General features: G+C 66.7%; 37 protein-coding genes and 4 tRNA genes (2 of these 41 running past the window's edge). 20 read left to right on the plus strand and 21 right to left on the minus strand.

Annotation, left to right across the window (positions count from 1 at the left end; translation table 11 throughout):
• The 5 genes from ABZ803_RS21410 to ABZ803_RS21430 form a co-directional block, all read left to right on the plus strand.
• Positions 1 to 369, plus strand: partial view of a hypothetical protein gene (locus ABZ803_RS21410; RefSeq protein ID WP_357040892.1) — the 3' portion only. The gene continues 240 nt to the left of window position 1, outside the view; only the last 369 of its 609 coding nucleotides appear in the window; its start codon lies off the left edge, out of view; the stop codon is at positions 367 to 369.
• A gap of 177 nt (positions 370 to 546) precedes the next feature.
• Entirely contained in the window at positions 547 to 2,271 is a 1,725-nt protein-coding gene (locus tag ABZ803_RS21415; protein WP_357040895.1) for a hypothetical protein, read from the plus strand.
• Complete coding sequence (locus ABZ803_RS21420) at positions 2,271 to 22,253, plus strand: M3 family metallopeptidase (protein WP_357040897.1); 19,983 nt, start codon at positions 2,271 to 2,273, stop codon at positions 22,251 to 22,253. The genes ABZ803_RS21415 and ABZ803_RS21420 overlap by 1 nt, the downstream gene beginning before the upstream one ends.
• Positions 22,254 to 22,337: 84 nt before the next feature.
• Positions 22,338 to 23,771, plus strand: coding sequence for a hypothetical protein (locus tag ABZ803_RS21425; protein ID WP_357040900.1), 1,434 nt, complete (start codon positions 22,338 to 22,340; stop codon positions 23,769 to 23,771).
• Positions 23,772 to 23,919: 148 nt separating this feature from the next.
• A complete protein-coding gene (locus ABZ803_RS21430) occupies positions 23,920 to 24,348 on the plus strand; it encodes an ester cyclase (RefSeq protein ID WP_040864141.1) in 429 nt (142 codons plus the stop codon).
• 87 nt (positions 24,349 to 24,435) lie between these two features.
• On the opposite strand, the gene ABZ803_RS21435 is transcribed toward ABZ803_RS21430, so the two are convergent.
• Positions 24,436 to 24,518 (minus strand) — tRNA-Leu (locus ABZ803_RS21435).
• Positions 24,519 to 24,743: 225 nt separating this feature from the next.
• Between ABZ803_RS21435 and ABZ803_RS21440 the strand changes: the two genes are divergently transcribed.
• From ABZ803_RS21440 to ABZ803_RS21475, 8 genes are all read left to right on the plus strand, one after another.
• On the plus strand, positions 24,744 to 26,147 hold the full coding sequence (locus ABZ803_RS21440; RefSeq protein ID WP_357040903.1) for an FhaA domain-containing protein: 1,404 nt from the start codon (positions 24,744 to 24,746) through the stop codon (positions 26,145 to 26,147).
• A 205-nt stretch (positions 26,148 to 26,352) separates the two neighbouring features.
• Positions 26,353 to 26,820, plus strand: coding sequence for an FHA domain-containing protein (locus ABZ803_RS21445; protein WP_014980860.1), 468 nt, complete (start codon positions 26,353 to 26,355; stop codon positions 26,818 to 26,820).
• Positions 26,817 to 28,322, plus strand: a complete 1,506-nt coding sequence (locus ABZ803_RS21450; RefSeq protein ID WP_357040906.1) for a PP2C family serine/threonine-protein phosphatase — start codon at positions 26,817 to 26,819, stop codon at positions 28,320 to 28,322. Before ABZ803_RS21445 ends, ABZ803_RS21450 begins: the two co-directional genes overlap by 4 nt.
• The gene (locus ABZ803_RS21455) at positions 28,322 to 29,806 is read left to right on the plus strand and encodes an FtsW/RodA/SpoVE family cell cycle protein (protein WP_357040909.1); all 1,485 of its coding nucleotides are present in this window, start codon (positions 28,322 to 28,324) and stop codon (positions 29,804 to 29,806) included. Before ABZ803_RS21450 ends, ABZ803_RS21455 begins: the two co-directional genes overlap by 1 nt.
• Positions 29,803 to 31,269, plus strand: a complete 1,467-nt coding sequence (locus tag ABZ803_RS21460) for a penicillin-binding protein 2 (protein ID WP_357040912.1) — start codon at positions 29,803 to 29,805, stop codon at positions 31,267 to 31,269. The genes ABZ803_RS21455 and ABZ803_RS21460 overlap by 4 nt, the downstream gene beginning before the upstream one ends.
• A 37-nt stretch (positions 31,270 to 31,306) precedes the next feature.
• Positions 31,307 to 32,827 (plus strand): protein kinase, encoded by a 1,521-nt coding sequence (locus ABZ803_RS21465; protein ID WP_357040915.1) that lies wholly within the window; start codon positions 31,307 to 31,309, stop codon positions 32,825 to 32,827.
• Positions 32,824 to 34,725, plus strand: coding sequence for a Stk1 family PASTA domain-containing Ser/Thr kinase (gene pknB / locus ABZ803_RS21470; protein WP_357040918.1), 1,902 nt, complete (start codon positions 32,824 to 32,826; stop codon positions 34,723 to 34,725). Before ABZ803_RS21465 ends, pknB begins: the two co-directional genes overlap by 4 nt.
• Before the next feature lie 103 nt (positions 34,726 to 34,828).
• Positions 34,829 to 35,248, plus strand: coding sequence for a CBS domain-containing protein (locus ABZ803_RS21475; RefSeq protein WP_357040921.1), 420 nt, complete (start codon positions 34,829 to 34,831; stop codon positions 35,246 to 35,248).
• Positions 35,249 to 35,514: 266 nt separating this feature from the next.
• Here the strand turns inward: ABZ803_RS21475 and ABZ803_RS21480 are convergent, their stop codons facing one another.
• Both ABZ803_RS21480 and ABZ803_RS21485 read right to left on the minus strand, forming a co-directional pair.
• Positions 35,515 to 36,195: a dihydrofolate reductase family protein gene (locus ABZ803_RS21480; protein ID WP_357040924.1), complete on the minus strand. Its 681-nt coding sequence runs from the start codon at positions 36,193 to 36,195 to the stop codon at positions 35,515 to 35,517.
• Complete coding sequence (locus ABZ803_RS21485; protein WP_357040927.1) at positions 36,192 to 36,836, minus strand: aminodeoxychorismate/anthranilate synthase component II; 645 nt, start codon at positions 36,834 to 36,836, stop codon at positions 36,192 to 36,194. Before ABZ803_RS21485 ends, ABZ803_RS21480 begins: the two co-directional genes overlap by 4 nt.
• A gap of 96 nt (positions 36,837 to 36,932) precedes the next feature.
• On the opposite strand from ABZ803_RS21485, the gene crgA reads away from it, so the two are divergent.
• Positions 36,933 to 37,196: a cell division protein CrgA gene (gene crgA, locus ABZ803_RS21490; RefSeq protein WP_040871406.1), complete on the plus strand. Its 264-nt coding sequence runs from the start codon at positions 36,933 to 36,935 to the stop codon at positions 37,194 to 37,196.
• A gap of 89 nt (positions 37,197 to 37,285) precedes the next feature.
• Positions 37,286 to 37,771 carry a PH domain-containing protein gene (locus ABZ803_RS21495; protein ID WP_357040930.1) on the plus strand — a complete coding sequence of 162 codons (486 nt, stop codon included), beginning with the start codon at positions 37,286 to 37,288 and terminating at the stop codon, positions 37,769 to 37,771.
• Between the two features lie 53 nt (positions 37,772 to 37,824).
• Here ABZ803_RS21495 and ABZ803_RS21500 read toward each other — a convergent pair whose 3' ends face one another.
• The 5 genes from ABZ803_RS21500 to ABZ803_RS21520 form a co-directional block, all read right to left on the minus strand.
• Entirely contained in the window at positions 37,825 to 38,697 is an 873-nt protein-coding gene (locus ABZ803_RS21500; protein ID WP_357040933.1) for a rhomboid family intramembrane serine protease, read from the minus strand.
• A 4-nt stretch (positions 38,698 to 38,701) separates the two neighbouring features.
• Positions 38,702 to 39,229: a peptidylprolyl isomerase gene (locus tag ABZ803_RS21505; protein ID WP_357040935.1), complete on the minus strand. Its 528-nt coding sequence runs from the start codon at positions 39,227 to 39,229 to the stop codon at positions 38,702 to 38,704.
• A gap of 334 nt (positions 39,230 to 39,563) precedes the next feature.
• Entirely contained in the window at positions 39,564 to 40,412 is an 849-nt protein-coding gene (locus ABZ803_RS21510; protein ID WP_357040938.1) for an ABC transporter permease, read from the minus strand.
• On the minus strand, positions 40,409 to 41,410 hold the full coding sequence (locus ABZ803_RS21515; RefSeq protein WP_357040941.1) for an ATP-binding cassette domain-containing protein: 1,002 nt from the start codon (positions 41,408 to 41,410) through the stop codon (positions 40,409 to 40,411). Before ABZ803_RS21515 ends, ABZ803_RS21510 begins: the two co-directional genes overlap by 4 nt.
• 833 nt (positions 41,411 to 42,243) lie before the next feature.
• The gene (locus tag ABZ803_RS21520; RefSeq protein WP_357040944.1) at positions 42,244 to 43,170 is read right to left on the minus strand and encodes an acyl-CoA dehydrogenase family protein; all 927 of its coding nucleotides are present in this window, start codon (positions 43,168 to 43,170) and stop codon (positions 42,244 to 42,246) included.
• A 205-nt stretch (positions 43,171 to 43,375) separates the two neighbouring features.
• Between ABZ803_RS21520 and ABZ803_RS21525 the strand changes: the two genes are divergently transcribed.
• The gene (locus ABZ803_RS21525) at positions 43,376 to 44,080 is read left to right on the plus strand and encodes a YoaK family protein (protein ID WP_245659738.1); all 705 of its coding nucleotides are present in this window, start codon (positions 43,376 to 43,378) and stop codon (positions 44,078 to 44,080) included.
• A 79-nt stretch (positions 44,081 to 44,159) separates the two neighbouring features.
• On the opposite strand, the gene ABZ803_RS21530 is transcribed toward ABZ803_RS21525, so the two are convergent.
• From ABZ803_RS21530 to ABZ803_RS21540, 3 genes are all read right to left on the minus strand, one after another.
• Positions 44,160 to 44,648: a C40 family peptidase gene (locus ABZ803_RS21530; protein WP_245659746.1), complete on the minus strand. Its 489-nt coding sequence runs from the start codon at positions 44,646 to 44,648 to the stop codon at positions 44,160 to 44,162.
• Between the two features lie 686 nt (positions 44,649 to 45,334).
• Positions 45,335 to 46,126, minus strand: coding sequence for a hypothetical protein (locus ABZ803_RS21535; RefSeq protein ID WP_357040947.1), 792 nt, complete (start codon positions 46,124 to 46,126; stop codon positions 45,335 to 45,337).
• Positions 46,126 to 46,971, minus strand: a complete 846-nt coding sequence (locus tag ABZ803_RS21540) for a ParA family protein (RefSeq protein ID WP_357040950.1) — start codon at positions 46,969 to 46,971, stop codon at positions 46,126 to 46,128. The genes ABZ803_RS21535 and ABZ803_RS21540 overlap by 1 nt, the downstream gene beginning before the upstream one ends.
• Positions 46,972 to 47,225: 254 nt before the next feature.
• Between ABZ803_RS21540 and ABZ803_RS21545 the strand changes: the two genes are divergently transcribed.
• Positions 47,226 to 47,738 carry a type VII secretion system-associated protein gene (locus ABZ803_RS21545; protein WP_357040953.1) on the plus strand — a complete coding sequence of 171 codons (513 nt, stop codon included), beginning with the start codon at positions 47,226 to 47,228 and terminating at the stop codon, positions 47,736 to 47,738.
• 12 nt (positions 47,739 to 47,750) lie between these two features.
• Here ABZ803_RS21545 and ABZ803_RS21550 read toward each other — a convergent pair whose 3' ends face one another.
• Entirely contained in the window at positions 47,751 to 48,119 is a 369-nt protein-coding gene (locus tag ABZ803_RS21550) for a hypothetical protein (RefSeq protein ID WP_357040956.1), read from the minus strand.
• Here ABZ803_RS21550 and ABZ803_RS21555 point away from each other — a divergent pair.
• Entirely contained in the window at positions 48,114 to 48,659 is a 546-nt protein-coding gene (locus ABZ803_RS21555; protein WP_357040959.1) for a hypothetical protein, read from the plus strand. The genes ABZ803_RS21550 and ABZ803_RS21555 overlap by 6 nt on opposite strands.
• A gap of 12 nt (positions 48,660 to 48,671) precedes the next feature.
• On the opposite strand, the gene ABZ803_RS21560 is transcribed toward ABZ803_RS21555, so the two are convergent.
• From ABZ803_RS21560 to ABZ803_RS21585, 6 genes are all read right to left on the minus strand, one after another.
• A tRNA-Ala gene (locus ABZ803_RS21560) sits at positions 48,672 to 48,744 on the minus strand.
• A gap of 110 nt (positions 48,745 to 48,854) precedes the next feature.
• Entirely contained in the window at positions 48,855 to 50,432 is a 1,578-nt protein-coding gene (locus tag ABZ803_RS21565) for a bifunctional 3-(3-hydroxy-phenyl)propionate/3-hydroxycinnamic acid hydroxylase (RefSeq protein ID WP_357040962.1), read from the minus strand.
• Positions 50,429 to 50,785: a DoxX family protein gene (locus ABZ803_RS21570; protein ID WP_357040965.1), complete on the minus strand. Its 357-nt coding sequence runs from the start codon at positions 50,783 to 50,785 to the stop codon at positions 50,429 to 50,431. Before ABZ803_RS21570 ends, ABZ803_RS21565 begins: the two co-directional genes overlap by 4 nt.
• Positions 50,782 to 51,000 (minus strand): hypothetical protein, encoded by a 219-nt coding sequence (locus ABZ803_RS21575; RefSeq protein WP_357040967.1) that lies wholly within the window; start codon positions 50,998 to 51,000, stop codon positions 50,782 to 50,784. The genes ABZ803_RS21570 and ABZ803_RS21575 overlap by 4 nt, the downstream gene beginning before the upstream one ends.
• Entirely contained in the window at positions 50,997 to 51,932 is a 936-nt protein-coding gene (locus ABZ803_RS21580) for a fumarylacetoacetate hydrolase family protein (RefSeq protein WP_357040971.1), read from the minus strand. The genes ABZ803_RS21575 and ABZ803_RS21580 overlap by 4 nt, the downstream gene beginning before the upstream one ends.
• Positions 51,929 to 53,062: a VOC family protein gene (locus tag ABZ803_RS21585; RefSeq protein ID WP_357041321.1), complete on the minus strand. Its 1,134-nt coding sequence runs from the start codon at positions 53,060 to 53,062 to the stop codon at positions 51,929 to 51,931. Before ABZ803_RS21585 ends, ABZ803_RS21580 begins: the two co-directional genes overlap by 4 nt.
• A gap of 133 nt (positions 53,063 to 53,195) precedes the next feature.
• Here ABZ803_RS21585 and ABZ803_RS21590 point away from each other — a divergent pair, with 133 nt between their 5' ends.
• Positions 53,196 to 53,831, plus strand: coding sequence for a TetR/AcrR family transcriptional regulator (locus tag ABZ803_RS21590; RefSeq protein WP_357040974.1), 636 nt, complete (start codon positions 53,196 to 53,198; stop codon positions 53,829 to 53,831).
• A 22-nt stretch (positions 53,832 to 53,853) separates the two neighbouring features.
• Here the strand turns inward: ABZ803_RS21590 and ABZ803_RS21595 are convergent, their stop codons facing one another.
• Positions 53,854 to 56,055 (minus strand): MMPL family transporter, encoded by a 2,202-nt coding sequence (locus ABZ803_RS21595; RefSeq protein WP_357040977.1) that lies wholly within the window; start codon positions 56,053 to 56,055, stop codon positions 53,854 to 53,856.
• A gap of 208 nt (positions 56,056 to 56,263) precedes the next feature.
• Between ABZ803_RS21595 and ABZ803_RS21600 the strand changes: the two genes are divergently transcribed.
• A tRNA-Ala gene (locus ABZ803_RS21600) sits at positions 56,264 to 56,336 on the plus strand.
• A gap of 238 nt (positions 56,337 to 56,574) precedes the next feature.
• Here ABZ803_RS21600 and ABZ803_RS21605 read toward each other — a convergent pair.
• A tRNA-Ile gene (locus ABZ803_RS21605) sits at positions 56,575 to 56,648 on the minus strand.
• A 154-nt stretch (positions 56,649 to 56,802) separates the two neighbouring features.
• A protein-coding gene (locus tag ABZ803_RS21610) for a DUF3566 domain-containing protein (protein ID WP_357040979.1) crosses the window boundary here: on the minus strand, positions 56,803 to 57,671 show its 3' portion. 349 nt of this gene lie beyond the right edge of the window; only the last 869 of its 1,218 coding nucleotides appear in the window; the start codon falls outside the window, past its right edge; the stop codon is at positions 56,803 to 56,805.

A 57,671-nucleotide genomic window follows, 5' to 3' on the forward strand; every position in this document is an offset into this window, starting at 1 on the left:
GGGCCGGTCACCTTCATGGACTGCGCCGAAGTCACGCAGTGGATGGGTGGCGGCTCCGACCGCGCCGGATTCGTGCAGGTCATGGAGGGTCACACCCGGGACGCCGGACGGATGCGCGAGATACTGGCCCAGTCGGGCGATCGTTTGCACGAGGTACGCCCGGAGATTCTCGGCGGCACGCTGGCGACCTACGGCGACGACGGATTCGTCGAGACGGTGTACTTCACCTCCGAAGCCGAAGCCCGCGAACACGAGAAGATCGAGATACCGGACGATCTGCGGTCGCTGTTCGAAGAGGAGAACGCCCTCATGGGTGACGTCGCCTACTTCGACCTGCACCAACCGTCGCTGAGTTCGCCACAGAAGTAACAGGCCCACGCCCGGCAACCGCCCGATCCGATCGGCGACTGCGCGCACATAATCGAGCTGGTCCCACCCTTCGTCCGTTCCCAGCTTCGGGAAGAGACGCCACGGGTGCGGGGCTGCTCGCGGAGGACAATGTCTTCTCTCGGTGTCGTTGACGCAGGGTGAAGGGTTTGCCGGGATATGGGTCGGTCGTTGCGGGTGGATACCGACCTGCTGCGAGCGCTGACCCCGGAACTCGCCGCGATCGCCGACGTGGCGCAGGAGGAACTCGCGCGCCTGAAGCAGAGGCTCGCCGCCGAGGGAAGGTGCTGGGGCGACGACGAGCCGGGCCGGATCTTCGGCGACAGCTACGAGCCCGCGGCCGACAAGGGAATCACCGGCTTCGAGAACCTCGTCCACAATCTGCGCGGAATGAGCGGCAGCGTCGCGGATGCCGGCAACGTGCTGGAGGACCAGGACCAGAACATCGGCTCCCAACTCCGCGATCGGGATCCGTTCGCCTCGAGGCCGGTCGGCAGCGCTCCGTTCGACCAGCCGCAGTGGCGGAGCCCGGCTCCCTATCAACCCGTCTCCACGCCGAATGCCGCCGCGCCGGATTCCGCTCGCGACTCCACCGCGCCCACCCCGGCCTACGACTCCCCCGCTCCGGCGTACAACCCCACCACCGCGGCAAACGACCCCACCACCGCGCGGGGAACCGAGCAGCCCGGCTACCAACCGACCGCGGATCCGACCGTGCCCGGCGCGAGCCCCGGCGAATACGGCCCGATCGGCGGATCCGACTCGCCTGACCAGGAGCCGTTACCCAACTCCACCCCGACGCCTTCGGTTCCGGACCGAGCGACGCCGATCGCGCGAGGCGCCGCGCCGGCCGCGCGAACCCCGGCGTCCCCCGCCACTGCCACGCCGCCCGCTACCGGCGCACCCCCTGCGGCGGCGACGCCCAAACCCGGCGCACCGCAACCGGGCGCCGTCCAGCGAACGCCAGAAGGCCGATGGACGAGGCCGCCCACCGATTCGCCGTGGATGCGAAACGCTCCCGGCACGCCGTGGTCGCGAAACGCCGGTGGTCCATCACCGGGCCAGGCCTACCCGCCGCACCGCAAAGATCCCCGGCCCGACGCGGCCCAACCCGGGAAAACCGGCAAGGACGCGAGACGGCGCAAGCCGAAACCTGCCCCGGTGGAAGCGAAGCGCTCCCGGATACGGACGGATCCGGATGCGGTAGCCGCCGCGCAGGAGCTCGCCGCTCGCCACGGCCTCCGGATAGCCGGATTCGACACCTCCGGTGTGTCCAGGCGTACGGTCGACGAAATCGCGGCGGCCGTCGACGGCATCCTCGGCAAACACCCCTACATCGAGCTGGCCGGGATAGAGATCACCGACCTACCGGACGGTGCGGTGTCGCGTGTGACGTCGGCTCGCGCGACGCAAGAGGCGGAGCGTCCGGTCACCGGTGAGCGGATCCTGCTCGACCGTGTCACAGCGGCCGGTCCGGCGCTGCTCGAAGAGAAGGTCGAGACCGCGATTCGCTCGGGCGAGCGGGTAGCCGGATCCGGTGAGCGGCCGATGTATTCGACCATCGTGCACGACCTCGGCCGGATTCTCGAAGCGGGTGCGGGGCCCCGGGTCCGGCAGTCGGCGCATCGGTCGTTGCTCATGGAGTACCAGCGCATCAGCGGGCCGTGGGACCGCGGTGACACATTGGCCGCGATCGTCCTCGGTTACCGGCAATGGCGTGCCCAACTGATCCGAGCGTGCTTCTCCGGTGACCGCTTCGACGCCCGAGCGGCGGTGGTCGAAGGGTTCACCGAAGTCGAACTGCGTGGCGAGGGCGCCTGCGGACCGGCAAAAGTACTGCACAGACTGGTCGTCGAGCACGCGCGCGGACGATCGAGCGCCTGATGGTGCAGATTCCCGACTATTTCCCCGACTGGCTGACCGCGATGGTGCTGGGACACTTTCCGGAGGGGGATCCCGAGGCGATGCGGCGCAGCGCCGACACCTGGTCGGACGCGGCGAACGGGCTCGTCCTGGTGCTGCATCGGCTCCAGCCGACGGTGGAGCAGCTGGAGAAGGCGGTCGAAGGCGAGACCGGTACGGAAGTACAGAAGCAATACCGCAAGATCATCGACCAGATCCGGGCGCAGATCGAGTTCAACAACGCCATGGCGCGGCAGTTGTACGACAACGCCACAGCCATCGAGTACCAGCAGTACGTCCTCATCGGGATCGCGGGAGCGCTGCTGGCGCAGGTGATCATCGATATGGCGATGCCGCCACCCGGCAGCATCGCGAAGGCGATTGCCGATCGCGCCGAGGCCAGAGTGGGGATGGAACTCGCCCGGCGCGACTTGGTGCTGACCATGCTGACGCGCGCCGCGCGGTTCGTCTCCGAACACCCACGACTCGTGCTGGCCTCGAAAGGCGTGTTCTTCGGGACGGCGATCGGTGGCGGGGTTCCCTATGTCGCCCAGCGTGTGCAGATCGCCCAAGGCCACCGGAAGGCGGTGGATTGGCAGCAGGTCAGGATCGGAGCGGCGGCAGGCGCGGTCGGTGGATTGGTCGGTGTCGAGGTCGGTCGTCGTGTCGCTCCCGTGGCGATGCGAGTGGGCGGCCGGGTGCTCGGCACCGTCGCCGCGGGCGGCGTGGGCGGGATGGCCGGTGGTCTCGCGGGCGGCCTGACCGCCTTCGCTCTGACGAAGGGCGAACTGCGCGGCAAGGACCTGGCCACGATGGTGTGGACCGGGTTCGGCTCCGGTCTCGTCGGGTCGCTCGGGGCGTCGGTGCGGGCCGCACGGGCCGGGGCATATGCCGGCGTACCCGAACCGGTGGCGTCCGCGGATTCGGGTCCACCCCCCGACGCCACGCCGTCGGTGCGGATTTCCGCGCCTGGGGACGGTCGGCCGCCCCAGACGCAAACGGCGACTCCCGAAACTGTTTCCACCACCAGCGAAGTGGACGCGCCGCGAGCGAGGCGGCCCGGGCCCGAGTTCGGTGATGGTTCCATGGACCGGCCGGACGACCTGACGCCGGAGATGATGGCGGAGGGCGATCAGATCCTCCGCGATATGGTCGACGACGCCCTCGCCCGAATAATGGGCGGCGACGGCCCCGGACAGCTACCGGACGGCAGCGGCGGAACGACACCCGGCATCGCGCCCGACTACCCGTCGGGAGGGTCGTCACACCCCTCATCCCGCGGCGGCGGCACCGGCTGGCCCGCGTGGGACACCGCCCAGCCCGCACGGGGCGGGGTCGCGGTGGCCGCACATCCCGAAGGCGGTCCGGTCACACCACTGCCTGCCCGTCAGTTCCAGATCAGCGATCCTCAGGTGCGTCCGGACCAGCGGGGGATCAACGTGATCACCGAAGGCGCGGTCACCCAACCGGACATCGCACCGGGCACCGAAGTCCTGTTCGACGACGGCAGCAGTGCGTACGCGCCCATCGTGATCGAGCACGGACCCGCCGGGGAAATGTACGTGTTCGCGCCGGAACCGACGGCGGGCCATGCATCCCAGGACATGACGGGGGCGGGACCATCCGGTGAATCGCTGGACGAGGGGGCAACCACCCACGAGGCACATCCTGTTCACAAAGTCGATTTCGACGCGGAGATCGCCGCGCTGGAAGCGGAACTGGCGCAGACTTTTCCACCGGCGAGTGCGGATACCACCGCGCCCGCGGTGGAAGCGCCGACGCAAGCGACGGACGCCGCACCGGCGCCTGCGGCTCATACCGGAACGGACGACCTCGTCGCGGGCCACGCGCAATCGGTTCCCGATGCCCCACCCGCAGTGTCCGCCGGGACCGATAGGCCGATTCCCGACGCGCAGGCCAGTGCGGCGATACCGAAGGCCGACCCCGCGCAGGCGGGATATGCCTCCGCCACGGCAGAGCCGCGAAACCTCGTCGTCCCTCCGAACGCGACGAACTCGGCAACCTCGCCAGCGGCCGCCCCGGCCGCGGCAGGCGGCACCTCGCACACTGGCGGACCGAAGCCACCCTTGGGCCCCACACCGCCCAGCGGCTCCCAAAGCACCGGACCGCTGGCGGGCCCCGCACCGGGTGCCCACGGCCCGGCCGCCCACACGAGTGCGCCGACAACATCGGTTTCGGCCACTTCCCAGACTTCTTCGACACCACCGCCCCCCGTCGCCGCAGCCGGCCGGCCGGGCACCGACGACGAACCCGATGCCGACCCGGAAGAGTTCCCCACTCCACCGGGAACCGTCGTGGACGACCCCCGAGAGCACAACGTCCAGAAAGACCCTCGGGAGCACAGCGTCCAACAAGACCCCCGGGACCACAACGTCCAGAAGAAGCCCGCCGGGGATTACGTGACCATTCCCGGCGTCTCCTACCCATTGGAGGACCAACCACCGGCCGATGCCATTCCGGTCATTCCGCGCACTCCCGCTTTGACTCCCCTGCCCAACGATTCCGTCGGTTTGGGCCGCGCCTTCCAGAATCCTGACGACTCGGGAACCACTCCCTACCCCACGTCACCACGGCCACCCGACATCACCAATCCGCTATCGGACCGCCATTCGGCCGCACCGGAAACCAATCTGGACGCCGGGATCGGCAAAACGCCCGACTCACTGGCGATGCCGTCCCGGTACACGACCGAACCGAACTCCGAAACCCCAGGCGCTCCGCAAAAACCTGCCGCCCCCCACCTGAACCCGCATTCCCTCGAATACAGCGAGGACCCCAGCCGCCTTCCCGCCACAGGCGGAGTCCCACACCTCTCACCCGCCCCGCAACCGAAGAAGAGGGAAGGTAAGCGCCTGGTCACCCGGATGGGTGCCGAGCCGGAGGACAAACCCAAGCGCCGCAAAAAACGACCGCCGCCCCCACCTCCGCCACCGCCGGAAGACGCGACAAGGGCGCCTATCTCGGTGCCGACGCCGGGCGTGCGGTCCGATGCGGAGAACTCCGACAACCGTTCCGGTCCGCTACACGACCCGAACCAGCCGCGGCGGGTCACGAGCCGCGAAACCGCCGGCCCTCCTCGCGACTTCACTCGCATAAGGGATGGGATCACCACCGCCTATCGGCAAACCGAGGGCGCGGGGGAGCTTCACCCGGTGAGCCAGGCACTGGCCCGGATGGAGCTACTCGATCTGGCCATTCTCAGCAAGTTGAGTCCGCTGGTGCGCAGGCGCGTCATCGATGTCGTATCCGCGGTCGAGAAGGGCCAAGAGCTCTCCCCCTTGCAGGGCGACGCGATCAAGGCGTTCGTCCGTTTGCTGCCGATGGAGCCGCTCGACAGCACCGGCACGCTGACCGACCTCGAGCTGACCGAACTCCGGCTGGTCGCGGAGGACAAATCGCTCCGGGAAATCGGCGTGTTGATCGGGTTGAAGGAAACCACGGTCCGGGCCCACCTCGTCCGCATCGAACGCAAACTCGGCGCAGAGGACCGAGTAACGGCGGTAGTGGCGGCGATCCGCGACAACATTCTGCCGCAAACACTCGACGAGTCCGCTGATCGCGCCCGCTCGCCCTTGCCCGGCCTGACCCCGCGCGAGACCGAGGTCCTCGCTCTGGTCGCGGACGGCGAATCGAGCCCCGAGATCGCCGCGCAGTTGGACATTTCCGTGGCGGCGGTGGATTCCCTCGTGGAGCGCGCCGGTGAGAAGCTCGGCTCACCCACCCGGGCGGGGATGGTTGCCGTGGCCGTCAGCACGGACGTCCTTCCTCGCACCACACGGGAAGGCGATTCCGGCCAAGCTCTTCCTGAGCTCACCCAACGCGAGATCGAGGTGCTGACCCTCATCGCGAAAGGCAAGACCAGCGCCGAGATAGCCGACGATCTCGCACTGACCCCGCAGACTGTGGAGTCCTATGCGTCGAGGATCAATCGAAAACTCGGAGTAGGCACCCGAGCCGGGTCGGTGGCGATCGTCATCCGCACCGGCATCATTCCCCCGATCGATGCGACTGCGTCAGATGGCGCCGCCCGGCCCGAGCTGACGCCTCGTGAACGAGAAGTGCTCGGCCTGGTCGCGAAAGGCGAGAACGACAACGAGATAGCCGCTGCGCTGGGCCTGACCCGACAGAGCGTGAAAACGTACGTCTTCAATATCAACCAGAAGTTCGGTACCCATCATCGCGCGGGGATGGCGGCTTTCGCACTACGCACAGGCAACCTTCCGCTGATGGATACCGCCCCGGTCGCCGGCGCGGAGAAGACAGGAAGCAGCGGCGGTTCCCCGAGTGGCCGGCAGCCGACTCGACCGGATGGCGCAGCCGACAAGTTCGTACCGACGGACGTCGCCCCGCCGAGCCGTCCCGAGCAGCCGGGCGGCGGCAGGCAGTCTCCGGGCCCAGTGGTGTCCTTCCAGGACATCGATCCGTTCGCATCCGATCGTCCCGCCCGCAGGCGTCACCGGACATTGACAGGCATCCTCGGACCTGACGGACTCGATTGGGGCGTACTCAACTACAAAAACCCCGTCACCGGCCAGCTCTCGGGTATGGACGAACCCGAGGAGCCAACCAACCATCCACATCCGGAGCGCGACAAGACCACACCACCGACCGATACCAACGGCGACCCGGTCCAGCCGGCTGAATCCCCACTCGGCTCGGGCGATCAACCGCCGGCGGGCAGCCGAGTACCGGCGGAACCGCTCATCTCCGACGACGAAGAGCGTGCTCACGTAGGCGATCAACGCCCGGCCACGGCCGACTACGAGGTCCAGGAACAACCGAACCCAGGCGGCGGCACTCCGTCGGCCCGACCGAGCAGACCCGGTCCCACGCCCTGGCAGCAGTCCACGGCACCCGAGCCCGGCATCGCCCCGCCACCGCCAGGGGCCGCCCGGAACGATGCGCCGACTACACCGCCGAAGGTCGCCACGCCGCGAACACGCGCACAGAGCGACCCTGTCCAGGAAGCGCCCGGCACACCGGCGCTGGTACGCGCGGCTCGAAATGGCGACAGCGTGGCGTTCGACCGGCTGCGTGCGGATTTGGCGGATCCGATCGTCCAGTGGATGTCGGCCAGGATGGCCGGCGACCGAGCCGCGGCCGAGGGATTGACCGATGAGGTGTTCACCCGTGCCGCCGCGGGAATCGGGCGGTTGCGTGCAGAGCAGGACATCAAGCAGTGGCTGGGTGTCATCGCTCGCAATGTCCTCGTCGAACACCGGAGATATGAGCGGCTGCGCGACGGGATATGGGCCTCCTACGCCGGTCCGCGAAACACCGAATCAGGGCCGCAGGGTGGGCTGCTGGCGAGAGCCGATCGCGCGACGGTGCTGCGCGCTGTGCACCAATTGCCGTCCGACCACCAGAAGGTCCTCGTCTGGCGGTTCGAACAGGACAAGACGGCGACGCAGATCGCCGAATCGATGCCGTCTGCCTGGGAATCGCGGACGGTTCGGAGGGTGGAGCGCAGGGCCGCGCAGCGCGTGGTCGAGATGGTCGCCGCCGAACTCGGTGTGGTCGTGGGTGGACAGAGCGCCCAGCGCCGACAGCAATGGCGATTGATCCAGGACGCGGATCCTGTCGAACTCGCGCGACATATCGACATGCTTCCCGAGCGGCAGCGCGAGGTCGCCGGGCTCCTGCTGCCCGGTAGGGCGAAGGCGCTGGGCACTTCACCCAGAAGACTCAAGGACACCTTGTACCAGCAAGTCGTCCCCGCCTTGGCAACGTTGCTGGCCGGTGGTGTGGTGCTCACCGACCATGAGGCGGTGATGTTGACGCGGGCAACGCAGCGGCACGATCCAGCTGTACTGGCGCCTTACGCACCGGGACTCGACCCGCTCCACCAGAAGACGTTCGAGCAGTTCTTCATGCAGCGGCGCACCGTCAACGAGATGGCTGCCGCGGAAGGCAGCAAGCCGAAGACGATCTACATGCGCGTGTACCGGGTGGCCCGGTTCATGGCGCAGAAGGTACCCAGGGAGCTGATCGAGAGTTACGCGAATCGAGGCCTGCTCCAGTCGGCCACAACGCACGATGTCGCTCGCGAGGCAGGGGTCAGTCAGAGTACTGCCGAAAAGGTGCTCAGAGGCGCAGGAGAGTTCGCGCCGGAAACCAAGCGTCGCGTGCTCGAAGCCGCGGATCGAGTGGGGCACACGTTCGTGCAGCGCGAGGGAGTTGCGCCGCCGCTGCGCGTCGTCGGGCCCGCGGAACTGTACCGGTATCTGGGTGGCGATGCCGGGTACCGAATGACTCGATACGAGGCCAACGTACTTTTCGAATCGGCGGTTCGCAGCGGGACTCCAACGGTCGGCGATTTCTCCGTGCGGATCCCGGATGCGTCCACCGCCGATGGCAGACCGCTGTTTCCGGAGCACCAGTTGTGGCAGATGATGCCGCCGCACGTCCAGCGGTTCCGCAAGGTTCTGCACCTGCTCTCGGATGTGCGGCTGCCGGACGGCCGGATTCTGGATTCTTCGACGCCGGTGCTCATCGAGCAGCGGCCGCTCGGTGCCGTTCCGACCGATTTCCAGTTCGATCGACTGCGGGCCATGGTGCTGCGCAGTATGGAAGGGCTGCGGCGGGCGCTGGGCGAGGTACCGGTAGAACCGCTGCGACAGTGGCTTCCCGGCTTCCCGGAGGATCGAGACACCGAGGGATTCCTACGGTTTCTCACCGAGCAGTGGACGGGTCAGGTCTTGCGATATCGGCAAGCAGGCTGGGCCGAAATGTTCACCGACCTGGAAATTCCTGGCCGAGACCCGTTCGCCGCGATACTCGAGCAAGCGATCTTCATGATTCCGGCCCGGTTCGAGGTGCTCCACGGGCGACTCGGCAGAGAGAACATCCGGATCGACCGAGGCCGAATCACCGCCATAACGGGCTGGGCTGGAGCCTTGATCGGAGACCCGGCGTTCGATTGGGCGTGGCTGAACCATCGCGGGGCGGGTGATTATGTGCCATCGCGCCTCAGACCACCCAATGTGCCCATTTATGAGAGCTTGCTGCACGTCCGGCGAGTCGTCCACGGCGCGGTGGAACTGGTCGCACAGGGTGAGCCGGACCCCAACCGCATCGCGGAGTACGCGGCGAGCTACGCCATCGTCCGCCGATTCTGGGGACTGCCGGCTCGCGACCCAGGGCTGTTGCGGGACATTTTCGAAGCACAACGCCGCAGGCTCGCGGCCGAGGCTGCCGCGCGGACCGGACCTCGCACAGGTCAGCTCGAGAATCCGGAGGGTGCAGGCCGGCAGACACCGTGGAGCGGCGGTGCTCCGTCAGCTCAGCCGGAGGCCGAGCCGCTCGCCCGGGGTAAGTCAGGCAGACCGACACCCTGGCAACGAACCGCCACGTCGCCGCGGGCACCGGAGCGGCAGAGCGGCCCGACCGCCGGCACCGCGTCACCAGACGCGCCGCCCGTACCTGTCCGACGACCGGCCCAGCCCACGGCACCGGTCGGCACCGTGAGCCCGCGCGACTCCGATGAACCCGCCGACAGCAACAGCGACATCGAAGCTACCGACGCAGTGGATTTGCCATGTGCGGTAGGAGCGTTCGCCGATGCCTGGGATCTCGGATTCGACGTGCGGCAACCGGTGGACGTGGACGGGCCGGTTCCGGCAGCGGCGGTGTCCTGGCTGGCTGGAGCGCACCACAGGCGATTCGATGACGGTCTCGGTGAAGTGGCGCAGCTCATGACCGATCTGGGGCCCGGCGCGGGAATGCTGGTGAACGTCCGTCCGGTCGGTACGGCGATCGGCCACCTGTTCTTGCTGCACAACGATGGAAAGCACCTCTGGATCCACGACCGGCAGGCAGCGAAGCCGAAGGCGGTGTTCGACCCCGGGAACCTGCCGTTCGCGGCGCAGACTACACATGCTCTGATACTGACCCGGCGGGGCAGCGGCAACACGCTGGAGTCGCGACAGCAGCAACTCGGCGAGGACATCGCTCCTGCCGATCCGGACATGGCCCGCGGGCGGGCCCTACGACCGGTCGATGCCGGCGCCCTCCCCCCCGAGGACCACATCGACGAACCGTCGACCGCCGCGACGCCGATCTCGCGCGGCAGGCCGAGCAACACGACCTTGGAGTTGATGCACCGCTATCTCGATGCGGTGCAGGCCGCCGATGGACAGGTGCAAGAACTGCTCGTGGAGGTCGAACAGCGCATCCCGGATACCGGAGAAAGGGCCTACGTCCAGCGTTTCGCCGAAAACGAGCGACGTGCGGCCGCGCTGGCGGAAGAGTTGGGAATACCGCTCGATCGGCTCCGCACCTTGATGGCCGAAGAACTGCGGAAGATATTCGACGGCGAGATCGTGACTCGAGTGAACTCGGGATCGCTGCGCGGCATCCTCGAAAGCGGGAGGTTCAAGACCGAGTTCGACTTCGCCGGGCAGAGTCGGATGGGACGTAGCATGCTGGCAGGCCGGGTGGCACTCGAGCAGGCCCTGTTCGGTTATCCACCCGACCTTCCGGCGCAATCACGGCCCATCTACGGGTTCATCCGCACGGCACCGTCGTATTGGGTGAACGCGGGCGACGCGCTCGCTCAGTACGGCGACATCGACGTCGTCTTCAAACCAGCAGTGGAAGAACGGACCACAGCCAATGCCGGCGATACGAAATCGGTCGTGGCGATCCCGAGCAAAGTCACCGATCCGCAACCGGAATCGTTCGCCGCCACTCCGCATGGGCACAAGACGCTCGGCTATATGGGACTCGAAGGCATCGACCGCGACTACACCGGCAAACGGTTCACCGGTAGCACCTATATCGAGGCACAGGTGCACGGCGCCACTGTCGCCGACATCGACTACGTCGTGTTCCACGTGTCTCCTCCGGACGAGCACCTGCGACAACTGCTGGACGCGGCGGGCATCCCTTGGTCACATTTCTTCCGCAACCCGAGCCAGCCGTCGAGGTCGGCACAGGCAGCCGGGAGGCCTCCAACGGCGGCGCCGGAGGCGAAAGCGTCCGAACCCGAGACACCGAATCGCGAAAGCGCTCTCCGTGAGAGCCACGAGAGCCGGACACCGACGACCGATGCCGAACCGGAAGATTCGGCCAACCCACGCGAGGGCTCCGAACCACGGCAAGCCGCCAGGAACGTAGGCCTCATCGGGCACGCGAGCGTCCCTCCCTGGAACGACATCGGCGGCGCCGATGCATTCTCCGACGGTGGCCCCTCGTATCTCGGAAAACCGCGCCAAATACGCAAACGGCTGCGCGAACTCGGCGAACTCCAGATAGATGGGGGTGGTTGGGTCCCCGGAGGAGGGCAACGCAGGCACTCCCGAATGGATCCGGACGAGGCCGCCGTCGCCGCGGTACGAGATCTGCCGGCGGATCGAGGAGATCTGAATCCGGATCTGACCGTGGAATTCGTTCCGCTGCACGCACCTGATGGTCTGCGCACCGAGGAGGATCTGGAGGCGGTCGCGATGGCCGTCGCCGACATGATGCGCGAGCGCGGCTGGCGAGATCGGAGTCAGATCGACGCCGCGACCGAGTTGGTGCGTGGTGCGGGGCGCAATGCGATGACGTACATGGAGCGCTACACCCGCTCACTACAACGGCGCGGCATCGAGTGGTATGAGGAACAGACGGCCGTGCAGGACATGACGGCGCGGCTCACACTGCGGATGTCCACGCAGGCCGATGCCCGATCGCTCTACGTGTCGTTCGACGTCGACCAATACCGCCCCCAGCGATCTCCCGACATCGAGATGTTCACGTGGCATGCGCCGCTGTTCAGCCACGCCGAGATCGGTGCGGAGGTGCGGGAATTGCTCGACCCCGCCACCGTGTCGGGGGTCGAGCAATGGGGTGAGGTGTGGGCTCGATTCGACGAGCCGCGGTCGGAACCGAGCGGCGGCAGCGTCGTCGATCCGCCGCCCCGCGGAGCTCTCGAAGCGAAAGCGCGCATCGTTCGAAAACTGTACGACGATCACCGCATCCGCTTTCGGGGGTGGGAGGATTCGGTCGTTCCGGTGCGGGCCGTCGAATCCGCCGACCGTGCGCTGCGAGATCTGATCGCGGAATACGGCGGCCGTTTCGCTCTGCGGTACTTCAGGTTCGACGACGAAATCGAGGGCTTCGGTCTGACCCAGAGCTTCGGCACCACTACTCCCGATACCAAGGATTATTACGTAACTGTCACCCTCAACAGCAAGATCCTCACCGATCCGGAGTTCGCGCGAGCGTGGGCGGAACAGACCGCGGACCATCGTTGGGCGGAGTCGGCCGAGGACATGATCTACCAGCTGACGCATCACGAGTTCATCCACGTCGTAGCGGACGAGGGTAACTGGGTGCTCCATCACCTCGCACCGGCGATGCTGCGGGCGGCCTATGAGCTTTATGGTGAACTGGGTCTGATCGCGGCCGATTTCGGGTACACCGAATGGCTTGCCCTGCTACCCCACTATTCCTTGTTGACGTTCACGGACCCCGTGACGAATACGTTCGACCCGGTCGAGGGTGTAGCCGAAGGGGCAAGGGCCGGTGCGGTCGAATCATCCTTGCCGCTGACCCATCCGGCGCGAGTGCTGCATTGGTTGACGGTGACACGTGACGGCTCATCGCCGGCAGAGTTCTTGGCCCGATGGGCACAGCGACAAGCATCCGGCGATCCGGACATATCGCTGCTTTTGCAGGACTTCCGTGACGTCACCGGCCGCGATGACATCGCGATACCGTCCCGTCTTCGCCCGGGTGATACGGCAGTGGAGGTCCTGGCGGCCGCGACCGGTGGGCAGCCGCAGCACTTCGCCGATGCCGCTGAGATCGAGGCCCGGTTACGAGCGTGGGACGAGTCGTCGGGCAATCGAGGCGACGGTGTCTCAGCACTTGTCGTCCCGCCGGAACGAGATCCCTACCTGCTGGTGCGCCGCGCTTCCCCGGATGGGACGACGCGGATCGAGCTGCGAAGTCCGGTCGAGGGTGTGCTGCGTGCCAATCACGTGCCGTCCGCCGGAGCAACGGGACCACACGGCGCGCGAGGGATGTTCTTCGATGAGACCGGCGCGGCGATCACGGTTCCCCTCGGCTCGGAGTCGGGACAGCAAGGCGGCGAGTCCGCAGCGCTGCACCCGCGACACCCGATCAAGGGAGCGCCCCGAACGCCGGACGGTGAGCCGGACGCGCCGGGCGGCCTCGACCCCGCGACGAATCCCGTACTCGCGGCGGTGCTGAACCCAGCCGGGGATCCTGCCTTCGACCGCATGAAAGCGGAGCATTTTCCGCCCGTGTTCGAATATGCGATGCGGATGCAGCTTGCCGCCATCGATGAGATCGTCGGCGCTCCGGGGCCATGGACCGCGGACAACGCGCTGCGCCCGTTCGCCCGGTCGGGTCTGCTACTCGGCGCGGTGAAACAACTCTTCGCCCAGAAAGCCGCAGTCGATCGGGATCCTGCCACCGCGGAAGCAGAGCCGGCGGTCGCGGAGTTGCAGGATGCGCATGCAAACCGAATTCTCACCGACCCGGCATTGGCCGAGATTTTCCGGTACCTGCACGAGCATCGCAGCGATCTGGACCTGAGCGACACAGAGTTCGGATACCTGGAACGAAAGTACCAGGATTTCCAGAACGCCGGAGCATACCTATCCACCGATCAGGAAAAGCGTCGGCTCTCCGAACTGAATTCCGAGATAGCGGTACTACAAACCGGGTACAAGGACAATCAGGAGCGCGCGCTCGAAGATATCGAGATCCGGGTGGACGACGCCGGTGAACTTCGCGGCCTTACCGGGGACCAGATAGAAAGCGCTAGGTCGCGCGCCGGAGAAGACAGCGGATACCTGTTACCCAAGCCTCCCTCGGTCAGTGGGGTCTGGTACCCATACCTGACCTATCTGGATGATCCAGCGCTGCGTCAGCGGATCTACGAGAAAGTCGCGGCGCTGGCCACCGTCGACCACGACAACTCGCAAAATGTCCTGGATCAAGTCAGGAAGCTGGCCGAGCGTGCCGAAATCACCGGAAAGAACAACCACGCCGAATATGTGATGTCCTCCGGGATCTTCGATTCGGTTGCAACTGTGCGGAGCATATTGGACCGTATCGCGCGCGCGGCGGCCACGGCGGCGCGGGTCGAGTTGCCGCTCCTCGCCGAAGCCATCGGCACCGAGCAGATCCAGCCCTGGGACCGATATCGCGCGCTCGATGTCCTGATCGGCAGGCGGGTCGGGATAGACGAACAGATGATACGGGAGTTCTTCGAGCTGGATCGGGTGCTCGAAAACGGTGTGTTCCGTGTCGCCGAGGATTTGTTCGAACTCACCATCACCGAACTCGTCGAGCACGGCAAACCGCCGGTATGGCACGAAGACGTCCGCGTGTTCGCAGTTCTCGACAAGGAAGGACAGCACCTCACCAATTTCTACTTCGACCCCTACGCGCGCAAGGGTAAGAATGGTGGAGAATGGACGGACCCGATTCGCCTCAAGTTCACGCCGACCGGTCAACGTCCGCTGATCAGCGTCCACCTGAACTTGGAGAAACCGCCTGCCGGAAAACCCACCCTGCTGGCCCCGATTCAGGTCGACACGCTGTTCCACGAGTTCGGTCACGCACTGCACTTCCTCCTCGGTGCCGGTACCCACGAACCGGCCAAGCGACACCTGGTCTTCGCCTGGATAGAGTTCGTCGCCAAGGTCTTCCAGCAGTTCTGGAAACATCCTGATGTGGTCCAGAACTACGCAGTGCACCACCGTACCGGTGAACCGATGCCTCCGGAAATGCTCGAAAAGCTGGACGAGTGGCGGACGGCATACCGGGGCACCGTCACCGTCTTTCGGCTCGCGGGCGCATACATCGACCTCGGATGGAATTCGTTGTCCTCCGCACAGGTCCCCTTCGGCAGGGATCCTCGGGCGAGGGTACAGGAATTCGAGGAGGCAATTCTCACACAGGCGGGAATTCGTTTCTCCGAGATAGGTAATCCTTATCCATCCCAGTGGTTCCGCCATCTCTTCGCGCAGATGGGAGCTTTCGGGACATACTCCGGTCAGTACTGGTCGTATCTGCTGAGCGACGTCCTCGCGCTGATCGTTTTCGGACTACGGATCGACCCGAGCATCGAGCAACACGGTGGACTCACGCCGGAGACGGGGAAAATAATTCTCGATGAAATCCTACGGTACGAAGAGAACGATCTCGCCCAAGCGACCCGTCGGCTGATCGGACCGCAACCCGCGCTCGAGCATTTCCTCTCGGACCAGCGTCTTCTGTGGCCGGAGGCGCTGCTCGAACTCGGAGCGAACGCGACGCCCCAATGGCTGACCACGCCCGCCGAACGCCCGCCGGGCACCGACCTCGAGTCGTGGTGGAACGAGCGGCTGACCCCGGCGTTGCGCGCGGCGATGATTCAGGCGTTTCCGGCCGAGGTCCTGGCGATGGACATCGCACTCGCACCGGAGACCGTGGCCGCCGCCGAGCAGCGGCGGAGGACGCTGCTCGAATACTCCCGCGATGCCCGGACCGCCGCGGCACCGTCCGCAGCTCAGACCACCGCGAGCAATCCCGATACGACCCGCGGAACCAATTCCCCGCAGCGGCGTTCAACGGCTCAGCAGACCAATCCGTTCGACTCGCATCGAGCATCGGGGACAGGCCCCGCCGGAATGGCCCTCGACATCCCCGAACGAAAAGCCTGGGATATAGGGACAGTGCCGCCCCCGCGCCGGCGATTCGACCCCGGGATGGTCCATGCGGTCGACCCTCGTCTCGGGCCGGACGCCTGGGCGGTCGGTCGGGGCGGTCGCCGGCCCGAGCAACCACCCGCTGCCGGAGAATCAGCGGGAAACGCCTCGGTCAGTCGACCCGCCGCGCAACCGACGCCGCGTGGCGACGAGATCGAAACGACCGACCACCATGAGAACGGATCTCGCTCCGCAGGACAGCCAGGTGCTCGCGAGAACACCGGCGGCGGTATTCGCATAACTCCCGCCGGCCTGATCGTGCCCGCCGACCCGACCAACAGCTTGATCGTGCCCGCCGCGCATGTGATGCCCGCCGATCCCTCTCTGGAAGAGCTCATGGAGCGGCTGAGGCCGTGGAAGGAGATCTTCTCGTACTTCTGGGAATTTCCGATGCCGCGGGAGGGTTCGTTATCCGGCCGGGAGTGGATCGAAAGCAGCGAGCGAAAAGCTTGGATGAGGCGGCGAGCGATTCGACGGGCACCGCTCTATGCGGGGGTCGACGCGGCCGTACGGTTGACGCTCGGAGCCGAGCGACTGCTGATGGCCCCCAACGCGACTCCTGGACCCGCGACGATCCGGCAACGACGGGTCATTCCGGGCCGTGGCGAGATCGATGCCGGGAAGAAGCGGACCATGCACGCCGACGCGGAGGTACGGGAGGCCAATCGCGCCGACGTGGAGGAGATGACGCCCTTCGAGAAGTTCTGGAGGAGAGTGTCCGGGGACGAGCTGCCCCAGACCAAGCAGATCCGCCAGGGCGAATTGGCCTACGTGGGGGGCCGCCTGCTTCGAGCCGAGGGGCACAACCTCATGGTGGCGGGCCGTTACGCCGCAGGCTACAACCTCATGGTGGCCGGACGTGATCCCGTCCTCACTCCGGAAGAGTACGCACTGTGGCTGATGTTCAGTCACGACGCACTGTGGACCGTGCACTATCCCGGCTGCCGCGAGCTGGAATCGCAATCCCCCGAATTCCTGCTCACGCGCTACCTGACGGTGGCCATCTTCGACAAGATCGCCTCCAAGCCGCTCGAAGTGCAGTACTTGAATGAGGTCGTCCGTCCGTATTTGCGCCGTCAGGGTGCGGCAGCCGGCCGGGTATTGCTCCACGAACTATCCCATCACCTACTGGATTCGAGTCGCTCCACCCTGAAGCAGCTCGGCATGCGGAACCGAAGGGGCTTCGGCCGAAAGGCAGAAACCGAGGTCGAGGAGTATCAGGACAACTGTGCGGCCTGCCGGAACCCCGCTGCCGATCTCCCCGCAGCAGGCAACCCGGGTGGCCGCGAAGTGGTCGACCGGCCGCTCCATGCGACGGAATCCGTGCAGACAGCGACGACCGGCATCGGCGACGACGCGGACGAGTCCGACCCCGCCGAAACGGTCTTCGTGGTTACTTTCGAGGCGGTTCTTTCGGAGTATCCCGCACTGCGGGAACTTCTTCCGGAACGGGAGTACCGGCACCTCGGCGGCGACGAGGGCGAAGAGATGCCCTCCGAGCTGGCCCGGCCACTGCACGAGGCAGGGGTCCGGTACGGCGAAAAGCACTCGGGATCTCAGAAAGACGTCTATCTGATCGGCGATTACGCGGTGCTGATACCCGAGCCGTCGCGCACATCGCTGGACTTCGTGCTCTGGCCGGACGAGTACCAGACGCTGCGGGCGATCGCGGAGGTGGCGCTGCCGGGCGAGCGGCTGCCGGTGCCACAGGTGCTGCACGTGGAGCGGGATTCCGACGGCCACATCATCTTCGCGATCCAGCGGCGGATCTACGGCGAACCGGTGACCAACGTCTTCGACGATGAACTTCGCTCGGCCATGTCGACTTTGGCACAGCTGTTCACCCGGATTCAGGTCCAGCGGGACTCGCTGCCACTGCGCAAGGGCTCCTTGCGACTGCCGGCGGACTATCCGGAATCCGGCGACTCGGTGGGATTCTTCCGGATGATGATGGAATACCTCGAGCGCGTTTACCGGCATTACCGCGAAATCCAGCCGTATCGCGTCGCGTTCGATGAGTTGCGGCTCTCCGAATCGGTGGTCGAAAGCCTGGAGCAAATGGTCGGCGAACTCCGCAGCCAGCCGTTCCGCGTGCTCCACGCGGACATCACCACAGCCAACGTCTTGCGGACAACCGGCGGCGGCATGATCGTGGACTTCGGCCTGGCTCTGTACGGCCCACCAGATTACGAGGCGGCAGTAGCCAGGCATCGTGCCCCCGGTGCGGTTGACCGCGACCACATCCCCCTTCACCTGCTGCCATACTTCGGTCTACTCGCCGTGATGAGAGTCCTGCTAGACACGATCCGCCTCGTCGACGAAGCGACCTCGCCCGATCCCGACGCCGACCGGATCGAAGAAATGGCCGCAAGCGTGGCCTTGGCGCTCGGCTTCCCCCACCGATTGCAATATGGCGTTACTCGAGCGATGCCGACGTATCTCCAGATCCGCGACCTCGCTGACCGGTTGATACAGCAGACCGCGGCGCGCTCCGGCGCGTCGACGTCCCCTGAAAACGACCCCGAGGAACCGCTCTTCGTGGTTACCGAACCCGACGAGCCGGTGTACGTAGTCACCGAACCCGACGAGCCGAGTCCGACCACCGCGCCGGACAACCATGCCCCGGCTGTGGCGCTGGATCTTCCGCCGCAGCGCGCCCGTGGTCTGGATGGGCTCGTTTTCGATCCGACATCGACGGTGTCGGATCCGTTCCGCGGTGTGCGGCGCGGTCTCCCCGACGGTGTGCTGGCGCATGCCGGGCATCCGCATGACCCGGAGGGCGGGGCGATGGGCGGTGGGCGGAGCGAAGCCGAGCGAATAGCCAACGCCGCGCTGTCGACCTTCCGTGCCGAGGCCACATTCGAAAATCTCCAGCAATGGGCCGCACGCCTCTCCGACGACCATCTCGATCACCTGCTGGTCGGCTTCACCAGGAGGGTCACCGGTCAGATAGCGGCGATACATCGCGGCGAACCGCCGTCGGTGACCGACAGCGTGATCAATCCGGCACGCCTGTTGAGCGCGCTCGTGGCCGAAGCGACTCGCCGCTTCGGCGACAGCGTTCCCCCTACCGCGCCGACCACCTATGCAGAGTTGTTCGCCCTCGGGCCATGGCTACAGGCGCAGCGACGCGCCATCGGCGAGTTGGACGACGCCATGACCGCCGTGCTCGACGCCACGTACGCGGTGACCCGCACCGTCGCTGAGCACCGTTGGTCGGTGGACGCTTCGCATCACACGATTCCGTCACATCTCGCGGAAGTGGGACTCCGGATCGAAGAAGCCGGACGGCACGACATCTGGCTCGAAGAGGATTCATTCCAGCCGTCTGCCGCCCCCACAGCGGAACATGCGCGGCTGGCGGAGTCCTTCGTGCGGAATATGGAGCACGGTCGAACGATGGCTCGCATGGTCACGGAGTGGGCCGGTCTTATGAATACAGTGCTGCGGCCGCAATCCGGCAAGAATTTTTCCCCGAGGTACACCACGATCTTCCAGTCACTGCCCGTCCACGCCGTTGCGCTGGAGCGGGCCCGAACCGGCTCCGACCGCCTGTTCGCAGCGACGGCCGCGACTGCCCTGCCGCATCTGCTCGATGCGGCGTTCTACCTGCTCCCCACCAGCAACTTCACCCTTGGACTCGACTATCTTCGTCAAGTCGACGAACTGCTGACCGAGGTCATCACTCGCTTCGGAAACTGGACCGTCATCTACTCGCTCCAGGAAGCAGCCGACGGCGTTCATCGACTATACGAAGACATCACGGCCGCGTGCTCCCGCAGATCGCCCGAAGTCCGGTCACGGCGCATACACGAGACCTTGTCGGAATATTTCGACATCGGATCGGCGCCCTCACTCGCCCACTGGTTCCACTGGGGAGTACGGGCGCTGTGGGGGCGGGGTAGTCAGAGCCCGGGAATCGAGTACGCCCTTGGAGAGCACCGGCTGGACCGCGACCTGCCGTGGGACTGGGCTACCACCGATGACGAGCGCGCCCTCGCGGCAACCGCGGTGGACCTGCTGCGAATAGTCCACGGTCGGGGCGCCGAGATTCGGTCATTGCTGGAGCACGGCGATGCCGCAGATCTGTTCCAGACGGCTTTCGACATCGTCTCGAAGAATATGCGATGGTGGATCAAGCTCAGGACATGGACCGGCGGGAATACACCGATCGGCAGTCTCTTGGCGGGCGCCACAGACTTCTCGGTATCCCAGATTCAGTTGGCGGTGCTGAGACAGTATCCGCATATCATCGGGGCTGCCGCCGGAATCCCCTATCGGGCGCGGGATCTGGCGAATCGGCTATCGCTCGCCCGTGACCTGAAATCCCGCCGCGTCGCGCCCGAGCGCCGGCGTGAACTCGCCGCGCTGCGCGAGCAGCTGGCAGAGGTCAGAAACATGGCTTACCGACTTCCTGTCGACGCCTCCCCTCCGCCACCGGTGCTACTGGTCTCCTACGATCCCGTGACGCAAGGCGGCACGGGTCGAGCTGTCGTCTCGATCGGGGAAGCCGACCACGCGTCCTTCATGGCGTTCAACGTCACCGCAGCCGATACACCTGTCACCGATCTGGCGTACTGGGCGGATCACGCCTGCCTGCAGTACGAGGTGGCCCAACAGCACGCGCCACGGAACAACCGCATATCGATCATGTTCACTGTCGGCTTACCGCGCGGGTTCGAGGCGCCTTCGCACAGCGCCGGGCCGGACCCCACGGCCAGGGGCAACGTCATCGAAGCGCGAGACGTAGCCGGCGACATCGTGGCGAGGGAACTCATGATCTACGACGCAACCCGCGAAATAGCCCTCGACAGCCGCGACGAGAGCTGGTCTCGGATGGTGCGGCTGTCCACCGTAGTCGGGCACGGCGACGGCATCGGTGTGCTGCGCTCGTCCGCCGAGACGCTGGCGCTCAGCAGCGCTGTGGACCAGATCGTTCTCGTGCCCGGCTCGGCTGACGACCGCCTCCTTACCGCCAGCCAGCTCCATACCGGTACCGAGCGCGTCTACACACTCAATCCCCATCGCGACCGAAACGGGGATCCCGACACCATAGGACTGATCGTGGTCGGCCACGGCGCCGATATCGAATCCGCACCCGAGGCCGCCGGCCGTTCAACCGCTCCACTGATCGAGACGCCCACCACCGTCCGTGATCTCACGCAGCTGCTCTCCGCCCACGAATACCGCCCCCTCGAGGGCAGCCGGGGATACGTCATGACTGACGACGAGGGCGTGGCGGTGTACCGAGCAGCGCAACCACTGCTCCACGACGCCCTGACGGGAACCTACAACACCACCGTCGTCCTCGAAGACCTCGGTTTGGTCCTGCGCATCGGTCAACCCGATACCGGCAGCTACGATCCACGTTTCGGGCCTGAGCACAGGACTCTGCCGGTCATCTCTCAATACGTTCGAAACGCACCGCAACTACTGCAAGTCATCACCGGCCGCATGCCGGACGGGCGCGTCGTCGACGGTTCAGCGCCGATTCTCATCGAAAGGCTCGCGCGGGGACAGAATCTCGCCGAGACTTTCCGGCGAGCCGACCGGAGAGCGATCCGGTCCCATCAGGATCTGATACTGCGGACCTTCGCGAACATCCACGGGCAGCTGCGCACGATACCGGAGAACCATCCGCTGCTGGATCAACTGACACCACCAGGCGTCACGAAGGGAGACACCGGCGGTTGGTACCTGAATCATATCGATTGGTACGTCGAGAATTTCTATCGGCGGCACCTCGATCGCTTCGGTCACCTGTTCGACGAGTTCGGCCTGCTCCGCGGAAACCCATTCGAGCCGCTGATCGACGACGCTCGATCGATGCGTGAGTCCCGCCACCACATCCTGCACGCCGACCCGAACGAGGGAAACTTCCTCATCAGCAACGAGTTACGCGTGACACTGCTCGACTGGGAGCTCGCCGTCAACGGCCCGAGCGCCTACGACTGGGCCCGGCTGGACCATCTCATTCCCGGCATCGAGGTGCCTCGTGCATTCGGTGGCCCCGACATGGTCAAATTCGCCCGGGTCGAGAAGTTCAAACGGGTCATGAACGACACCGTCAAACTGGCGCCGCTGGCTGCCGCCGGACAACTCACCCCGCAACTGATCGAATTCATCGAGACCGAATTCAGCGAGGCCGTCATCCAAGTGCGTCAGCTGTCCGGTCACACCGACCTGCTGCCGCCACGCGCGGAACTCGAAATCCTCCGGTCCTGGCGACCGTGAAAGAAGGGAAGCGCGGCAGGTCGCGCCTCGGCTATCTTCGACGTTCGCTTCGCCACCGCAGCCGGCAGTGCCAGGTCCCGCGGGGTGCGGCGAGAGCAGGGCCTGGATATCGACACGGAGGACGACGTGGTGGACGCGCCCGATGGGCTGACCATAGAACACCCACTGGCTCGTGCGCTGGCGGCGAACGCGCCGACCGGGTGGCAGCGGCTGGATGCGGTGTTCGCGGTCACGGTGGTGAGTGAGATCGCCCGACTCGTGTATTCCGTCGGCCCGCAGGCGGTACCGGTAGATCCGCCGGAGCCGGTGCTTGCCATCGTCCGGGAGCACCGTGCGATCGCGGCAGGCTCCGGAGCGGACCCGTGGTGGCGAATGATGATCGCGATGACGAGTTCCGGCGGGATCGAGGTCGCCTACGACTACGGCGACGAACCCTTCCCGGACGGTCAACTGTTCGTGCCGGAGGCGTATCGCGCCGATCTCGAGGCGTATCCGCGCGAAAAGTTGCCGGTGTGGTTGGCCGCCTACATCGGGCATGGCGACCGGCAGCGGCGTACTCCACAGCAGGCCGCCGCCCAGGCCCGTGCCGACCGGGCCGAACAGGTGTGGGCAGTCCTCGCGGAGAACGAGTTCCCCCCGTTCCCGCAGATGTGGGCCCGATGGACGACGATCTCGGCGGCCTTCGTGGCGGCGAAGTCGGAATGGGGCCCTCGAATGCTGCCCTGGGTCGGAATATTCGAAGGCACTGCGCGCGGAGGCTCCACGTTGCACGCGCTTCCGGCCGGACGCGCCGTGTTGTCCGGTGGCGTGTGGAACGCGCCGACCCTGGACGCCGTGTACAACGCCGGCGCACCGATGCCCGAGCTGTACGGCGGCGCGCCGGACTGGGTGGCCGACCCCGTCTTGAATCCGCGGGCCGCTTCCGGCCTGCTGTCGTTCTGTTACTGGTGGGAAGCCGGGCGCTGGTATCGCGGGCAGTCGCCGTCGGCCCAGGAGTGCGCGCCCGCGGTGCCGGGCGTCTGGACCCGCGAGACGGCGACGAAGATCGTGGCGGGGACGCTCGGGGAGCGTCCGGGCGAGGACGCGATCAAGGCGATAGGAGCGTTGTTGTCCGCCGCCGAAGCGGGCAGGGTGACACGAGCAACAGTGGCCGCCGTCTTCGGCGACGACGGCCGCTTCGACATCGACGGCGCGCTCTATCAGTTCTCCGTGGCCGGGCTGCTGTCCACTGCGCCCGAGCCGATGCCCGCCGAAGCGGCGATCAGCCGGGTACGGGACTACGTCACCGGACGGCAGCTCGACACCAGCGGGTATCCGCTGTCGCGGCTGACCGCCGAGCGCTTCCGCTTCGGCTGGAGGGTGCACGCCCCCGCGGCAGAGAGCCCGCGGTCGGACCGGGCGATCTTCTATATCGCCGACGACGGCGAGTTCGCGCACTCGTCCTCGGCCGTCGATCCGGCGCGATTCGTCGCCGCGTTCGAGCAGCGCTTCCTCGACCGCCACGGCCCGGTCGACTGAGCGCGCGACGCGAAGGTTCGTATCTGATCGTTCGCTACCAAGCTGTATCCGTTTTCCGAGCAGTGTTGGCAGAGGTTGCTGCTCGCCCGGTGCGACACTCGGTGAACGACAGCAGTTCGCCGCAGGCATCCGAGGAGAAAGGTCGATCATGTCGCTGGAAGCCAACAAGGCGCTGGTCCGCCGGTTCTATCAGGAGATCGACGCGGGGAACGTCGACGCCATGGACGACCTGGTCGCGGAGGATTACCTCGATCACTCGCCGCCGCCGTTTCCCGGCCTCGCCACCGGCCGCGAGGGCCTCAAACAGGCCTTTCGCATGTTCTGGGACGCCACTCCCGGAAGGCACGTGATCGAGGATCAGCTCGCGGAGGGCGACCGGGTCGTGACACGACTCACCGCGTACGGCCGCCATACCGGGGACCTCCCGGGGATACCGGCGACCGGGAACGAATTGACGATGACCGGTACCGCGATCCACCGGATCGCGGACGGCAAGATCGCCGAGAAGTGGTCCGACAAGGACGTGCTCGGGTTCCTTCAGCAGCTCGGAGTATTACCCGCCGTGGGAGGGCACTGACCGACGCGGCCGAGCCCAGCGTTTCGAAACACGAAAATGGGGAAAGCCGCGTATCAGTACAAATCCGATACGCGGCTTTCCCGTCTGTGGGCGAAGGGGGACTTGAACCCCCACGTCCCGAAGGACACTGGCACCTGAAGCCAGCGCGTCTGCCATTCCGCCACTCGCCCGAGCGACTGGGAGACAGTATCACGGCCTCGCGCCGGATACGAAATCGCCATTTCAGAGGCCTGACCGGGGGGCTGGACAGGCCCGGGAACCCGCGGCCGTCGCCAAGAGTTACAGGTGTGGACGATCGTGGATATCATGCAATGAACGTGGTCGATTAACGACACGCCATACACGCGTGTCGTTGTTACGAATCAGGAAGAGACGCGCACCGAAGGGAGGCCTTGATGGGCATCGTTTCGCGATTCGAGCGTCGCCTGCAAGGCGCCGTCGGTGACGTGTTCGCCCGAGTGTTCGGCGGCAGTGTCGTACCCCAGGAAGTGGAGGCGGCGCTGCAACGCGAGGCCGCCGATCATGTCCAAGACGTGGGCGGAGGGCATCTGCTGGCACCCAACAGCTATGTGATCACGATCAACTCCTCCGATCACCAGCAGTTGGACGCCGACCACGACCTCACCACCCGCGCGTTCGCCAAACACCTGCAGGACTACATCCGCGAACAAGGCTGGCAGACCTACGGCGAAGTACACGTGGCGTTCGAGGCATCACCTACGCTGCACACCGGACAGTTCAGGGCGAGTGGCCGCGTCGATCCCGACGCCGGACACAGAGCCGGCGCGGCTCGCGGCCCCGAATCACCGCCACAACGACCTGCAAACCCGCAACCAGGAGCTGGCCCCATGACGCAGAACTCAGGCTACGACCCGAGCCGTGAGCCCGCGGAGTCCGATCCACGCAACCGCGGGTACGCTCCACCGCCTGCCGGTCGCGGCGGTGCGCAGAACGGCGCGTACCGCGACGACTACGGCCGCGGTGGCGCGTACGGGGCGGATTACCAGGCTCCGGACGCGCAGCAGGGTTACGGCGATTACCAGAACGGCTACGACTACCCCCAGGGCGGTCAGGGCGGTCAGGGCTACGGCCAGCAGGGTTACGGCGAAGCCGGCTACGGCCAGCAAGCCGGCTACGGCGAATCGGGCTACGGCCAGCAGGGGGGCTACGCCGAACGCGGTTACGGCCAGCAAGGCTACGGCGACCAGGGCTACGGCCAGCAGGGCTACGCCGACCAGGCCTATGGCCAGCAGGGCTACAGCGATGCCGGTTACGGCCAGCAGGGCTACGCCGAGCCGGGCTACGGCCAGCCAGGTTATGGCCAGCCCGGATACGGGCAGTCGGGATACACCGATCCGAGTTACGGCGATCAGGGCTACGCCGATCAAGGCGGCTACGGTCAGGACGACCAGGGCGGCTACGGTCAGGCGTACTCGCAGCAACCCGGCTACGGCGCGCCGCAGGCTTACGCGGGCGGCCAGGCCTACGGCGCCGCGCCGCAGGCCGGTTCGGGCTACTCGGCGACCCTCCAGCTGGACGACGGCAGCGGCCGGACTTACCAGCTGCGGGAAGGCAGCAACATCATCGGCCGCGGCCAGGACGCGCACTTCCGCCTGCCCGACACTGGCGTGTCGCGCAGGCACATCGAGGTGCGCTGGGACGGACAGACCGCGATGTTGTCCGACCTCGGCTCCACCAACGGCACGCTGGTGAACGGCTCCCCCGTGCAGGACTGGCAGCTCGCCGACGGCGACGTCATCCGTGCCGGGCACTCCGAGATCCTGATCCGTATCGTCTGATCCCGTAAGCTCGCGGTGCAGGTCACGACATGGCTCTCGAGGGATTCGTCGGCCGTATCGTGATCGAACTCGACCGACGGCCCTATGATGCTGCCTACACACGCGCGGCGCCGACACCGGGGCCGGCAAGACCAGCAGGCTGGTGGGGGTGGTCGAACCGCACCTACGGCACCGACGTACACGGTCGAACAGGAGGTGGAGCGCCGTGCAGGGACTGATCCTGCAACTGACCCGTGCGGGGTTCCTTCTGCTGTTGTGGTTGTTCGTGTGGGCTGTGCTGCGCACCTTGCGCAGCGACATCTACGCGGCATCCGGCATTCGGATTCAGCCCAGGGCCGCACGCGGTTCCGCGGTGCTGCCTTCCTTCAGCCGGGGCCAGAAGGGCGCCAAATTTCTTGTGGTGACTCAGGGTTCACTCGCCGGCACCCGCATCTCGCTCGGCACCCAACCGGTGCTGATCGGGCGTGCGGACGACTCCACGCTGGTACTCACCGATGATTACGCCTCGACCAGGCATGCGCGACTGTCTCCGCGTGGTGACGACTGGTACGTGGAAGACCTCGGCTCGACGAACGGCACGTACCTCGATCGCGCGAAAGTCACCACCGCCGTCCGTGTTCCACTCGGCACGCCTGTTCGTGTCGGCAAAACAGTGATCGAGCTGCGATCGTGACACTTGTTCTCCGCTACGCAGCGCGCAGCGACCGTGGTCTCGTCCGAGGCAACAACGAAGACTCCGTGTACGCGGGCGCCCGGCTGCTCGCACTCGCCGACGGCATGGGTGGCCATGCCGCGGGAGAAGTCGCGTCCCAGTTGATGATCGCCGCGCTCGCCCACCTCGACGACGACGAACCCGGCGACGATCTGCTCGGCAAGCTCGACGCGGCGACCCGAGAAGGCAACGCCGCCATCGCCGATCAGGTCGAAGAGGAGCCCGAGCTCGACGGCATGGGCACCACGCTCACGGCAATCCTGTTCGCGGGCAAGAAACTCGGCCTCGTGCACATCGGCGACTCTCGCGCCTATCTGTTGCGCGGCGGCGAGCTGGCCCAGATCACCCGGGACGACACATTCGTCCAGTCGCTGGTCGATGAGGGCAGGATCACACCGGAGCAGGCGCACACGCACCCGCAGCGTTCGCTGATCATGCGCGCGCTCACCGGCAACGAGATCGAGCCGACGCTGATCATGCGCGAATCGCGCGCAGGCGACCGCTACCTGCTGTGCTCCGACGGTCTCTCGGACGTGGTCAGCGACGAGACCATCGCGAACACGATGCGCGAGGGCACCACCGACGAGTGCGCCGACCGGCTCATCGAGCTGGCGCTGCGCAGCGGCGGTCCGGACAACGTGACCGTCGTCGTGGCCGACGTCATCGATCTGGACTACGGCCAGAGCCACCCGATCGTGGCGGGCGCCGCGTCCGGCGTCGACGAGGACAGTCCTCCGCCCAACACCGCCGCGGGCCGGGCCTCCGCTCTGCGTCCGCCGCGATCCGCGCCGCGCCGGGCCGCGGCCGCGCCCGAGCCGCCCGCGAAGAAGTCGCACCGGCTGCGCTGGATCGTGCTCGCCCTGGCGCTCGTCGTCGCGGTCTGCGTGGGGCTCGTGGTCGGTTACAAGATGATCCGCAGCAATTACTACGTCGGCGCCGACGACGGTTCGGTGGTGATCCTGCGCGGGTTACCCGGGTCGATCCTCGGCTACTCGATCCATGACGTGAACCTGGTCGGGTGCGTAACCCGCAACGGTGAACTCACCCTGTCCGAGCCCGGCGCGGATCCGCCCTCCTCGTGCAAGCCGCTGAAGGTCAGCGATCTGAAGCAGACCGGCCGTGACCAGGTGGACAAGGGATTGCCGCCGGGTTCGCTGGACAAGGCCAGGGACTCGATGACCTATCTCGCTCAGCGAGAACTGCTGCCGCCGTGCCCGGTCAAGGAATCGGCGCCGCAGCCGGGAGTCGTCCCGTCCGCCGAGACCACACCGCCCGCGCCCAACGGCGCTCCGCCCGCACCGGCCACCACCACACCCGCGCCTGCGCCTGCGCCTGCGCCGGAACAGGGTGACGCCAGGGGCACCGAGATCAAGACGCCGACCAAGTCGGAGGCTCCTGCCACGCCGTCGAGCACCTCGCCCAATCCCCAGACCACGGGGGAGAACTGCCGGGTGACGGACTGATGTCCGCGCCGGCACCGCCGTCGGCTGGGGCTTTTCCCAGTCCCCCGGGCGGCTTCGCTCCCGCGCCACCGCCGAGCACCAGACGAAATGCGGAACTGCTGCTGCTCGCGGCGGCAGCGGTCATCACCACCGTGTCCCTCTTCCTGGTCGAGGCCAGTCAAGAACAGTCGATCACCTGGGATATCGCCAAGTACGGTCTGGCCTACCTGGCACTGTTCGCGGTGGCGCACCTGGCCGTGCGGCGGTTCGCCCCGTTCGCCGATCCGCTGTTGCTGCCGATCGTCGCGTTGCTCAACGGACTCGGTCTCGTGCTGATCCATCGGCTCGACCTGGCCGACCAGCAGACCGCCGCCTACAACTCGTGGGCGACCCCCTCCCCCGACGCCAATCAGCAGATCCTGTGGACCGCGCTGGGCACGCTGGTGTTCATCACACTGCTGATCGCGCTGCGCGACTACCGCACGCTCGCCCGCTACAGCTACACCCTCGGGCTGATCGGCCTCGTCGCGCTGGCCATCCCGGCGCTGCTGCCCAGCGCGTTCTCCGAGACCAACGGCGCGAAGATCTGGATCCGGCTGCCCGGGTTCAGCGTCCAGCCTGGTGAGTTCGCGAAGATCCTGCTGATCATCTTCTTCGCCTCGGTGCTGGTGGCCAAGCGCGAGATCTTCACCGCCGCCGGGCGTCACGTACTGGGCATGGAATTCCCGCGCGGCCGCGACCTCGGTCCGATTCTGGCCGTCTGGATCGTCTGCATCGGCGTGCTGGTGTTCGAGAAGGATCTCGGTACCTCGCTGCTGATCTTCAGCACGGTGCTCGTGATGCTCTACATCGCCACCGAACGGGTCGGCTGGCTGGTCATCGGCGGCGGGCTGCTCGCACTCGGATTCGTCTTCGCCTACCAGTTGTTCGGCCACGTGCGGGTCCGGGTGGAGACCTGGCTGCACCCGTTCGACGACTACAACAACACCGGCTATCAGATCTCGCAGTCACTGTTCGGCCTGGCCACCGGCGGTCTCGCCGGAACCGGCCTCGGTAGCGGCAGGCCCAACCAGGTGCCCTTCGCCAAGACCGACTTCATCGTCACCACGATCGGCGAGGAGCTCGGCCTGATCGGGCTCGCCGCGGTGCTGATGCTGTTCCTGGTGTTCGTGGTGCGCGGGCTGCGCACCGCCCTCGCGGTGCGCGACAGCTTCGGCAAGCTGCTCGCGGCCGGTCTGTCGTTCACCATCGCGATCCAGCTGTTCGTCGTGGTCGGGGGTGTGACCAAGCTGATTCCGCTGACCGGTCTCACCACTCCGTTCATGTCCTACGGTGGCTCCTCGCTGTTGGCCAACTACGCATTGCTGGCGTTGCTGATCAAGGTCTCCGACGCCGCCCGCGCACCCGCCCCGGTGCGTAAGAAGGAACCGGCGCCGATCGCCGACGCGCAGACCGAACTGCTGCGCCGCGACGGGGGACGACCGGATGCGGGGCCGCTGACATGAACACTCCACTACGCCGAGTCGCGGTCGCGGTGATGGTGATGGTCGTCGCGCTGCTGGCGAACGCCACCTACGTGCAGGTGATCAAGGCCGACGACCTGCGCTCGGATCCACGCAACTCCCGGGTGCTGCTGGACGAATACGCCCGCCAGCGCGGGCAGATCTCGGCGGGCGGCACCGTGCTGGCCAGCTCGATCGCGACCGACGATCGCTACAAGTACCTGCGCGCCTACCCGAGCGAGCCGGAGGCGTACGCGCCTGCCACCGGCTTCTACTCGATGCAATACGGCAGCACCGGATTAGAACGCGCCGAGGACTCGGTGCTCAACGGCTCCGACAGCCAACTGTTCGGCAGCCGTCTCGTCGACCTGATCTCCGGCCGGGACCCGCGCGGCGGCAACGTCCTCACCACGCTCAACCCGCTGATGCAGAAGGTCGCCTACGACCAGATGACCAGCAAGGGCTACACCGGCTCGGTGGTGGCCATCGAGCCGAGCACCGGCAAGATCCTCACCATGGTGTCCACGCCGAGCTACGACCCGAACCTGCTGTCCGGGCACGACGGCGCGCGCGGCACCCAGGCGTGGGAAACGCTGAGCGCGGATCCGAACCACCCCATGTTGAATCGCGCTATCTCGCAGACCTATCCGCCCGGGTCCACGTTCAAGGTCGTGGTCACCGCGGCCGCGCTGGCCAACGGCGTCGCGACCCCCGACGACCAGTTCACCGCCGCCCCGACCTTCACTCCGCCCGGCACCAGCACTCCGATGGAGAACTACAACGGCACCACCTGCGGTCCGAATCCGACCGCTTCGTTGTTCGAGGCGTTCCGGCGCTCGTGCAACACCGCGTTCGCCGAACTCGGCATCAAGGTGGGCGCCGCGGACCTCAAGGACGAGGCGGCCGCGTTCGGTGTCGGCCCGCACCGGGGGATCCCGATGCCGGTGGCGGAGAGCACCGTCGGCACGATCTCCGACGACGCCGCCCTGGCGCAGAGCAGCATCGGGCAGCGCGACGTGGCGCTGACCCCCTTGCAGAACGCGGTCGTCGCGGCGACCATCGCCAACGGCGGCGTCCGGATGGAGCCGTACCTGGTCGATCAGTTGCAGCGCCCGGATCTGAGCGAGCTGACCAAGACCAACCCGGTCTCGGTCGGCCAAGCCGTCAGCGCCGATGTAGCGTCGACCGTAACCAACTTGATGATCGCGTCGGAGAGCAACACCTCCGGAGGTGGCCAGACCCCCTATCAAATCGCGTCCAAGACCGGCACCGCGGAACACGGGACCAACCCGCGTAACACGCCGCCGCACGCTTGGTATATCGCGTTCGCCCCCGCGCAGAACCCGAAGATCGCCATCGCGGTAATCGTGGAGAACGGTGGGGACCGGGCGCTTGCCGCGACCGGTGGCTCGGTCGCCGCGCCGGTGGCTCGCGCGGTTCTGGACGCCGGTCTTCGAGGGGGCTGAACGATATGGATGTGCGAGTGAAGGTACGGGGACCTCGATGCTGAACAACGGTGCGATGATCGCCGACCGATACCGGCTGCAGCGACTGATCGCGACCGGCGGCATGGGCCAGGTCTGGGAAGCGCTGGACACCAGGCTCGACCGCAGGGTCGCGGTCAAGGTGCTGAAGTCGGAGTTCTCGGCCGACCCGACGTTCCGGCATCGATTCCGCACCGAGGCGAAGACCACCGCCCAGCTGAATCACTCCGGCATCGCGGGCATCTACGACTACGGCGAGACCATCGACCCGCAGGGCAGCGAGATCGCCTACCTCGTCATGGAGTTCGTCCAGGGCGAGCCGCTGAACACCGTGCTCAACCGGCTCGGCAGGCTGTCGGTGGCCCAGGGACTCGATCTGCTCGAGCAAACCGGGCGCGCGCTGGACGTGGCGCACCGCGCGGGCGTGGTGCACCGTGACGTGAAGCCGGGCAACATCCTGGTCACGCCGACCGGCCAGGTGAAGATCACCGACTTCGGTATCGCCAAAGCGGTGGACGCCTCCCCGGTGACCAAGACCGGCATGGTGATGGGCACCGCCCAGTACATCGCACCGGAACAGGCGGTCGGCGAGGACGCGACCGCGGCCAGCGACGTGTACTCACTCGCCGTGGTCGGTTACGAAGTGCTGGCCGGACAGCGGCCGTTCACCGGCGACGGCGCGATCACCGTCGCGATGAAGCACGTGCGCGAGACACCGCCTCCGATGCCGGCCGATCTGCCCGGCAACGTGCGCGAACTGATCGAGATCACGATGGAGAAGGACCCGTCGCGGCGCTACGCCAGCGGCGGTGAGTTCGCCGACGCGGTCGCCGCCGTGCGCGCGGGCCGCCGCCCGCCGCCGCCCAGCGGAGCGCACTCCGCCGCGCCCCTGACCGGCGCCACGCGGGTGCTTCCGCCCGGCCCGACCGCCGTGATCCCCTCCACGCCCGCCGACTTCGACGGTGCGACGGTGCGCTACTCGACGCCTGCCGCGGGCGCGGTGGGCGCGGCCCATCATCCGGGCACCCTCGCGGCTCCGGCCACGGTGCTGAGCCGTGGTGCGGCGAGCGGTCCCCCGCCCGGTAACGGCAGCAGGTTCACCACGACCCAGAAATGGCTGACCGGGCTCGGCATCGGCGCCGTGCTGCTCGGGGCGCTCACGGCCTACCTGCTCTTCGGTGGAGACACCAATCCGGATTCCACGCCGTCGCCGACCGTGACGGTCGCGCCGAACCCCAAGCCCGTCCCGCCGGTGGCCACGACGACCCCCAAGCCCGCACCTCCGCCCGTAGACACCGAGACCTACGAACCTCCCACCACCGAGCCGAAGACCACGACACCGGAGCCGACGACGACCACCCCGCCGCCCACCAGCACGGCACCGAGCACGACGAAGCCGACGACCACCGCGCCGACCGCCACCACCACCAGCCGTCCGCGCATCCCGACCCTCGACATACCATTCCCGGAGATTCCCGGTGCCCGAGGGCCTTCGGCCACACGCAGCGGATCCGCCACTTCTTCGCAAGGACTGCCATGACGACCCCGAAGAATCTCTCGTCTCGCTACGAGCTGGGCGAGATCATCGGGTTCGGTGGTATGTCCGAGGTGCACAAGGCTCGCGACATCCGGCTGAGCCGGGACGTGGCGATCAAGGTCCTGCGGGCGGACCTGGCTCGTGACCCCACGTTCTACCTGCGGTTCAAGCGCGAAGCGCAGAACGCGGCCGCGCTCAATCATCCGGCCATCGTCGCGGTCTACGACACGGGCGAGGCGGAGGTGGACGGCGGCCCGCTGCCGTACATCGTGATGGAGTACGTCGACGGTGACACGCTGCGCGACATCGTGCGCGGCAAGGGACCGCTGCCGCCGCGCCGCGCGATGGAGATCATCGCGGATGTCTGCGCCGCCTTGGACTTCAGCCACAAGGCCGGGATCGTGCACCGCGACATGAAGCCCGCGAACATCATGATCAACCGGTCCGGCGCGGTGAAGGTGATGGACTTCGGCATCGCCCGCGCCCTCGCCGACAACTCCAATCCCATGACCCAGACCGCGGCGGTGATCGGCACCGCGCAGTACCTCTCCCCGGAGCAGGCGCGCGGCGAAACGGTGGACGCGCGCTCGGACGTCTACTCCGTCGGTTGTGTGTTGTTCGAGATCCTCACCGCGGAGCCGCCTTTCACGGGTGATTCCCCGGTGGCCGTCGCCTACCAGCACGTCCGGGAAGACCCGCGCTTGCCCTCGCACGTGTATTCCGGGGTGCCGCGCGAACTGGACTCGGTCGTGCTCAAGGCGATGAGCAAGAATCCGGCCAACCGGTACCAGAGCGCCGCCGAGATGCGCGCCGACCTGATCCGGGTGCTCGGCGGCCAGAAGCCCAGCGCCCCGATGGTGATGACCGACGAGGACCGCACCACCATGATGGGCGCGGACGAGCCCCCGCCGCGTAACTATCGTACGGTCGAGCGCCACGACGACACCGCCGAGCAGGATCCGGCCGAGCCGAACGGACGGCGCCGGACCGCCTACATCGCGATCGGCGCCGTCGCGGCCGTCGCGGTGGCTTTCGCGCTGTTCTGGGTGCTGCTCGGGCCGGGAAGCCGCCCGGACCAGGTGGCCATTCCCGATCTGTCCAACAAGTCCTCACAGCAAGCGCAGGACGCGCTGCAGAAGCTCGGCTTCACCGTGGCGATTCAGCAGAAGCCCGACAGCAAGGTCGCCACGGGCAACGTGATCGCGACCCAGCCTCTCGGCGGCTCGCGGATCGACGAGGGCAGCACGGTCACGGTCCAGGTGTCCTCGGGTCCCGCGCAGGTCCAGGTGCCGAAGTTGACCGGTCTGTCCCAGGAGCAGGCCGAGCAGGTCTTGAACTCCAAGGGCCTGCGGATCAATCCGAACGTCGAGCGCAAACCGTCGAGCACCGCCGAGAAGGACCAGGTGATCGAGCAGAACCCGTCGCCGGGTTCGAAGGTCGACGTCGACTGGGAGATCGTCGTCACCGTCGGCACCGGCCCGGAGGCGGTCCGCGTTCCCTACGTGGTCGGGCAGAGCATCGACGTGGCCCAGCCGAATATCGAGGGCAACGGCTTCAAGGTCGTGGTCCAGGAGGTGCAGTCCTCGAAGCCCAAGGGCGAGGTGGTCGCCTCCAGCCCGGCAGGCGGCAGCAGCGCCGAGAAGGGTTCCACGGTCACCGTCCAGGTGTCCGCGGGTGACCTGAAGATGCCGTCGCTGGTCGGTCTCACCGTCTCCCAGGCGGTGGAGAAGCTGCGCGCGGAAGGCTGGACCGGCAGCACCAGCCAGATCAGCCAGTCCCCGCAGGGCACCTTCGACGCGGGCAATGTCGGCCGCATCCTCAGCCAGCAACCGTCCGCGGGCAGTTCGATCCAGAAGAACAGCGCCATCCTGGTCGGCGTGGGGGTACTCGGCCCGCCGTGATCGGCGCCGCCGGTATCCAGAAAACGAGACCAACCGGTGTGAATTGCGGGAGAATGATGCTGCTTCATCCCAATCAGCGCAGCTGAGCACGAGGAGGTAGCTCATGACCACTGCCAGGGACATCATGAAACCGGGCGTCCAGTGGATTTCGAAGGACACGACGATCGAGCAGGCCGCGCGAACAATGGCCGAACTCAATGTCGGGTCCCTGATCGTTTCAGACCAGAACGAGCGGATGTGCGGCATCGTCACCGACCGCGACATCGTGGTGAAGTGCATCGCCCAGGGCAAGAATCCGTCGAATTGCCGGGTGGATGAACTGTGTGAATCGACGCCCCGGTGGGTCGACGCCAACGCCGACATCGAGGAAGTCCTCGACGAGATGGAAAGCAACCGGGTCAAGCGCATGCCGGTCATCGAGGACAAGCGGTTGGTCGGCATGATCAGCGAGGCGGACCTGGCCCGGCATCTGGACGACAACCAGCTCGGCGAGTTCGTCACCGCCGTCTACGGGCGTCCCTAGGTTTCGGACCGGCGCGGAGGAACGTACCCGACAACGCCTTCCGCACAAGGTACTTCGGCCTCTCCGGCCGGGCTTCCGCTCGGCGACTCAGGGGAGCACCGGCCCATCCGGCCGGTGCCGGCAACCGGCGCCAGGTGCCGGGTGAGTTCGGGCCGCGGACGGCCGATGGCCGTCCGCGGTTCGCTCGTCCTCGACGGCTCGCGGCGTCACGCCAGGCTGCGCCGAGCTGTTCCGCGCGCCCTCGACGCCGAGGGATCGCACCGGTGTCAGGCGGGCCCGGCCTTCGGTAGATAACGCAACACCGCGACATCCCCGACTTGCGTCACGCCGGTAAGGCGCATCCGGCGGTGCGGCGCGCCCGGAAAGTCGGCCGGGTCGAGAAAGCGCGGCGCCGCGCTGTCTCCCACCAGGATCGGGGCGATCGCCAGATGCAGTTCGTCGGCCAGATCGGCGGCGAGGAACGCGGTGTGGATGCGGGTGCCGCCCTCCACCATGAGCCGGTCGACACCCCGCCGGCCCAGATCGTCCAGCAGTGCACCGAAATCGAACTCGGTCCCGAGATCCACGACCTCGGCCAATCCGGCCAGACGGGCGGTGAGTTCCGGCGCTGCCGCCGCGGTGCAGTACACGAGCTTGTCGCCGCCGTAGTGCCAGAACCGCAGCTCCGGAGCCAAGTCGCCGCTCGCCGATACGGTCACCTTCAGCGGAAATTCCGGTTTGCCCGCCGCGACGCGCGCGGCCCTGCGTTCGGCGCTGTCGACCAGCAACCGCGGGTTGTCGCTGCGCAGGGTCTGCGCGCCGACCAGGATGGCGTCGGAGTCCGCGCGGACCTGATCCACCCGGTCGAAATCCGCCGCGTCGGACAAGCGCAGCCGCTGCGGGCTCGCGTCGTCGATGTACCCGTCGATGCTCGCCGCGACCGACAGCAGCACATGCGGACGGGTCACTGCAGCACCAGTGCGGCGACCTCCGCCTCCAGCGTCTGCACCAACCCCTCGGCGGGGCGTTCCCCGCACACGCCGAGCCAGTTGGCCAGCATCCGGTGCCCACCCTGGGTGAGCACCGATTCCGGGTGGAATTGCACACCGTGGATGGGCAAGGTGCGATGACGCATGGCCATCACGATTCCGCTCTCGGTGCGTCCGAGCACCTCGATCTCCTCGGGCAGAGTGTCTTCGACGACGGTGAGCGAGTGGTAGCGCGTGGCGGTGAACGGGTCGGGCAGACCGGCCAGCACACCCGCGCCGATATGGAAGACCTCGCTCGTCTTCCCGTGCAGCAGCTCCGGGGCCCTGGTTACGGTGGCGCCGAACGCCTCGCCGATCGCCTGGTGGCCGAGGCACACGCCGAGCAGCGGAACACTCCGCTCCGCGCAGGCACGCACCAGCGGAATGCTGGCGCCCGCACGGTCGGGGGTGCCGGGGCCGGGACTGATCAAAATGCCGTCGAAATCGCCTACGACCGCGCCTACGTCGGCCAGATTCGGGTCGTCGTTGCGCCAGACGACAGCGTCGACACCGAGTTGCCCGAGGTACTGCACCAGGTTGAAGACGAAGCTGTCGTAATTGTCGACGACCAGAACACGCATGACATCGAGATTACGTCCCCGCCCGGCACCGCGTCGCATCCATTACCTGTTGGGATAGCCTAGAGACCACGACCTGCAGCCGAATACGAGGACGTCATGCCCAAGTCGAAGGTCCGTAAGAAGACCGACTATACGATCAACCCCGCCAGCCGGACGCCGGTGAAGGTGAAGGCGGGGCCGTCTCCGGTCTGGTATGTCGCCATCATGCTCGGGTTCATGCTCGCCGGGCTGGTGTGGCTGCTCGTCTACTACCTGGCGGCCGAGCAGATCAGCTGGATGAACGACCTCAACGCCTGGAACTTCCTGATCGGCTTCGGCCTGATGGTGGTCGGGCTGATCATGACGATGCGCTGGCGTTGAGCCCCACGCCGACCCGGATTACAGACGTGTCATTCATGCACACCTGTGGATGAGCCTGTGGACAACTCGAGGAGCGATTGGGGAGTGCTGTGAGTCCGGAGCTCCCGGTCCCCGGCCCGCGGGACCGCGAAGAGCCGCGCCTGGCCTGGACCACGCCGACACCCGCGCTCGTCGCGGTCACCGTGGGCGGCGTCGCGCTGGCCGTCGCCGCGGTGGTCACCTCCGAAGCGGCCAGCCGCCTGCTCGTGGGGCTCGCCGCCGTCGGACTGCTCGCCCTTGCCGGGCTCGGGTTCCGGCAACGCCCGCGACTGTCGGTGATAACCGGCGCGCACCCGCGCATGGTCGTCCGCACGCTGACGGGGGCGGACGAATACGCCCCTGAGCAGATCATTCGCGCCCGCGTGGTGAGTTACCGACGCCTCGGGCGCAAGATGCCGATGTTGGAACTCGACGTCCAGCACGACGGCACCGAGCGGCTCCTGATCTTCGGCCGCTGGGATCTGGGCGCCAACCCTGAACTCGTCTACCAAGACCTGGTAGGAGCACTGCGGCTCACCGAGGACAAGACTCGCTGACGCGCATTCGTCCCACACGGACGCGAATGTTTCACGTGAAGCGAATCCGCGTGTCACGCAGTGGAAGTGATCGCGCTCACTACCACTGTTGTCAGCGCCGCGACGGCGACGAGCGCCAACGCTGCCCAGCCGACCACCCGTGCCGCTTGCGGAGTTTTCACTCGCAGCCACGCGGGCAGGAACAGGATGCCGAGGGTCGCGAGCGTGCCCGCGGCCAGACCGCCGAGATGGCCCCAGAGTGAGATGCCGGGCAGCGACAAACTGATGAACACGTTGATGCCGATGATGATGAGCATCTGATTCGGGTTCTGCCGCAACCGGAGCAGGATGATCGTGATCGCACCGAACAAGCCGTACACCGCGCCGGACGCACCCGCCGTAAGGCTGTTCTGCGAGAACAGCATGACCCCGGCGGACCCGCCGAGCAGCGAAACCGAGTACACCGCGAGATAGCGCAATCGTCCCAGCACCAGTTCGGCATCGCGGCCCACCACGTACAGGGCGAACATGTTGAGCGCCAGGTGGATCGGGCCGTAGTGCAGGAACCCGGAACCGAGCACCCGCCACCATTCGCCGTCCGCGACGGCCGGTGCCCACAGCACCCAGTCCAGGAACAGCGCGGAGCCCAGCTGGTTGTCCATCAAGTTCTTCGACTGGGCCGCGGTGATCGCGTAGATCACCACGTTGATCGCGATCAACGCATAGGTCACATACGGCGCGGACCTGCGGGCCGCTGCCGCGCCCGAGACCGTCCGCACCGGAGCGACACCGCGCTGATCCGTGCGCAGACAGTCGACACAGTGTTGGCCGACGGCCGCGGGACGCAGGCATTCCGCACAGGACGGCCGCCCGCACCGCGTGCAGGCCAGGCCGGTCGGGCGATTCGGATGGCGGACGCACGTGGGTGCGGGCGGCTGGGGATTCATAGTCTCATTCGATCGTGATCTTGGTGATGACGACGGGTTCCAGCGGCCGGTCGTTGCGATCGGTCCCGGTGGTCGCGATCGAGTCGACGACCTTCCGGGAATCCGGATCCACTACTTCACCGAAGATCGTGTGCTTGCGGTTGAGATGCGGCTGCGGGCCAACGGTGATGAAGAACTGCGAGCCGTTGGTACCCGGCCCCGCGTTGGCCATCGCCAGCAAGTAGCCCCGGTCGAACCGCAGCTCCGGGTGGAACTCGTCGCCGAACTCGTAACCCGGGCCGCCGCGACCGGTACCGGTGGGATCGCCACCCTGGATCATGAATCCGGCCATCACGCGATGGAACAGAGCGCCGTCATAGAACGGGCCGGTGTTGCCCCCGCTGGCGTTCGCGGTGGTGTACGGCGCCGAACCGTCGGCGAGACCTAGGAAATTGCGCACCGTCTTGGGTGCGTGGTTACCGAAGAGCGCGAGCTTGATATCGCCGTGATTCGTGTGCAGCGTTGCCACGGATGTCTGATTCGGTGAGGTCACGACGCCCATCGTGCCACGGTTGGCGATCCAGCCGCGGAACTGGGCCGGACCGTGCTGTGAGCTGGGCCTCCTGCGCGAATCGGCGGGCTGTGCCTAGAGTGGTGCAATGACCTCGGGGCGCTTGCATGTCTCTTCGCGTTCACGTAACCGGCTCCTCCTCGCGGCGGCAGTCGCGCTGGCGGGCGGCGTGGCCTATCTGGTCCGTAGCCGGCGGCCGCAGCAGCCGGAGCCCGCCCCCGCTCCCCCACGCATCGGGTACTCCCGTAATGGCTCCGCGCCGGCACCCTTGGCGGAAGCCGGCGCGGAACACGATCGCTGATCCGGGAATCGCCGGTCAGCGACTGACCGTCTTCTTGTACTGACGCAGAGCCAGCGGTACGAACACGGCCATGATCACCACCACCCACACCAGGGAGGTGATCACCGGGTGCCGCAGCGGCCAGGAGTCCGACGTCGGTGCGAGCGGACTGGTGTTGCCGAACAGGTCGCGCGTCGCCTGGGTCAGCGCGGATACCGGGTTCCATTCCGCTATCACCCGCAGGGCGGTGGGCAACTTGTCGCTGGGGACGAACGTGTTGGCGATGAACGTGAGCGGGAAGATCACCATGAAACTGGCGTTGTTGAACACCTCCGGGGCCCGCACCAACAGGCCCACCACGGCCATGATCCAGGACACCGCGTAGGCGAACAGCAGCAGCAGGATGTAGGCCAGCACCGCGTCCAGGAACGAACCTCGAATCCGCCAGCCGACGACCAGACCGGTCAGCGACATCACCGTCAGGCTGACCACGTTGATCACCACATCGCTGATCGTGCGGCCGACCAGCACCGCCGACGAAGCCATCGGCAGCGAGCGGAATCGGTCGATGATGCCCTTCTGCATGTCCTCGGCCAGTCCCGCACCGGTGAAGGTCGCGCCGAACACCACGGTCTGCGCGAAGATGCCCGCGATGAGGAACTCGCGATATCCGCCGGACAGCCCGGGCACATCGATGGCCGCGCCGAAGACGTAGGCGAACAGCAGCACGAACATGATCGGCGAGAGTGTGGAGAAGATCAGGACGTCGGGTACCCGCTTGATCTTGATGACATTGCGTTTCGCGATCGTCACACTGTCGCTGACCACGATGGACAGTCGCTCGCCCAGCGAGGGCCGTGTCAGGGCGGGGGCTGTCGCGGTCATCGGATCGTTCCTTCCGTAGCTTCCAGCTGGTCGTTCGCCGCGTCACCGCCGGCGCTCGTCTCCGCTTCGTGGCCGGTCAGGGTGAGGAAGACGTCGTCAAGGGACGGACGGCGCAGACCGACATCGTGGATCTGTACGTTGTGCTCGGCCAGCCGCCCGACCGCCTCAACCAGAGCCTGCGATCCGTCGGCGACCGGGACGGTGATCCTGCGCAACCCCGGTTCGAGGTGGATCTCGCCGTCGGCCAGGCTTTTCAGCGCGGTCTCGGCCGTCGCGAGATTGTCGACACGGTCGACGGTCAGCTCGATCCGGTCGCCGCCGACCATGGTCTTGAGTTCGTCCGCGGTCCCCTTCGCGATCACCTTGCCGTGGTCGATCACCGCGATCGAATCGGCGAGCCGATCCGCCTCTTCCATGTACTGCGTGGTGAGCAGCAACGTGGTCCCGCCTGCGACCAATTCCTCGATGACGTCCCAGAGATCCAGACGGGCGCGGGGATCCAGCCCGGTGGTCGGCTCGTCCAGAAACAGGACGGGTGGATTCGCGACCAGCGCGCCCGCCAGGTCGAGACGACGGCGCATACCGCCGGAGTAGCCCTTGACCGGCCGGTCCGCGGCGTCGGTGAGCCGGAATCGTTCCAGCAATTCGCGCGCTCGTTCCTTACTTCGCTGTACGCCCATGTGATAAAGACGTCCCACCATTTCCAAATTCTCGAAACCGGTGAGGTATTCGTCGACCGCGGCGTATTGCCCCGACGCCCCGATGCGGGAACGCAGCGCCTGCGGCTCGCGCAGCACATCGATTCCCGCGACCGTGGCGCGTCCGGCATCCGGCACCAACAGGGTGGTGAACACCCGGACGGTGGTGGTCTTACCTGCGCCGTTGGGTCCGAGCAGTGCGGTGACGGTCCCTTCGGGGACGCTCAGGTCGAGGCCGTCGAGGGCCACCAATTGGCCGTATCGTTTGACCAGACCCTCGGCGACTATTGCGTCGGGCATGATTCTCCTGGGGTTGATGAGTTCGATGTGATGCAGTGCGACGCCAGGCGCCCGACGACTCGCTGGATCGGGTGACCGGCCGATACCGGAGTCAGTATTGTCCCGCCCGCCGACAATTTCATCCGATTTGTTCCGGGTGAGCGGCCCCGCGAACTACCCGGGCACGGAAGAAGGCCGCATTCCGATCCAGTCGGTGCTCGGGGGTACCGGATCGGAATGCGACCGGTTCGATGGTCCCGCGTGCTCGGGCATCGGAGCGCGCGTAGCGGACTACCCGAATCGATGAAGACCCGTACTCGAATGGGGGACGTTCGAGCGCTTGCCATCGCGACGAGCGGGTGCGATCGGCGGGAACCATCGAGTCGATGAACACGAACACATGTTCGCATCGGGGTACGACAAGTTCGGGCGTCACGCACGCGGCGCGGCGCCACACCCGGCGTTGTCGACACGCCGGAGTTTCCATCGATTTCGTGGCGCGGCGACTGGTCGGCATGTTCTGTGCCGCTCGGTGCCGTAGCAGGTCATCACCACGAAATGACTCGGAATAGGTTGCTCGCCAAGGGTTTTGGCAAACTATAGGACAACAGTCCGGAGCGAGAGGGTCGGCCGGTCGCGCGGCAAGGTCCGTCAGAGGTCGTCCGGAAGGTGAGCCAACCCGAAAAAACTTGGAACGCGGCCGTCCCCGCGCACACACAATCGCACATCATCGAGTAGCATCGTTCACGTCGGCCCCTCCCCCCCGGGCCGACCCTACGCGGGCCTCGGCTAACTCCCCCCCTTCGCCGAGGCCCGCTCCCCATTTCAGGCCAGATTTCAGGCCAGGTCGAGCGCTATTCCGACTGGTCGTCCGGTGCTAACGCCCGCCACGCGGCGGTGAGCCGTTGCCCGCGCACCCGCCCCGCGGTGGCCAGCAGCGGCCGATCGCGCTCCCACCGCTGTCGCGTCACCGGGTCCGCGGACTGCCACAGCGGCTCGAGTTCGGCAAGCAGCGAACCGAACAATTCGAAGACGCCGCCGAGAGCGATGTGCACGCCCGCGGAACTCGGCGCGGCGATATCCAGGCCGCGCACCGCGGCCACCGCGGTCAGCAACTGTTGCCGACTCGCCCGCGGCCAGTCCGACGCCCGGGCCACCCGTACCAGCCAGCCCAGCGTGGCAGCCAGCACGTGGATGTCCTCGATCGTCCGGAACGGCTTGAGGTAGTCCAGATATCCGTCGCCGGGCAGCACCAGCGCGGGCGCGCCGGTCAGCACGACCGAAGCGTGCGGAACCTCGGGCGCGAACGGGAGCGCTGGACGATCGGCCAGACACACCCCGGCGTCGCCCGCCTCGACCATGCAGGCGCGCAGCCGATTCCGTCCGTCGGGCGCCGCGCCGACACTGGCGATCACCACCAACTGTCGTGCGAACGAGCCCATGGTCGCGAACGACTTCGTACCGTCGACCAGCCAGACCCCGTCCCGTTCGGTGAGCGTGGTGTGGATCGCGGCGGGGTGGCCGCCGCCCTCCTCGGTCGCGCACATCGCGACCAGCTGGTCGTCCGGCAGGTCCGGAATCAGCGTCCGCAACGCCTCCTGATAGCCGGACAGGAAGGCGAACCCGAGCCGGTCGGCGCCGAAGCCACCCGCGATCGCGATCTCCACCGGCTGGTCGAATCGATTCGCGGCCACGCGATGTCGCGTCCACGCGGCGGCGACATCGTCCAGCGGCGCGGCGGCCACCGGCTCGGTCAGCAGGAAGTCGAACAGAGTATCCACCTCAGCACGGTAACCGAGCAGCGATTCCCCCGGGCCGTACCGAGCCCGACCCCGGCCGCCGCGTCCGGACGCTCGATGCCGGTTGCGCAGGTGACCGCGCGGGAACTCCTCGCCGCCGCGGGCAGTCTCTCGGCGCTGCGTCGGCGAATCCGATGAACTGCCTGCTTCACTGGGGTGTCGCGTCGCACCGGAAGGAGTTCGACCTGTGCCGGAACTGGAGGAAAGTCGGAGAAGAGCACTATTCGACTCCGAGGCCAGACTGTCCTGGGTACTGGCCGCACTCGCCGGGCTCATCGGCGCCGCGGCATTCATGCATACGGCCGGTTATTTCGTCACGTTCATGACGGGCAATACCGAACGGGCCGTCCTCGGGTACTTCCACGACGAGCCGGACATGGCGTTGGCGGCCACCGGGTTGCTGCTGTCATTTCTCGCCGGTGTCGTCGTGGCCTCGTGGTGCCGCAGGCGTTACTGGTCGGGGCACCCACATGGAGCCACTCTGCTCACCACCGTGTGCCTGGCGCTCGCATCTGTCATCGACATTCTGGAGTATCGGAGGGGAATCGAGCCGATCGGGCTGTTACCGATCATGCTCGTCGCTTTCGGCGTCGGGGCCCTCAACACCTCGTTCGTGCAGAACGGTGAGGTATCGGTGCCGCTCAGTTACGTCACCGGGACTCTGGTCAAGATGGGGCAGGGTATCGAACGTCATCTCAGCGGCGGCGACTACGCCGACTGGCTCGGATACTTCCTGCTCTACACCGGTTTCGTGCTCGGCGCGCTGCTCGGCGGACTGCTGAGTCTGCTGGTGGCCGGCTGGGCCATGCTGATCACCGCGACCGTGGTGTGCCTGTTGGTCACCGGATTCACCTACCTGCACCTGGACCGGCACGGTCCCCTTACGGACTGAGTCGCCGGGCATCTGTCGGTGCTCGTCACGGCAGTCTCTGCCGGACCGGGAACTGCCGGTGTGGATTCACCGGAGGAAGTCAGAATCGGCGGGCGCCGGTCGCCGGCATCGAGGAGAGCGGGGAAGTGGTCACCCCGATGCCGTAGGTCGATGCGTGGATGACTTTGCCGTCGCCCGCGTAGAGGGCGGAGTGGCTTCCGCCGTAGAACGACACCACGTCGCCTGGCTGCAGGTCGTCGAGCGGCACCGGCGTTCCGGTGGCGAGCTGGTCGTAGCTGGTGCGCGGCAGCTCCACGCCGGCCTGCTCGTAGGACCACTGCACCAAACCGGAGCAATCGAAGGAATCGGGGCCGACCGCGCCATAGCTGTAATCGGAGCCGAGTTTGGTTCGTGCCGCGTCGACTGCCATCTCTCCGGCACTCTTCTGCGGTATCACCGCCGCGGGCGGGGTAGGTGCCCTCGGCATGATGTCCGGGAACTCGGCGAGGAATGGGAGTTCGATCTCCGGGAGTGCGCCGAGGAGCGGAATCTCGATCGCCGGAATGATTGTCGGCACCGGCAGTTCGATCGCCGGGACGACGACCGAGACCGGGGACTCGACCGCCGGGCCGAGCGTGGCCGGTGCGATTTCGATGTGCGAGACGGGAGTAGCGACGGCCTCGATTTCCGGGATTCCAACCGTTACAGGAGCTTCTGTGACCGGGAGGATAGCGTTGTTCCGGAACAGCTTTTCCGGTGCGTCGGGAAGCGGTATTTCGTCGGAAACCTCGAATGTTCCTACGCCCGGGATGGTCACCGGCTGAGCCGATGCCTCCGCGGCGTTGAACAACATGCCCAGCAGGGCGGCCGCTCCCGCGGTGAGTGCCCAGAAGACGGCACGCCGCAGGTAGCGGATATATCGGACGTCGGTCGATGATGCCATGATGCGGTCCTCCGATGCTCATATCGCTTGCCTTCGGTGGGCCGTACGACGCCGTGGTTCCCGGCGCGTGGGACGTCACCAAAGACTTCGAATTGATTCGAAAACCATCACGGTGATTCGTCAGTCCAGCGGATCCGATCCGAGCGTTCACCTTTCGGCATATATCGCACCTTGTAAAGCACAACGCGCCTTTGATTTCGTAACGAAATAATAACTCGTTTCGCCGTCTTGTTCTGCGATATGAATTCCACGACACCGAAATGTATTCAGCCGGAGACACTGCGCCCCGCACGGAAACGGTTCCGCTGCGGGGCGCATCGTCCATTCGTGGTTCACGCGGTGATCTGTTCCTCGATCTGTCTGGCGATCGTCCGGAGCCTCGCCGCGAACTCGCGGGCCGCGCGCGGGTCGTCGTTGGACCCTCTGACGACGCGCTTGGTCAGCGCGGCGAGCCGGGATTCCATGGCGGTGAAGATGTCGGCCACGCGGTCGTTGCCACTGCCCTCCAGTTCACCGCGCAGCCACGCCTGAAGACGCTCGATCACCACGTCTTCGTCATAGCGTTCGGGCAGGAGCGCCACCGCTTGCCGGAGCTTTCCCGCGGTGACCTTCACGTCGGCGCCCGCCGCCACGGTGGTGTACACGGTGACCGCCGCGTCTTCGCCGTATTCGGCCGCCACCGGCAGCAGTTCACGCACCTGCCCCTCGTTGATCGCGGGCGCGATCGGATGCAGCCGCGCGGCCAGCGGCCAGGCGCGAATGAGCTTGTGGGCGTAGGACCGCTGCATGTCCCACCGCTGTTCCACGTACTCGTCGAACGTCTCGTGGCTGTCCCGGTACAGTCGGCCGTCGCGCACGATCTGCAGAGCGCGCCCGGCCGCCCAGAACGCGATGCGCAGCGTGTCGATCGACGATTCGCACACCGTCAACTGCGCGCGCTCGCGGTCGCTCAGCGGCCCGTCACCCGCGTCGGGCACCGGCATGGTCAAGACATTCGGGCTCACGGCCGGCTTCGGCCGCCGCCATTCGGCATCGCGCAGCGGTGAGACGGGCGGGGTGTGCTCCGCGGTGTCGGACAGCGGATTGGCGCCGCCGATCGAACCCTTCCTGCGTTGTGGGGGCATCAGGCCGGCACCTCCAATAGCGCCCGGTACGCGTTCACCAGCTCGTCGCCCACCTGCCGGTATTCGCCGAGATCCTCGATCGGGTTCTCCGCGCCCTCCCCGACCTCCCCGTCGGCCGCTTCTCGATACCATTTCCACGCGCTCAAATAGGAACCGAAGACGTCGTAGCCCGCGCTCTCCAGATATCCCCGCTGCGCACGGTATTCGGTCGAGACATTCATGCCTTTCTTCATGATCACCGGCACTTTTGTCATCAGCACCCGCACCCGTATTTCCCGGTTGCTGTCGGCCGCTGCTTCCTCGGCGGCTTTGAAGGTGCTCGGGACTCGTTTCACCTCGGACGGGCTGACGCTCGTCAGCAGCAACAGTTCATCGCTCTCGGGAATCGCGGCCTTGAAGATCTCGGCCGACTCACCCCCGGCATCCACGATGATGACGTCGAAATCGGCGGCGTTGTCGGTGATGCAGTCGTTGACGTGCCGTGAGGGGAAAGCGACCAGGTCGAACGGCACCTCGATGCCCCCTTTGACCAGGCGCCGGTACCAGGAGTACCCGGTTTGGCTGAGCGGGTCGGCATCGATCACCAGCACCCGACGTTCGTGAACCGAAGCGAAGTAGCTCGCCAAGAAGAACGCTGATGTCGTTTTACCGACACCGCCCTTGAGATTCCCCAGTGTGATGACCAGAGGTTCGGGCAATTCGAGTGGCGCAACAGAATTCGTCATAGACGGTCCTCCGAGGGTGAGGAGTGCATTACTGTGCCGGGCCAGTCTGGCACAGTACCGGCGAATACCGTCCGATTGCGCCCTGTTGTCGCGGCTGTGCCGCCACTGCTCTGTGTCCAATTGGACACAAAAACCGTCGGTGGATCGGCCGACGAATCCGTCGTGTCGCCGAATCGAGGACCGGCAGGACAACCGCCTTACGTCGTCGCGCCTTCCACGTCACGATGGACACCACCGGACGCAGCAGAACTTCCCCATGTTGGGAATATTCGAGGTTAGCTCGGACTGTGCCAGACCGATGATTACCGCGAAGACTCTCGCGGTTCGATGAGGGACCGTGTCGAGAAGGGCAGTTTGTGATGGAGCCGCAACCGGTGACGATCCGGCGTGATGACTGGCTGTTGCTACTCGATCGCGGGTGGAAGCGGGCCAGCCCCTGGTCCGAACCGCCCACAGAAGCCGTCATCGGCGGCTGGATGATGGACGAGGGCGGCAAAGCCGGTCCGTTTCAACCGAATCCGGCATACCTTCCCCGTGACGAAGCGACACCGACCGACCCCACCGATGCGCTGCTGCGCTCGATCGCCGCGGGCGATCCGGCCGGCGAGGAACTGCTGGCTCTGATCCGCAACTCGGTGGTCGAGATAGTGTGCGATGAAGAAGACAAACCGATTGTGGACACCGCGCCGGACGGTGTCCGGTGTGTGCTCGTAGCCACCGCGGAAGCACAGAAGGTGGACGTGGAGCCCAACCGCTGGTGGCCGGTACTCGGGAGCGAACTTCCCTCGGTGGTTCCCTCGGAAATCGATATCCTGCTCAATCCCGGTGGGGCGGCCCCATTCCGTCTCGCGGCGGAGGTGCTGCGGAGCGCCGGCCGAAATCAGTGAGCGCGCCCCGTGTTACCGGTATTCGCCCGGATGGTCGGGCGTCTGGATACAGCTGTCGAGAACGCGGCGCGAGCGATGGCAGGCCGCCTGACAACCACCGGCGCTCATCTGCGGGGGACGGCTATGCGCCTCGAACACGCCGATGCGGAAGGCGCACTTCCCTTCCGGCATTCGGACACACAACCTGTGGCCCAGCGCATGGTCGGTGGGGACCTTCGTTCCGGACAGTTCGTCCGCTTCCAGGCCGACGACGTCATCACCGTTCCCCTGACCGATTCGCGGGGGAACGTCATAGGCGTGTCGTTTCCTTCGAGAAGGGGCGATGTCGGAAGCAAGAAGCGATGGGCGCGTGCGAAATTCAGGTCCAGCGATCACGTGCACTATGCCTTCTGGAAGGAGGATCCGGAGGCGAAGAAGCCCAAGTGGGTCTTCGGCCGCCGACGCCCGGCGCCGTGGGCGGACACCGACCCCGTCTACGCCCATGCGCACGCCGACGCCCGCACGTTCCATGTCTCGATCAAGACGGGCCGTTGGGGATCGAAACCGGTGCAGATCGATGGAGCGACCTACGCGGAGTTGCTGGCCGCCAACAAACATCTGGCGCAAGCGCTGGACACGAGACCGGGGCCGTTGGTCCTGCTGTCCTGCAGCCCGGCTCGACCCGGCGGTTCCGCGGCGGCATCGATGTCCGGACACCTGCACAGCCGGACGAACATCGATCGTGACGTATACGCCGCGAAAGGTGACGTGATGACCCAGACATGGCGCTCGCGCGAGGAGGTCTCCAGTGTTGGCGTCGAGGTGGATTCTTCGGTCGGAGATGCAGCCGACTCCCTGTGGGAAGTTCATCGAGCCCCTCGCGACACCCCCGCGGGGTCCGACGACCAACTCCCGCCACCGACCGTGCGGAACGAGCTTTGAACTGCGTGTTCGTGGAGCCTAGGGGAATCGAACCCCTAACCCCTGCCTTGCAAAGGCAGTGCTCTGCCAATTGAGCTAAGGCCCCCGGGTTTCAGCGGGTGGTCACCTCGTGCCACATGTCCGCTTCGCTGCGCCGGCGCAGCTTGGAGATGCCGAGGAGAACCAGGAGCGCGACACCGGCGGTGAGGAGAAGTTTCATGGTTTCCACCCTACTGCGCTGCCGGGACCGGGCACAGGAGAGCTCGAGCCGTCGACGCGATCCGCGCGAGCGCCCGAACCGAATCGAGGCATGGCTGCGCAGAGTCCCGGCAGGTCCCGGGCGCAGCGCTGCACGGCGCCGTCCGGACGGACGAGAACCGCACGAGCGCCGGCCCGCCGCAGCCACCTCCGCAGATCGGTCCCCGGGGCTGCCGTCACCAGCACTCCCCCGCGTTCGCCGACCAGTGCGCGGTCCGCCGAACTCGGCTGAACCGCGGTGACGATCGCGTACCGGCCCCCGATGACGTCGTCGTAGCGACGACCGTCCTCCAGCACCGCGTTGGGCACCAGATGGCCCGCCCGGCCGCCACCCAGGCCCGGCCGCGCGACCAGCCCGGACCGGCGTAGCGGCGGTGTCTCGCCGCTGGTGACCAGTGCGTGGAAACCGGGTAGGCGACGCAAGCGCGGAGCGAGGAGACGGCGCAGCAGGTTGCCCAGTTCACCGCCCTCGGTCATCGCCATGCCGGTGATCTTCGCCAGCCGAATCATGTTTCGCGCGTGCGGTTTTCGTTCGACCTCGTAGGAGTCCAGCACCTGCTCGGGCAGGTCTCCGGCGAGCACGCCCGCGAGTTTCCAGGTGAGGTTTGCCGCGTCCCGCAGGCCCGCGCCCATGCCCTGGCCGATGAACGGTGGGGTGAGATGGGCGGCGTCGCCCAGCAGGAAGACCCGGCCGGCCCGCCAGCGGTCGGCGAGTTGCGCGCGGAAGGTGTACTCGGCTACCCGGAGCAACTGGACGTCCTCCACCGGAATATCGCCGGTCCAGGGGCGGATCAGCTCGTGAACCCGGCCGATTTCCTCGTAGTCGGCCGCTGCCTCACCGGGACGGAGACGGAACTCCCATCGATACCGTGTCGTTCCGATGCGCATGTAGGTCGCGGCGCGGAAGGGATCGCAGACCTGATGCACGCCTTCCCACGCCCCGAGGTCGGCCCCGGTGGCCACGTCGACGACCAGCCACCGTTGCTCGAAGTTCAGCTCACGCATCTCGGCGCCGATCGACGCGCGAACCAGGCTGTTCGCTCCGTCGCAACCCAGGACGTACCGCGCATGGACCGCCTCCGCCGCGCCGGTGGTCCGGTCGGTGAAGTCGACCCGGGCGCCGCGGATCTCCTGGGTCACCGCGGTGACTTCGGCATCACCCCGAACCGTCACTCTCCTATGGCGCTGCGCCGCGGTACGCAGAATCGCCTCCAGCTCCGGTTGGTCGAACATGTTCGCGTCCGGGTACCCGTTGCGGCCGCCGGCCGGATCGCGGTGGAATTCGGCCAGCACCCGGAGATCCCGGTCGAGCAGACGCAGGCCGAGCGCAGGGCGGGAGATGGCGTCGAATTCGTCCCCGACACCCAACCTTCCCAGGAGCCTGCGGATTTCACCGTCCAAGTGCACCGCGCGCGGTTGCGGATAGATGCCCTCCCACCGTTCCAGGACCAGCGACTCGAGACCGTATCGGGCGAGCAGCAGGGCCGCGGTGAGGCCGGTGGGTCCGGCGCCGACGATCACGACCGGAACGTTCACCCGGCGGCTCCCAGCAGCGTCACGAGATATACGACGGCGACGAGGCAACCCACGATCGCCGGGGCGAACTCGCGGACGCCGTCGCCGATACGCACGTGGACGACGACGGCGCCGACCAGCAACAGCACCAGGCCGATCCCCGCCGCGAGACCGAGTTGCCACCAGCCGATGCCGAACAGGAGCCCGAGGGCGCCCGCGACCTCCGCGAAGCCGATGCCCCGGTAGGCGGCGACGGAGTATCCGGTGTGTGTGGCCCGTTCCCGCATCGACGGCACCGCCAGTATCTTCGCCACACCGATCGCCGAGAAGAACACCGCCAGCACCGCGGCGAGCAGGACCGATGCGACGCTCATCGGAGCACCCCGCGCTTCCACGCGAGCGCGTACCGATCCGGAATCACCGCGACAAGGCTTTCGTCGCCGGTGTGGTCCAACTCGACATCGGCGACTTTCGCGCCGTCGTCGACCGTGACCGCGATACTCCGCACTCCGGCCGTCTCGTCGAGGGCGTCGAGAAGATCCCGGCGGGTTGCGTCGGCGCGCGGCGACCACCGCATGTCCTCGGTCACCGGTACCTCACCGTGGTGCGCTGGCGGCCGAGGTCGATCGTGCCGTCGTCGGTGGCTATCGCGGCCTCGACGACGTCGCCGTCGTGCAGATACTTCGGGTTCTTGGCCTGATTCTTGAAGAACATCTTCCACTTGACCGCGGGCGGAAGCAGCGAGCCGATGATCTCGACCGGTTTGGGCGGGGCGCTGATCGCCGTGCCGATGGGGGTTCCGGTGAGCAGCAGGTCGCCTGCGTCCATGCGCTGGAAACCGGTCAATGTCCGCAGGGTCTCCAACGGCCGGTAGATCATATCGGCGACGGTCATGTCCTGACGCAGGCCGCCGTTCACCCACAACCGCAGCCGCAGATCGGTGAACCGTTTCAGCTCGTCGTCTTCCAGCAGCACGAGCACAGGTCCGACCGGCGTGAACGTCGGATACGATTTCGCCTCGTAGAACTGGGTTTTCGGCAACTGGACGTCGCGCGCGGAGATGTCGTTGGTGACCACGAGACCGGCGATGTAGTCGGCCAGGTTGTCGCTCGTGATCTCCGATCCGACCGGCATGTCGCGACCGAACACGAGGCCGATCTCCACCTCGTAATCCAGCAGCCGCACATGCGCGGGCCGGATCACGTCGTCGTGCGGGCCGCTGATCGACCCCGAGGCCTTGCGGAAGAACGTCAGCGGCACCGTCGCCGGATCACCACCGGAATCCCGGACGTGCGAGGCGAAGTTGGTCATCTGGGCGACCACCCGGCACGGCGCGGTCACCGGCGAGACCGGCGCCAGGCTCTCGACCGGCACGACCTCGCTGCTCGTGGACGCCGCGCGGATGGCTTGCCGATCCGCCAGCAGTTGCCCGGTGGTGGTCGCCGTGGTGTCGACCTCGGCCGCGCCCGCGGGTGTGAGCACCCACCAGGCGTCGGCGGTGCGGAGAACGGAAATGCTCATGAACCGGCTACTTTCAACAGGCCGCGCAGGCGACGGAGATCGAATTCGTTGTCCTCGCGCAGCGCGTCGACCATCGTGCGCAGCTCGCGAAGGTTGCCCCGGCTCGGTTTGAGGCCGAGGAAGTCTTTGCTGGCAGGCGGCCCCCACTGCGCCAGCCCGGACGCGGTGAACGGCGCCCAGCCGGGTTCCACCGTGCAGTCGAACATGTCGCCGTCGCTGAAATGCTCGACGAGGAATCCGTCCGGGTCGCGCCAGTAGTCGAAGATCTGGCTGCCCTTGATGTGCCTGCCGATCCCCCACGACCGGTAGTAACCGTGCTCACGCAGGTACTCCCCGCCCGCGGCCATGGCATCCAGATCGGCCACTTGGTAAGCGGAGTGCACGTACCGGTTCGACGGGCCGAGCACCAGTGCCAGCGTGTGATGGTCGGTGGGCGTCCGGCCGCGATCGCAGCGGATGAAGCTCATCACCGGGCCGCGCTCACGCTGCCCCGGGTAGTAGTGGAAGTCACTGACGATCAGCCCCAAGTGCCCCAGGTACCAATCGAGCGTTTCGAGATACCTGGTGGTCTGCACCACCACATGCCCCAGACGCTGAACCCGCGCGGGCACCCGGGGCGGCCGCTGCGTCCGATTGACCCGCGCCACTTCGTGCCCGAAGTTGAACGTTTGCGGCTGCTGGGCGGGCAGAGCGGCGAGTTCGTCGGTGTCGGCGACTACCCGCACCCGCAATCCGCTCGGGTCGGTCAGCTCGACGGTCGACCCGCCCAGGGTCTCGGGCAGGGGCGCCACCGTGCGGCCTGTGGCCTCGGCCAATCGGAGCAGGTCCGCGGTGTCCGCCGCACGAAAGGCCGGGCCGGCGAACCGCGAGCGCGCGCCTCGGCGGATCAGCACGCACGGTGCCTGCGGGTCCGCGCCGCGTAAGTACAGCTCATCCCCTGTGCGGAACGAGGTGGCGAAACCGAACGCGTGCGCGAAGACCTCGGCGCGCTCCAAGTCCGGCTTCTCGAATTCGAGCCACGCCAGATCGTGCACTTTCACGATCGGTTCGCGCGCCCGCCCCGGATGTTCGCCCGGTACCGCGCCGTTCTCGCTGTGCAATCCGGCGTGTGGGTCGTGATGGTCCATCAGCGACCACTCCCTTTCTTTAGCTGACGATATCGTCACATACGACGTGATTTTCAGTCAAGGATTCGCTGAGGAATTCGTCATCATTGAACCGCGGCGCTACCATGGTCGGGCGCCGACAGGGAGAGGAGCGGGCATGTCCGATCGGACCGAGGTGGAGCCCAACCGCCTGGAGCGTCGCAAGGCCCGAACCCGAGCCGCCCTCGTGACGGCGGCGCAGTCGTTCATCGCGACTGGGAAGCCGAACGCGCCGATCCTGGAGATCACGCAGGCCGCGGATGTCGGCATGGGGTCGTTCTACAACCACTTCCAGAGCCGAGAGGACCTGTTCCAGGCGGCGGTGGAGGAAGTGCTCGAGAAGCATGGCGCGGTACTCGACCACTTGACCGAGGGCATGGACGACCCCGCCGAAGTCTTCGCGCAGAGCTTCCGGCTGACCGGCCGCATGCACCGCAGACTGCCGACCCTGAGCAAGGTGCTGCTCAACACCGGCCTCGCGCTCACCACCTCCGACAAAGGACTCGCACCCCGCGCTCGGCGCGATATCGAAGCCGCGGCGCGCACCGGCCGGTTCCAGGCGCCTGACGCGGAGTTGGCCATGACGATCGTGTCCGGGGCCGCGCTGTGCCTCGGCCAACTGCTGCACGATCACCCCGAGCGCGACGACGCGGCCGCCACCGATCAGGTCACCGAGGACCTGCTGCGCATGTTCGGTATCCCCGCCGACGAGGCGCACGAGATCTGCTCGCGTCCGCTGCCGTCCCTCGACTAGCCCGCCGGAGCGCCGGCGGGCGTCACCCGCTGTTGCCCCGGACGGCGCTCGCGGTGAACTCCTTGTCCAGTTCGGTGCCCTCGATATCGAGATCGGGGACGTAACGTCCGAACCAGCGCGGGTGGTACCACATGCGCTCACCGATCAGGGCCATGACCGCGGGCACCAACGTCAGCCGCACGACGAAGGCATCGAGGAGCACGCCGATCGCCAGCGTGAGGGCAAGCGGCTTGACCACCGGGTTGTCGACCCAGGTGAATGCCACGAAGACGGAGAACATGATCAGCGCCGCCGCACTCACCACCCTGGCCGAGTGCGCCACACCGTTCTGCACCGACCCGGTCGCGTCCCCCGTGCGGCTGTATTCCTCTTTGATCCGAGAGACGACGAAGATCTGGTAGTCGCTGGAGAGCCCGAAGATGATCGCCAGGATGATGATCGGCAGAAAACTCAGCGTCTGCGCCTTCGTCACACCGAAGAGTTCCGCTCCCCACCCCCACTGGAATACCGCGACCTGGACGCCCAGTGCCGCGAAGACCGACAGGATGAAGCCGACGATCGAGGACAACGGCACCAGCACGGTGCGGAAGGCGATCGTCAGCAGCACCAGCGCCAAGCCGACGACGACCAGGAGGAAGATCGGCAGCGCCTCGGCCAGCCGGTTGGAGGTGTCGATGTTCGCGGCGGTTGTTCCGCCGATCAGGAAGGTGGCGCCCGTGTTCGCCTCGATCCGGTCGCGGTTGTCGCGCAGCCGGGTGACCAGCTGCGCGGTCGCCTCGTCGTCCGGCCCGGTGGTCGGCACGACCTGGATGAGCACCAGGCCGTCACCACTGCCCGCGGGCTGAACCGCGGCGACATCGGGTTCGGCGCGCAACCTGTCCGTCAACGTCTGGGCGGCGTCCGGGGTGGTGGCCCTGGACAGATCGGTCACCATCAGCAGCGGTCCGTTGAAACCCGGACCGAACGAACGGCTGACCAGGTCGTAAGCCTTGTGCGCCGTGCTCGATTCCGGCTGCGACTCCCCGCTCGGCAACCCGAGATGGATCCGGGTGACCGGGATCGCCAAGACGACCAGCGCCGCGATGCCGAGCACGAGCAAAGGCAGCCGATAGCGCGTGACGAACCGGCCCCAGCTGTGCCCCATCGTGCGCTCCGGTTCGTAGGCCGCGATCCGCGCCACCTCTTCGGCGCGTCCGGGGTGCAGCGGCGGCGAGACGAAGCGCGCGACCGTATCGCCTGCGAATCCGAGCAGCGCGGGCAGCAGAGTCAGGGCCACCAGCATCGCCACCAGCACGGCGCCCGCCGCGGTCAACCCCATGACCGTGAGGAACGGGATCCCGGCGACCGCCAGCCCGCACAACGCGATGATCACCGTCACCGCGGCGAACACGACCGAACTGCCCGCCGTGCCGACCGCCAGGGGTATCGACTCCGCCGCGGCCAGACCCAGCACGATGTTGTGCCGATGCCGGGACAGGATGAACAGCGCGTAGTCGATTCCGCACGACAATCCCAGCATCAATGCCAGGGAAGTCGCCGCCGCGGGCACATCGACGAACGCGGCCACACCGAGGATTCCGGTCAGACCGATCGCGACGCCGACCAATGCCGTGACGATCGGCAGCCCCGCGGCGACCACCGCCCCGAACGTGATCAGCAGGATGACGAAGGCCGCGGCGATGCCGAGGATCTCGGGCGTCTCGGGCACCTCGGCGGTGAAGCCCGGGTACACCGCTCCGGAGAACTCCACCTCGAGCCCCGCCTCGCGGGCGGGCGCGGCGAGGTGGTCGACCTCATCCAATGTCTGCTCGGTGACCTCCCCCACCGGCACCGAGAACTGGACGCTGCCCAAGGCAACGCGCTGATCGGGTGAGATCGTCTTCGCCTCGAACGGGTCGACCACGGTGGCCGCCTGCGACAGCCCGCGCAACCCGGCCATGACCTGCTGAATCTGCGCGCTCGCCTGCGAGTCGGTGACCTTCGCCAAGCCCGGGGTCGCGAACACCACCTGCATCTGCGCGCCACTGTATGCCGGCATCCGCTGCTTCAGCAGCGAAACAGCATCCTGCGACTCGGTGTTCGGAATGGTGAAGTTGTCCGTGGTTTTGCCGCCGCTCACCGCGGCGAACCCGATCGCGCAGGCGAGCAGCACCAGCCACACCGCCAGCACCCACCAGCGCAACCGAGCGACCGTGCGACCGAGGGCGAACAGATACCGAGACATGCGGGTCCTCTCATCGAGCAACCGACAACACATCGAAGAACCGGATCGTGACGCTGCGACCAACCCTAAATGTCCATACCGGGCCGGACAGCGACATCGCCGCAATCGATCGACGTCAGGCTCGGCGCCACAACCTGCCGTTTTGACCATCTCAGCGGGAAGAAGGTACCGTTTCGAGGCGTCTGTACGCGCAGGCCGTGACAGCCGCGGGGCCTTAGCTCAATTGGCAGAGCACTGCCTTTGCAAGGCAGGGGTTAGGGGTTCGATTCCCCTAGGCTCCACTCCTCGAAGGCTCATGCTCGCAAAGAGCATGAGCCTTTGTCGTTCCACGGTTTCGTGAATGCAATCCCCATACCCCGCCCAGCGGGCTTCCCGGACGTGAACGCGTTGAGTGGTCATGGTCCGAGTAGGCCAACGACAGGCGAGTGCTCACGGAAAAGTGCCCACTCAGGTGTTTTTCACGCGTTTCCGAGCCAGCGGAATTGGGATGGTCGACGACCAGATGAAGAGAAGATGGAGTGGGCCTAGGAGGACTTGAACCTCCGACCTCTTCGTTATCAGCGAAGCGCTCTAACCGCCTGAGCTATAGGCCCGTAGTGGTGTTGTTCGCGTGAACAACAACGTGTAGAGACTACACAACAGTTCTCCGATGAACCAAAACGGCTGGTAGAAGCCGTGCAGCCAATGGAAACGGCCGGCACCCGACCAATGGTGGCGGGTACCGGCCGTCCGTTGATGCCGGACTTGCTAGTCGGGGTCGGCCAGGGTGACCTGGATACCGCCGACGAGATCGCAGCACTGGTTGTAGATGAAGGTGCCGACGGTGCCGAGCGCGGTGAACAACACGACGTTGATCAGGCCGATCACGCCCGCGTAACCGAACACGGTGCCCGCGTCGATCAGTCCCACCGAGCCGCTGTCCTGCGACACCATGTCGGTGAACGTGTTGTTCAGCCGCTCCCACACGCCCATGCCCTCGAGCACGATGTAGAGCAGGCCGACGGCGAGCATCCACACGAAGAACATCGCCACGCTGATGACGAGCGAGATCTTCAGCGTCGACCAGGGATCGATGCGCCGGATCTGCACCGTGGCCCGCAGCGGCTCCCCGGAGGCGACCGCGGCGACCGCGACCGGAACCGCGGGCGAAACCGGCCCGGCCTGCGGAACTCCCGCTTCGTTCGGCGGCAGCGGATGCCGGATCTCGGACAGGTCGGGCATGTCCTTGATCAGTTCCGGGCGCGCGATGCTGCGGGTGGGCCCGTCGATGCCGACCGACTTCACCATGGCCGCTTCCTTGCGCGCCGCCTTGGCCGCCAGGTCGGCGGTGGTGCGCGCGTTGGACGTGCCGCCGCCGAGACCCCCACCGCTCGAGTTCGGGCGTCCGGTGACCGGCGCCTGGCCGGGACGGTACAGGTTGGACTGCGGCTCCCGCTGCGGCAGCTGCGCCCACCCGTCCTGGTACGGCGACTGTTGTCCACCGTTGCCCGCGGCGCCGACCGGTTGCCTGTCCTCGTTCTCGGGCGCGGACTGCGGGGCCTGGTTGTTGATCCGCGTCGTCTTCTGGTCGAACCGGTCCTGGCCGTCGCCGCCGGGCGCCTGGTCCGGCGCGCTCT

The sequence above is a fragment of the Nocardia sp. NPDC047648 genome, from assembly GCF_040642815.1.
GTDB classification, from domain to species: Bacteria; Actinomycetota; Actinomycetes; order Mycobacteriales; family Mycobacteriaceae; genus Nocardia; species Nocardia gamkensis.

Excerpts from the sequence above, each read along its gene's own strand:
- ABZ803_RS21415 (WP_357040895.1), top strand. The coding sequence starts at position 547 with ATGGGTCGGTCGTTGCGGGTGGATACCGACCTGCTGCGAGCGCTGACC.
- ABZ803_RS21420 (WP_357040897.1), top strand. The coding sequence starts at position 2,271 with ATGGTGCAGATTCCCGACTATTTCCCCGACTGGCTGACCGCGATGGTG.
- ABZ803_RS21430 (WP_040864141.1), top strand. The coding sequence starts at position 23,920 with ATGTCGCTGGAAGCCAACAAGGCGCTGGTCCGCCGGTTCTATCAGGAG.
- ABZ803_RS21440 (WP_357040903.1), top strand. The coding sequence starts at position 24,744 with ATGGGCATCGTTTCGCGATTCGAGCGTCGCCTGCAAGGCGCCGTCGGT.
- ABZ803_RS21455 (WP_357040909.1), top strand. The coding sequence starts at position 28,322 with ATGTCCGCGCCGGCACCGCCGTCGGCTGGGGCTTTTCCCAGTCCCCCG.
- ABZ803_RS21460 (WP_357040912.1), top strand. The coding sequence starts at position 29,803 with ATGAACACTCCACTACGCCGAGTCGCGGTCGCGGTGATGGTGATGGTC.
- ABZ803_RS21465 (WP_357040915.1), top strand. The coding sequence starts at position 31,307 with ATGCTGAACAACGGTGCGATGATCGCCGACCGATACCGGCTGCAGCGA.
- pknB (WP_357040918.1), top strand. The coding sequence starts at position 32,824 with ATGACGACCCCGAAGAATCTCTCGTCTCGCTACGAGCTGGGCGAGATC.
- ABZ803_RS21475 (WP_357040921.1), top strand. The coding sequence starts at position 34,829 with ATGACCACTGCCAGGGACATCATGAAACCGGGCGTCCAGTGGATTTCG.
- ABZ803_RS21485 (WP_357040927.1), bottom strand. The coding sequence starts at position 36,836 with ATGCGTGTTCTGGTCGTCGACAATTACGACAGCTTCGTCTTCAACCTG.
- crgA (WP_040871406.1), top strand. The coding sequence starts at position 36,933 with ATGCCCAAGTCGAAGGTCCGTAAGAAGACCGACTATACGATCAACCCC.
- ABZ803_RS21500 (WP_357040933.1), bottom strand. The coding sequence starts at position 38,697 with ATGAATCCCCAGCCGCCCGCACCCACGTGCGTCCGCCATCCGAATCGC.
- ABZ803_RS21510 (WP_357040938.1), bottom strand. The coding sequence starts at position 40,412 with ATGACCGCGACAGCCCCCGCCCTGACACGGCCCTCGCTGGGCGAGCGA.
- ABZ803_RS21515 (WP_357040941.1), bottom strand. The coding sequence starts at position 41,410 with ATGCCCGACGCAATAGTCGCCGAGGGTCTGGTCAAACGATACGGCCAA.
- ABZ803_RS21535 (WP_357040947.1), bottom strand. The coding sequence starts at position 46,126 with ATGCCCCCACAACGCAGGAAGGGTTCGATCGGCGGCGCCAATCCGCTG.
- ABZ803_RS21570 (WP_357040965.1), bottom strand. The coding sequence starts at position 50,785 with ATGAGCGTCGCATCGGTCCTGCTCGCCGCGGTGCTGGCGGTGTTCTTC.
- ABZ803_RS21580 (WP_357040971.1), bottom strand. The coding sequence starts at position 51,932 with ATGAGCATTTCCGTTCTCCGCACCGCCGACGCCTGGTGGGTGCTCACA.
- ABZ803_RS21590 (WP_357040974.1), top strand. The coding sequence starts at position 53,196 with ATGTCCGATCGGACCGAGGTGGAGCCCAACCGCCTGGAGCGTCGCAAG.
- ABZ803_RS21595 (WP_357040977.1), bottom strand. The coding sequence starts at position 56,055 with ATGTCTCGGTATCTGTTCGCCCTCGGTCGCACGGTCGCTCGGTTGCGC.